Consider the following 57,671-nt stretch of genomic DNA (forward strand, 5'->3'; position numbering starts at 1 on the left):
AAACTTTCTTTCGTTCTTTTGAAGTCCTGTGAAAAATATGATACTTGCAACATAAATCAAAAGCCCCAAAGTATATAAAACCAATTCCCCGAAATTGGTAGCGTCAGAACAACAATAAAAAGGAATAAAAAACGACAAAATAAATATCAACAAATTCTTTAAAACAACTTGTTTCATATAAGCAGTTAACGAAATGGATAAACTTTGTTTCAATATCCAAAGTCTAACAAAGAGTCCTATTATCGTAGTAAATATAGCAATATACATTACTGAATAAGAAGCATATCCAAATTTCAAAAGACAATATGACAAAGGAATATCCATCAACATTACAAGTGCAATACAAATCTGAAATTTTTTTATCCTTCCTGTTGCTTGTATGGCTGTAACCAAAGATCCGGCCATACTATGTATCAAACTCATTATTAATACCAAACGCAAAAACATATCTGTGTTTTCAGGAACAACAGTCAACCAAAGTTTAAGAATATAGGATGTATTCAATAATACAGGAATTACAACCATCAATAAGAGGTAAAAGGAAAATCTCGACCCCCTGAAAACAAGACTTAACATGGCTTGTCTTTCTCCGGAAGCATATAGTTTTGTTATTTGAGGATTCATTGCCATCTGGAAGTTTTGGACAAATCCTTGAACCACCCCACTAACTTGATAAGCAATTCCACGGGCAGCATTTACAACCGGACCTTCAAATAAATTCAATAATATATTAACTCCTTGGTCTTTGGCTACGAATCCTAAGTTTCCAACAAAACTCCAACCTGCAAAACCCATCATACGCATAAACAACAATTTATTCCAATACATAGAATAATGACACCCCGAAATTCTATATTTACAATAAGTAACATATACAATGCGAATAATGAAAGCAGATAATAAGATAAGAACTGCATAAAGTTTCAGTTTATCCCCAAAAAGCAAAGTAGATAATAGAAACGCAATCAATAATTTTAAAGAAACTTCCAATATACAAATATAGGCATAGACCTTCATTTTCTCATGAGCAACGATAGCCGCATTATACGGTACCCCAATAATATTGATGACTAAAGCGAATATTGAGCATTGATATACCCAATTTGCAGCATTCAAACGATGTACAGGGATGTTCATTTTCACATTTAAAAACCAAACCCCAATCGTTTCCGATAATAATAAAACGACAGCCGCTATTAAAAAATGGATGTTTATAGACATGGAAAAGACCTTCTGAAGTCTTTCCCATGTCCCTCTTCCTAATTCATATGCAATAAAGCGTTGAGAGGTAGCAATCATCGCCGAATTCAAAAAACCAAACATCGCTACTACCCCACCTACAACATTATAAATCCCATAATCTTCTACATCCAAAACTGCTAAAACAATTCTTGATGTATAAAGACCAACAAGAATCGTAAAAAACATTCTGAAATACAATAAAAGCGTATTCTTGGCAATCCTTTTATTATCTTGAAAGTTAGTCATTATTGGATAATAATGTAAATACTGTTTTTTAAAAGATACTCCAACTAAATAATCAATAATCAAACACCCCATCGGCATCTTTCAATCGTGGATGCGCCTTATCTTTCTTACTTAAAACTATCTCAGCAGCAGGAATACGCCAATCAATACCCAGATCCGGATCGTCCCAGGCCAAAGCCCCTTCCGATTGCGGTGCATAGTAATTATCACACTTGTATTGAAACACAACCTCTTGGCTCAAGACGCTGAATCCATGTGCAAAGCCTCTCGGAATAAAGAATTGACGATGGTTTTCCGCAGTCAATTCTACCGCTACATGCTTGCCGAAAGTGGGAGAACCCTTGCGGATGTCCACTGCCACATCCAAGACTGCACCTCTCACTACACGTACCAACTTACTTTGTGCAAAAGGAGGCTTTTGAAAATGCAACCCACGAAGTACACCATACGAAGATTTACTTTCATTATCTTGTACAAATACGGTTTTACATACTTTTTCTTCAAATTCTTTTTGGGAAAACGATTCAAAAAAATAACCACGCTCATCTTTAAATAATCGTGGTTCAATGATAACTACACCATCGATAGCCGTTTTTATTATATCCACTGTTGTCTGCTAAAAATTAAAATTGGAAGTTCTTTTTTAAGGAAAGATAAAATGAAATTTTAGAGAGAAAGTTCATCAATCACTTGCAGAAGATACTGCCCATATTGATTTTTCCGCATGGGTTCAGCCAATTCACGCATTTTTTCAACCGTTATCCAGCCGTGACGCAAGGCGATACCTTCCAAACAGGCAATCTTCAACCCCTGACGTTTTTCTATTACTTCAATGAAAGTGCTTGCTTCACTTAAAGAATCGTGCGTGCCGGTATCGAGCCATGCAAAGCCACGACCCAAAGTCTGTACTTTCAATTCTCCGTCCTTCAGAAATTCCTGATTGACAGTTGTAATCTCCAACTCTCCACGGGCTGACGGTTTTATATTCCCGGCAATTTCCACTACTTTGTTAGGATAAAAATATAGTCCCACTACCGCATAATTGGATTTGGGAGATACCGGTTTTTCTTCAATACTCAAGCAATTCCCATCTTTATCAAATTCGGCTACCCCATAACGCTCCGGATCTGAAACCCAATATCCAAATACGGTCGCTTTCTTTTCTTCTTCAGCCATACAAACAGCTTCTTTCAGCAATTTAGAAAATCCGGCACCGTGAAAGATATTGTCGCCCAGTACTAAACAAACAGAATCATCGCCAATAAAATTCTCACCTATGATAAAAGCTTGCGCCAATCCGTCCGGTGAAGGTTGTTCGGCATATTCAAAACGGACCCCAAAGTCAGAGCCGTCTCCCAACAAACGTTGGAAACCGGGTAAATCATTAGGAGTAGAAATGATCAAGATTTCACGGATACCCGCCAACATTAAAACCGAAATGGGATAATAGATCATCGGTTTATCGAAAACCGGAAGAAGCTGTTTGCTTACTCCTTTGGTGATAGGATACAGCCGGGTACCGGAACCACCTGCTAAGACAATGCCTTTCATTGTATTTCTATTGTTTGTATTTTTTTATATATCGGCACCGACCAGACTCTTCCGAATAATAGTGTGCCGATAATTATCTTATATGATTGGAAATCCTACAAATAAAATTCCGCCCGCTAACGTTTTAAAAAACGGAAGACAGTTCTCTTTATACTTTCCAGTTTCCCGCGTTTATGCCTATGCGTATCATTACCGTAGCCATAACCGTAACCATAACCGTAACCATAGCCATAACCGTAGCCGTAACCTTTACGCTCATAAGATACGCCATTCAAGATTACAGACATATTACGAAGCTGTTCCTCACGATACATCTTTTCCAACTCCGGCAACTGACGACGATCCATCACTCCCGAACGAACCACAAAAATAGTAAGATCGGCAACCCGGTTCACAATCGAAGCATCGGCAACCATACCGGCAGGAACATTATCCACAATAATATAATCGTACTGTTTGCGAAGTTCAGCTATCAAATGGTCAAAACGTTCACTCAACAATAGTTCTGCCGGATTGGGAGGAACAGGGCCGGAGAAAATAATATCCAGTTTACCATATTCCTCACTTGTACCTATAATATCATTCAAATCATCGGTCCGTCCCGAAAGATAATGAGTCAGCCCCATGCGTCCTGAAGAATTCGAGAAGATACCGCTCAATGTCCCCTTACGAATATCGACATCCACCAGAACGACCTTCTTGTTTGTTTGGGCAATACTCATGGCGAGGTTACTGGAAACAAAGGTTTTACCGGCACCCGGATTGGCAGAAGTAAACATAACGACTTGCAGATTCTCCGATTTCACACGCATGAATTCCATGTTTGTACGAATAATACGGAAAGCTTCGGATACGGAATCACGACCATTTTCATGAACCACAATAGCATCGGCATTTTCATCCTTATAGGTACTATGGCGAGGAATGTCACCCAAGAAAGGTACACTCAATGCGTCATCCAATTCTCTACGGGTACGCACTTTCGTATCTGTTACATTCAACAGCCACAAAACACCCATCGGAATAACTGCGCCCAAAACAACAGCAGCAAAAAGAATCATAATTGACTTCGGTGCTACCGGTTCGCTACTGCCCGATGCAGGATCTATAATACGGGCGTTACTTTCAGTGATTGCCAACGTCAGACCATTCTCTTCACGCTTATTCAGCAAATACAGATACAGTTCTTCTTTGATCTTCTGCTGGCGTTCCACAGTAAGAACATATTTTTGCTGGGTAGGAACGGCTTCAATACGCTTCGTGGTCTGTTCTTCTTGGTCACGGATATTCTTCAGTTGGATATTAAGCCCTACAATAAGATTATCAACAGAACGGATGATCGTCTGTTTCATAGCTCCCAAAGAGTTGTTCAAGTCGATCACAATAGGATTCTTATTACTGCTGCCAGATACCAGTTTATCCCGTTTCAGCAACATGTCATTGTATTCTTTTATTTGGGCTTCGACACTGGTATCAGAGATCCCTGTATTGGCCGGTATCAGATCTGAACTTTTCTGGGGATCAACCAAATACTCTTTTATATATTTTACAATGCTCAACTGATTTTCCAAACTAAGTCCTTCCTGTTTGTAACGGCTGGTATTAGCTAAATACATACCGGTCTCCGAAGTAATGTCCGTCAACTGGTTCTCTCGCTTGAAGCTTTCAATATTAGCATCTACACTGCCCAGTTCACGTTCTATTATAATCAGACGGTCATTAATAAATTTAGAAGTATTTACGGCAATCTGGTTCTTATCATTGATCACATCCTCATTATAAACGGCAATAAGCATATTCAAGATATCTTCTGCACGAGCCGTAGAGACGTCATCCAATACAAGATTAATGATGGTAGCCGTTTTGCTGGCAAGCGAGATCTTCATTTTAGATTGATACCCCTCGACTACCTTTTCCATATTCGCCTTCGTCACGAAAACCGGATTACCATAGTAAGTATCCGTGTAATATAAAGTGGGAGTCACCACCATCGTACCGACAGGGGTCAAAATCGTATCATTCAAACGGGCATCAACCACTTCCGCAGACCGGATTTCCTCACCGGCTATACTCAGACTAAAATCTGAAAGCCTTACCGTGGCAGAATCCACAGGAGTCACTGTCATTTCTATGACTTGCCGTTCTTCCGATTCGGGAAACAAAACAGTTATTGGAGAATGAGTATAAAGCTCGTCTTCGCGCAAGCCGTTCTTCACTTTATAACTCATATCCAGATGTAAACGACGGGCCACTTTCTCCATCAGATGACGGGATTGAAAAACAAGTACCTCATTATCCACATTGCGCTTACCGCCTAAAAAGGAGATGTCGGCAAAGGCGGTGGACTCACTGATGGAGCCTCCCTTTGAATCATCACGGATCAATACGGAAGCTTTCCGGCTATATACCTTTGAGGATGATTTCAGATAAAAGAAAGCAATACCTGCACAAATTAAAATTGACAGAACGAACCAATACCAATTGGCTATGACAAGATGGAAAATATCAACAATACTTATTTCAGACTCCTTTTCACGGAGTTCACTATTTTGCGACTCAATACTCATTATCGTTTTTATTCCAAAATTGATTATTTAAACATGGTTACCATTAAAGAAGTAATAGAGGCCAGCACTGAAACGGCGGACAACCACACTCCTACCGAGTTGTTCGAGTTGATGCGGCTCTGGCCGGTCTTAGCTTTATTAGGCTCTACGTAAACAATATCGTTCTGTTGCAAATAATAGCAAGGCGACTGGAAAATATCCGAAGAGCGCAAATCATGATAGAGGATACGACGCTTGCCGTCCTTTTCACGAATCACGGCGACCCGGTCACGACGGCCATAAATCGTCAGGTCACCGGCCATACTCAGTGCTTCGAGCAGGGTAATGCGGTCACCGGAAATATCGAACGTACCCGGACGGGTCACCTCACCCATCACGGAGACTTTAAAGTTCAGGAACTGAACGGTGACAATCGGATCTTTTATCAAGTCTTCACTCATCAGTTTTTGTTTTATCAACTCGGTAACCTGCATACGGGTCAAACCTTCTACATGAATTTTACCTAAAATGGGGAAATCGATATCGCCGTTCTGGTCAACAAGATATCCCAACAAACGTTGTTGAGCCGTAGTCTGGGCGCCAATCTGGTAGGTTACTACCGGCATATTGAAAGGCAAAGCCAATTCCGGATCCTTACTGTTCACAAGGATGGCCAACAAATCATCCTTATGGATAATCACTTCATAATTCTTATCTATATTCTCTTCTTTTATAGAAGCAATATCCTGCAAATAAAGCACCTCTTTCGGAGCTGAGCAGGATGCTAACAAGACTATCAGACACAACAGCAAATAATGTTGAACTTTTGTATTCATAAAAACACTTGTAAATATTATTTTCTTATATTATGCTTTCTCTCCCATTTCATCCCACGGATAAGGATTCTCTTCCAAAGCCTTTAGCTGTTCCACAACCTCACGCTCCCCGTCTGTCAACTTACGACTTTCCCAACTATCCATAATAGCACGAGCCTCCTGAGCCAATTCTCTATCAAAAACTTCACCATAACAGGCAACCAATAACTGACATTTCAATAAAGAGGATTTCAGATGTTCAAGCACTTTCCAACTGCGTTCGAGAATAACCTGTATTTTCTCTTCCTTATCACCATTATTATAAATAGTGGCATTATACGCTGCCAAAAGAGCTACGCAAAGAGAAGCTTCCTCTTCGGAAGTACTGCCATGTTCACAACTAAGAGCTTCCGCATAATTATAGACATCTGCATTAAGCTGCTGAAAATGATCGGCATAAATAGGTTCCCCATCCAAACCGAGACAAAGAAGTTCGGACGCAATGCAATGCAATGCATCTATTTCAGACTGTAAAGACATAAATAGATTGACGATTATTCCCTATGCGATCATGACCATCATCCGATTATAATACATAGGTACGTTGACAATTAAGAATTTACGGAAGGTTGAATTATTTTTCAACCATATTTAAATTAACTGGTTCTATTAAAGAGGGGTGAATAAAGGCAGTAGCTATCGCCATAACGCCCTGAATAGAAACAACTACACGACGGTCTCCCTTTACACGAACAAATTCTCCTTCAACACCTTCGAAAAGCCCGCCGGTAACACGAACACGCTCTCCTTTCTTAAAGGTGATGGTAGTGGGATCGAGATACACAACTTGCTGATCATGGCTACCGGCAACAGCAATAAAACTGCGCATCTGAGTTTCCGGTATGGTGATAGGCTGGTTGGTTTCCCTGTCCATAATATAACGAATAGGCAATTGAGTACCCGCAGTCGTTTTCATTTCATCAATTTGAAGTCTGGAGGCATATACGAATACTAAATTATGAACGACAGGAACCAATTTACGTATTTTCCTCTCCCCCTTAACCACATATTCATAACGCATGGGAATAAAGTTTTCTATATTCCGATCGTCAAGATATTGTTTAAATGCGAGTTCACGACTATAGGTAATGCGAAGAGCATACCAAGCTAAACCGGTAGATTTATTCACAAATGGATATACTTTGGGGACATCGGGATAAAGAAATATTTCCCGATCAAGTGGATTAATTCAATTATTATTATTGATCTTGTATTCATTTACTTCTATTCATTCCCCTATCCCAGGTGGTCAGATTCAAAAAGTATAGAATCACACAGATGTTCTTTTTCGAAGCGCAAAGATATAACCTTTTTCTCTATATACAAAGTGCTTTATCAAAAAAAATGTTCCACAAGATTCAATACATATATAACAGTCTGAATAATAAAGCTATAAAGTCTATGATTTTCATCTATGTATCAATCACATAAAAGAGAGATTCCAAACAAGAGTCTGTGAATCGACTCCGAACACATTCCTTTTCTTTGAATTGCAGACAAAACATGGGAAGAAAAATCTCTTATCATTCGGTATAAACTTTCAATTGTCGGGTAGAAAACTATTATTCCCTCTTTTTATAATCTACGATTTAAAGCTTTGGTTTATATTTCACTGAAGACTACTTTTCCTTCTATGGAGAGATACTTATTTTAGGAAGAGTAACAATAATGAATAAAGTTATGCCGACAGGATATGCCATAAAAAAAGCTGCGTGACAGTGGTCCGTCACGCAGCTTCTATTCAAAAGTATCTCAATCTCAATAAAGATTACTTATATTCTTCCCAGCTTTTTATAGCAATATCATCAATACTCATCGTACAAAAAGCACTGATAAATGCGCTTGCCAAACGAGCATTGGTAATTAACGGAATATTCAAATCAATAGCTGCACGACGGATTTTATATCCGTTGTCAAGTTCTCCGGCCGTAAGATTCTTCGGAATATTGACCACCATATCTATCTCCTTATTATGAAGCATTTCAAGAGCCTGCGGGTACTGATCTGTCTCGCTCGGCCAGTAAACAAGTGTACTTTCGATACCGTTTTCCGCAAGCGTACGATGTGTTCCTCCGGTAGCAAAAAGTTTATAACCCTTATCTACCAGCATACGCGCAGCTCCCATCATATCTACTTTCTGCTTCGGAGTGCCGGTAGACAGAAGAATGTTCTTTTTTGGAATACGGTAACCCACGGAAAGCATCGCTTTCAGAATTGCACAGGAAGTATCACTTCCGATACAACCCACTTCACCGGTAGAAGCCATATCTACCCCCAGTACGGGATCAGCTTTCTGCAAACGGTTAAATGAAAACTGAGATGCTTTGATACCGACATAATCGAGTTCGAAAAGATTTTTCGAAGGTTTCTCTACCGGAAGACCGAGCATCACTTTTGTAGCCAGTTCGATAAAATTGATCTTCAACACCTTGCTGACAAACGGAAAACTACGCGAAGCGCGAAGATTACATTCGATCACCTTGATGTCATTCTCACGGGCCAGATACTGGATATTGAACGGACCGGAGATATTCAACGCCTTTGCAATCTCACGACTGATACGCTTGATACGGCGAACCGTTTCCACGTAGAGTTTTTGCGGTGGGAACTGAATGGTCGCATCACCGGAATGTACGCCGGCAAACTCGATATGTTCACTGATAGCATAAGCGATAATCTCGCCGTTTTGAGCCACAGCATCCATCTCCACTTCTTTGGCGTGCTCGATAAACTGGCTTACCACTACCGGATGTTTCTTTGATACATTGGCTGCCAGTTTGAGAAAACGTTCCAATTCTTCTTGGTTGGAACAGACGTTCATAGCCGCACCACTTAACACATAGGACGGCCGGACAAGCACCGGAAAACCGACTTCATCGACAAATTCATTGATATCGTCCATCGAAGTAAGTTCCCGCCAACGGGGCTGATCTACCCCGATGCGGTCGAGCATGGCAGAGAACTTCTCACGGTCTTCGGCATTGTCGATGCTCTTGGCAGAAGTGCCGAGTATATTGACCTTCTGCGCATCCAGCCGCAAAGCAAGATTATTCGGAATCTGACCACCGGTAGAGACAATGACTCCATGCGGATTTTCCAGTTCGAGAATATCCATCACACGCTCGAAGGTCAGCTCATCGAAGTAAAGACGGTCGCACATGTCGTAATCGGTAGATACTGTCTCCGGATTATAATTGATCATGACGCTGCGCCAGCCTTCCTTGCGGATCGTATTCAACGCCTGCACGCCACACCAGTCGAATTCAACGGAAGAACCGATGCGATAAGCACCGGAACCTAACACAACGATCGATTTACGATCGCCTAAATAGGTTACATCATTGGCCACACCACTATAAGTGAGATACAGATAATTGGTCTGTGCCGGATATTCGGCGGCCAAAGTATCGATCTGCTTTACAACCGGAAGCACACCTACACTTTTACGATGCTTGCGGATAAAAAGAATGCCCTCTTCCATATCGCCTTCATAGCCGATGGCACGGGCTATCTGAAAGTCTGAGAAACCTTGCCGCTTGGCTTGCTTCAACAGTTCGAGAGGTAACTCTGCGATCTGTTTATGATTGTTTCCCCAGCTATGCAACTCTTCGGAAGTACGCATGATGTTCATCAACTTCTGAAGAAACCACTTATCTATTTTCGTCAGTTCGTGCACCTGATCGATCGTATAGCCGGCACGGAAGGCCTTAGAAATAACAAAGATACGTTTATCCGTAGGTTCCCGCAACGCTTTATCGATGTCGGCGATGACAAGTTCCTTGTTTTCTACAAAGCCGTGCATCCCCTGCCCTATCATGCGAAGCCCTTTCTGGATAGCTTCTTCAAAAGTACGGCCGATGGCCATCACCTCACCTACCGACTTCATGGAAGAACCCAACTCTTTATCGACGCCATGAAATTTACCTAAATCCCAACGGGGAATTTTGCAGACAACATAGTCCAATGCCGGTTCGAAGAAAGCACTGGTCGTTTTCGTTACAGAGTTCTTCAAATCGAACAATCCATAGCCGAGCCCTAATTTGGCGGCAACGAAAGCCAACGGATAACCTGTTGCCTTGGAAGCCAATGCGGATGAACGTGAAAGGCGGGCATTAACTTCGATCACGCGATAATCTTCCGATTCGGGATCGAATGCATACTGCACGTTACATTCACCCACGATGCCGATGTGGCGTATAATGCGAATGGCAAGCTCGCGCAATTTATGATATTCTTTATTCGTCAACGTCTGAGAGGGAGCTATAACGATAGACTCACCGGTATGGATCCCCAACGGATCGAAATTTTCCATATTACAAACCGTAATACAGTTATCGAACCGGTCGCGCACCACCTCATATTCCACCTCTTTCCATCCTCGCAACGATTTTTCTACCAACACCTGCGGAGAGAAAGCAAAAGCTTTTTCCACAAGTACATTCAGTTCCTCTTCATTGTCGCAGAAACCGGAACCGAGTCCGCCAAGAGCGTAGGCGGCACGGACAATCACCGGATAACCTAAAGCAGTAGCGGCACGACGGGCATCTTCCACATTCTCCACCGCTTCGCTCTTGATGGTTTTTACATCGATCTCATTCAGTTTTTCTACAAAGAGCTCTCGGTCTTCCGTGTCGATAATGGCCTGTACGGGTGTGCCCAACACTTTCACATTGTATTTTTCAAGAGTGCCTTCCTTATAAAGAGCCACACCACAGTTGAGCGCGGTCTGTCCGCCGAAAGCGAGCATAATACCGTCCGGTTTCTCCTTCTGAATAACTTTCTCCACAAAATAGGGAGTGACGGGGAGAAAATAAATCTGATCGGCTACTCCTTCACTGGTCTGCACCGTAGCAATGTTCGGATTGATAAGAATCGTTTCTATCCCCTCTTCTTTCAAGGCTTTCAACGCTTGCGATCCGGAATAATCGAACTCACCGGCTTCGCCGATTTTCAAAGCGCCGGAGCCGAGAAGCAATACTTTCTTTATATTTTGTTCTTTCATTATAGTCGGTTATTTTAGCAGATTTACAAATTCATCAAACAAGAACTCCGTATCCGTCGGCCCACTGGCAGCTTCGGGATGAAACTGTGCAGAGAACCAAGGATTTGTCTTATGCCGGATACCTTCGTTCGAACCATCGTTCATATTGATAAATAGGGGTTCCCAATCGGCACCCAATGTATTGTTGTCTACTGCATAACCATGATTCTGGCTGGTAATAAAACAACGTTCCGTCCCCACCATGCGTACCGGTTGGTTATGACTGCGATGTCCGTATTTCAATTTGTATATCCTGGCGCCCCCGGCTTTCGAAAGCAACTGGTTGCCCATACAGATACCGAAAATAGGTAGTTTCGTATTCTGCATCGCTTTACGGATGTTTTGTACGGCAGCATCGCAGGTATCAGGGTCGCCCGGCCCATTGGAGATAAACAGTCCATCAAATTCCAGTTCATTGAAATCATAATCCCAGGGAACACGGATCACCTCGACATCACGCTTCAACAAGCAACGGATAATATTCGTCTTTACACCACAATCTACAAGTACAACTTTCTTTAGTTGAAAGTTGAAAGTTGAAAGTTGACAATTAAGCTGCGCAATGGGGGTGGTTAATGGAAAAGAACGGGATGTTCCATCGGGAAGATAGGAGATTATTTCTTTGCAGGACACACGGTCTACATAATTCACGGTAGCGTAATTGTCCATTGTCAATTTCCCATTGTCAATTTCCCATTGTCCATTGTCGAAGACTATGCGCCCCATCATCACTCCATGTTCACGAAGAACTTTGGTCAGCTCCCGGGTATCGATCCCCGTAATGCCGGGCACTTGCTCACGCTTCAACCAATCGGCAAGGCTCTCCACTGCATTCCAGTGACTGTATTCCTCCGAATAATCACTTACAATAATGGCTTCCGCATGGATTTTTTCACTTTCCATAAAAGTAGCCAGTCCATTGGGCTCGACCGTAAAAGGAGGTACCCCGTAATTACCTACCAACGGATAAGTAAGGGTCATCAACTGGCCGGCATACGAAGGGTCGGTCAAACTCTCCGGATAACCTGTCATGGCGGTATTGAAAACCACTTCACCTGCCACCGGCTTTTCGTAGCCAAACGACTTGCCATGAAAACGGCTCCCGTCGTTGAGGATTAAAGTTACATTTCGCATCTTTTATATTTACGATTTGACGATTTACTATTTACGATTGAAATTACTTTTTGGATTTACGATTGGACGATTTACTATTTACGATTGAAATTACCATTTTATTTGTGACCGAAGTCCTTTTCTACTTGTTTATTTAAACAGTGACCTTAATCGTAATTCGTAAATCGTCTAATCGTAAATCTCCTCGATTGTATCTCCTCGATCATAAATCTCAAAATTGGTATACTTGTTCTATATAATTTATAAATGCTTCATTCAACAGCTTCACGCCACCCGGTGTAGGATAGTCCCCACTGAAATACCAATCTCCACTATGATTAGGGCAAGCCTCATGCAAACCGCTCAAAGGCTGATATACAATTTCCACTTTGGCTTTTGTGCCCTTCGGAGTAAGCAACTCCACCATCTTGGCAGAAATTTCTTCATCAGTGAACGGCGCATAAATTTCTTTCACATAGTTCACCATCTGCTCTTTCGGCAGTCCCGCCTGGTCTTTCGATTTACGGTAAGCAGCGGCGATCACATCTTTCATGTCCCGGTCTTTCAGTAATTCGACTGCCGCTTTAAAAGCAATAAACTCACTCATCTTTGCCATATCGATGCCGTAATAATCGGGATAACGTACTTGTGGAGAAGAACTCACAATAACAATCTTCTTCGGCCCCAGTCGATCGAGAATGCCGATGATACTTTGGCGGAGTGTTGTGCCCCGCACAATGCTGTCATCGATAATCACCAAATTATCAATACCGGCACGCAAACTACCGTAGGTAATATCATACACATGGGCCGCCAAGTCATTGCGACTGTTACCTTCGGCAATAAAGGTGCGCAGTTTGATATCTTTGATAGCCACCTTTTCGCTACGGATACGCCGGGAAAGTATAAGTTCCAGTTCCTCCATGTTCGGATTATGCCCCAAAGAGGCTATCTGCCGTACTTTCTCTTCATTGAGATAGTTGTCCAGCCCTTCGAGCATTCCATAAAACGCCACTTCGGCCGTATTGGGGATAAAGGAAAAAACCGTATGGTCAAGGTCATTATTGATCGCCTTCAAAATACGCGGGATTAATTTCTCACCCAGCAGTTTGCGTTCCTTATAGATATCCACATCACTACCCCGGGAGAAATAAATACGCTCAAAAGAACATGCCCTTCTCTGACGGGACTTATTGATCTGAGTAGTGCGGAGCTGGCCCGCCTTGTTGATAAGGAGTGCCTGCCCCGGCTGAAGTTCTTTAATCTCTCCGACAGGTACATTAAGGGCAGTTTGTATGACAGGCCTTTCGGAAGCCAAGACGGCAATTTCGTCATCCTGATACCAAAATGCAGGACGAATGCCCCACGGATCACGGATTGCAAATGATTCACCGCTTCCTGTCAATCCGCAAATGACATATCCCCCATCCCACTCTTTACTGGAAGAACGCAGCACGTTGGCAAGATCGATATGCTCTTCGATATAGTTGGTCACCCCCATACCTGTCAGTCCCTCCGCCTCTGCCAGATTGAAAAGACGCTCCACTTCACGATCAAGGCGATGTCCTACCTGCTCGAGCATGATATAAGTATCGGCATATTTACGGGGATGCTGACCGATAGCTGTAATACGGGCAAAAATCTCATCCACATTTGTCATATTGAAATTACCGCAAAGTGCCAGATTCTTGGCACGCCAGTTATTTCTTCTCAAGAAAGGATGAACATAAGAGATACCCGATTTTCCGGTAGTAGAATAGCGTAAATGCCCCATATAAGCCTCTCCGGCAAAAGGCAGATTACGTTTGGCAAAGCCGGCATCGTGCAACTGTTCGGAAGTCAGGTCCTTAAAATTGCCCTGTACCGTTTCAAATATTTCAGTAATAGCTCCCGACCCCAACGCGCGTTCACGGAACATATATTCCTCACCGGGATTGGCAGCGAGCTTCACACAGGCAAGTCCGGCACCTTCCTGCCCACGGTTGTGTTGCTTCTCCATCAAAAGATAAAGTTTATTCAACCCGTACATCCAAGTGCCATACTTTTTTTCGTAATACTCCAAAGGCTTAAGCAGGCGTATCATGGCGACGCCACATTCATGCTTTAATTGTTCCATAATAATAATGTGCCAATATGCCAATGTGGTAATGTGCCAATTGGCTGCGCACACAATATATTAATTATTGATATTATTTATTTTCAGTTCATTGGCAAATCCCTTCATTGCCACATTGGCTAATCGACAAATTGCCTCATTGGCACATTATTCTACCGTTACCGACTTCGCCAGATTTCTCGGCTGGTCCACATCCATACCTTTGCACACAGCTACATGATAGGCCAGCAACTGCAAAGGCACAGTAGTAACCAACGGATCGAGACATTCCAGTGTTTCGGGAAGTTCAATGCAATAATCGGCTATCTTGCTTATCACCGTGTCTCCCTCGGTAACAACGGCTATCACTCTTCCTTTACGGGCCTTGATTTCCTGTATATTACTAAGCACTTTTTCGTACATACCGTTTTGAGTGGCAATCACCACTACCGGCATCTCCGCGTCGATCAATGCAATGGGACCATGCTTCATCTCGGCAGCAGGATACCCTTCAGCATGGATATATGAGATTTCTTTCAGCTTCAAAGCGCCTTCCAAAGCTACCGGATACGAATATCCGCGACCAAGATAGATAAAATTATGCGCATACGTGAATATTTTAGATAATTCTGCAATTTCATCATTTAGTTTCAATACTTTTTTCATTTTTTCAGGGATGAAATTCAGTTCACGCACAACACTGAGAAAATGAGCCTCATCGATGGTCTGTTTTTCACGTGCCAATGTCAAAGCCAGCATTGTGAGTACAGTGACCTGCCCGGTAAATGCTTTAGTGGATGCCACGCCAATCTCCGGTCCTACGTGGATGTACGAACCGGTATGTGTGGCACGCGGAATGGATGAACCGATCGCATTACAAATGCCGTAAATAAACGCACCGCGACTTTTTGCCAATTCTACGGCTGCCAATGTATCGGCCGTCTCGCCACTTTGCGAAATGGCGATCACAACATCATCTTCACCAATCACCGGATCACGATAACGAAATTCAGAGGCGTATTCTACCTCCACCGGTATACGGCAGAAACTTTCGATCAGATGCTTGCCGATCAATCCGGCATGCCAAGAGGTTCCACAAGCCACAATAATAAAGCGTTTTGCTTTCAAAAGCCTTTCCTTATAGTCGATAACGGCAGAAAGCACAACACTGGTACCTTCCACATTGACACGTCCGCGCATACAATCATGAATGCAATCGGGCTGTTCGAAAATCTCTTTCAACATAAAATGTGGGTAACCGCCTTTCTCAAGCTGTCCCAGGTTAAGTTCCACTTTAGTCACTTCGGGTGTCATTTCCACATTATTAAGATTAACCACCTTTAGTTCCTTGCCCCTGTGTATGACAGCAATTTCCTCATCTTCCAGATAAACCACTTTATCCGTATATTCTACAATGGGCGTGGCATCTGAAGCCAGAAAGAACTCATCTTCACCAATACCCACCACCAACGGACTACTTTTACGGGCAGCAATGATCTCGTCCGGACGGTCTTTTTCCAATACGGCAATGGCGTATGCACCGATCACCTCACGCAGTGCCAGTTGTACGGCGGTCAGCAAATCCAGATGATTGGTCACCTTCATGTATTCGATTAATTGTACGAGTACTTCCGTATCGGTACTGCTTTTAAATGTATAGCCTTTGGCCTGAAGTTTTTCTTTAAGAACGGCGTAGTTTTCAATGATACCGTTATGGATGAGAGCGAGATTTTCGGAGGAGGAATAATGAGGATGAGCATTAGCAGAACAAGGTTCTCCGTGAGTGGCCCATCGCGTATGCGCAATACCGATATTGCCAGAAATGTCTTTTTGTGTGACAAAATTTTCAAGATCGGAGACTTTTCCTTTCGTCTTATACACATTTAACTGCTGGTTGTTACTGATTAATGCTACCCCGGCACTGTCATATCCACGATATTCCAATCGCTTCAAACCTTTTACAAGGATGGGGTAGGCTTCTTTTTTACCAATGTAGCCTACAATTCCACACATATTATCCTATTTTTTTGTTTTCGGGAGCAAATATACATATTATTAATAACACATAGATTAGTTTTTCTATAAAATATAGACATAAGAATAGGAAAAAGTGATTTTTATATCAAAAAGTTAATTTTTCTATTATTTTAATCTCAAAAAGAAAGATATTACAAATTAAAACCAAAACAACTTTCCACACTTTCATATTAACGCAAAAACAAGACTGCCCACTTTCAAATTATCACCACTAAACGAGATCAATCGAAATCGTGTAACACAAAACCAAATAAATAGTATCATTATGAAATTAAATACATATTTTTGCAAAACATTTTGATAGACAAAACTGGTATTATCATACAATAAAGCTAAAAAGAATGAGAAAAAGAGAACTTTTTATCAGCCAAACAAAGAAATCACCTTACCAACGACAACCCGAACAGTTGGGATTGTATGATGCAGCAAATGAACACGATGCATGCGGAGTTGGCATGTTGGTAAACATTCATGGAAAAAAATCGCATGATATCGTAGAGTCGGCACTAAAAGTGCTCGAAAACATGCGTCATCGCGGTGCTGAAGGAGCTGACAACAAAACAGGAGACGGCGCAGGTATCTTGTTACAGATTCCCCATGAATTTATCTTGTTGCAAGGTATCCCTGTCCCCGAAAAAGGGCGTTACGGCACCGGACTGCTCTTTCTGCCTAAAAACACCAAGGCACAGGCAGACATCCTGAGTATCATCATCGAAGAGATAGAAAAAGAAGGACTCACGTTGATGCACCTGCGTAATGTACCTACTTGTTCCGAAATTTTAGGAGAGTCGGCATTAACAGTAGAGCCGGAAATCAAACAGGCATTTATCACCGGATTCACAGAAACGGAAACAGCCGACCGGAAATTATATATAATAAGGAAAAAGATCGAAAACCGGATAATGAAATCAACAATCTCCGGGAAAGAAGATTTTTATATCGTTTCGCTCTCAACCAAAAGCATTATATATAAAGGTATGCTCTCATCGTTGCAATTGCGCAACTACTTCCCGGACCTTACAAACAGTTACTTCACCAGTGGGCTGGCATTGGTACACTCCCGTTTCAGTACTAATACTTTTCCTACATGGGGATTAGCGCAGCCCTTTCGCCTACTGGCACACAATGGCGAAATAAACACAATTAGGGGAAATCGCGGATGGATGGAAGCACGCGAAAGCGTACTCTCTTCTCCTGCCCTCGGCGACATCAAAGAGATACGTCCCATTATCCAACCGGGCATGAGCGACAGTGCATCACTGGATAATGTCTTGGAGTTTCTCGTTATGTCCGGACTCAGCCTGCCGCATGCAATGGCAATGCTCGTACCGGAATCATTTAATGAAAAAAATCCGATCAGTGAAGATTTGAAAGCTTTCTACGAATACCACTCTATTCTGATGGAACCTTGGGATGGTCCTGCCGCACTGTTATTTAGTGACGGGCGGTATGCCGGTGGCATGCTCGACCGCAATGGGCTGCGTCCGGCACGCTACCTCATCACCAAAAATGACATGATGGTAGTAGCCAGTGAAGTAGGTGTTATGGATTTCGAACCGGGAGATATAAAAGAAAAAGGCCGCCTGCAACCGGGAAAAATATTATTGGTTGATACGGAAAAAGGAGAAATATACTACGACCACGAACTGAAAAAACAACTGGCGGATGCCAAACCTTACCGTACTTGGTTGGCGACTAACCGTATTGAACTGGACGAACTGAAAAGCGGGCGCCAAGTATCACATAGTGTAGAAAGATATGAGCAAATGCTGCATGTATTCGGCTACTCCAAAGAAGATGTCGAGAAAATTATCACTCCGATGGCTACTACCGGAGCAGAACCTATCAGTTCTATGGGTAATGATACGCCGCTCGCTATACTTTCGGATCAGCCGCAATTACTATACAATTACTTCCGGCAGCAATTTGCGCAGGTGACCAATCCTCCCATCGACCCGATCCGGGAAGAGCTGGTAATGTCACTGACGGAATATATCGGTGCCGTAGGAATGAACATTCTCACCCCAAACGAAAGCCACTGCAAAATGGTACGCCTCAACCATCCTATCTTAAGCAATGCACAATTGGATATTCTTTGCAATATCCGCTACAAAGGGTTCAAAACGGTGAAGCTGCCTATGTTATTTGAAATTTCCCGTGGTAAGGCCGGCTTACAGGAAGCATTAACTACCATATGCAAGCAGGCGGAAGAATCAGTGGCGGAAGGTGTGAACTATATCATACTGACGGACCGGGATGTGAATGCCACGCATGCAGCCATTCCTTCGCTACTGGCAGTAAGTGCCGTACACCATCATCTTATCTCGGTAGGAAAACGTGTGCAAACCGCTCTTGTAGTTGAAAGTGGCGAGATACGCGAAGTAATGCACGCTGCCCTGTTGCTTGGTTTCGGGGCAAGTGCCTTGAATCCATATATGGCCTTTGCCATACTCGACAAACTGGTTGCCCGAAAAGAGATCCAACTCGACTATGCCACCGCAGAAAAGAATTACATCAAAGCTATCTGCAAAGGATTGTTCAAAGTGATGAGCAAAATGGGGATCAGCACCATCCGTTCATATCGTGGTGCGAAAATATTCGAGGCCATAGGTCTGAGCGAGGAATTGAGCAATGCTTATTTTGGCGGTCTCCCGTCACGAATCGGCGGAATCCGGCTTGAGGAAATAGCAAGAGACGCCGTTTTTTCAGTTGAAAGTGGAAAATTGAAAGTGGAAAGTTCTATGCAGCAGGAAGACGTAGCAAACTCTCAAAACAGCTCTCAACCAAATAACTTTCAACTTTCAACTCTCAACTTTCAACTAAACAACAGGGGGTTGTATTCTTTCCGGAAAGATGGAGAAAAGCACGCTTGGAATCCGGAAACAATCAGCACACTGCAACTGGCTACGCGTTTGGGTAGTTACAAAAAATTCAAAGAGTTTACTTCTATGGTAGACAACAAAGAAGCCCCCATTTTTTTGCGAGACTTCTTTGCATTCAAACGTAACCCCATCAACATAGACCGCGTAGAACCAATAGAAAATATTATGCGCCGTTTCGTAACCGGTGCCATGAGTTATGGTTCCATTAGCCGTGAAGCACACGAAGCAATGGCAATAGCCATGAATAAAATTCACGGACGTAGCAATACAGGCGAAGGTGGAGAAGATGCAGCACGTTTCATCCCCCGTGCGGATGGAACAAGCCTGCGAAGTGCCATCAAGCAAGTAGCTTCCGGACGCTTTGGGGTAACAACGGAATATCTTGTCAATGCGGATGAAATACAGATTAAAATAGCCCAAGGAGCAAAGCCCGGCGAAGGCGGGCAGTTACCGGGATACAAGGTGGACCAGGTGATAGCTAAAACCCGCCATTCCATACCGGGCATCTCACTCATATCTCCCCCGCCCCATCATGACATCTACTCCATAGAGGATCTGGCACAGCTTATCTTCGATTTAAAAAATGTAAATCCGAAAGCCAAAATCAGCGTAAAGCTGGTAGCAGAAAGCGGAATAGGAACAATCGCCGCCGGCGTGGCGAAAGCAAAGGCCGATCTCATCGTGATATCGGGTGCGGAAGGCGGTACAGGCGCTTCTCCCGCTTCTTCCATTCGTTATGCCGGCATTTCACCGGAATTGGGACTGAGCGAAGCACAACAGACTTTGGTATTGAACGGACTGCGCGGGCAAGTCATGCTACAAGTAGACGGGCAGTTGAAAACCGGACGCGACATCGTACTAATGGCTATGCTGGGTGCCGAAGAATTCGGATTTGCAACTTCGGCATTGATCGTACTGGGTTGCGTAATGATGCGTAAATGTCACATGAATACCTGTCCGGTAGGCGTTGCCACTCAAAATGAAGAATTGCGTAAGCGTTTTCACGGCCGGAGTGAATATCTGGTCAACTTCTTCACTTTCTTGGCACAAGAAGTAAGGGAGTATCTTGCCGAAATCGGTGTGGAAAGACTGGATGATCTTATCGGGCGCACCGACCTCATCGAGCGCAAAGCCGATAATAGAAATCCCAAACATGCGCTCATCGACTTCAGCAAATTACTGGCACGAGTAGACAGCAACGCTGCTATCCGCCATGTCACCGATCAGGATCACGGTATTTCTACCGTCAAAGATGTAGAAATACTTCATGCCGCACAAGATGCCATTGAGTATCAGAAGGAAATCTCACTGGAATACACGATTGCCAATACGGATCGCGCCGTAGGCGCCATGCTTTCGGGTGCAATCGCTGCCAAATATGGCGAAAACGGTCTGCCGGAACACACACTGAATATAAAATTCAAAGGTTCTGCCGGACAATCGTTCGGTGCATTTCTTACTCCGGGAGTCAACTTCAAACTGGAAGGAGAGGCCAATGACTACCTCGGCAAAGGATTGAGTGGCGGCCGCATATCCGTACTACCGCCGGTACGAAGCAATTTTGAAGCAGAAAAAAACACGATAGCCGGTAACACTTTATTATATGGTGCCACCAGTGGAGAAGTCTACATCAATGGACGCGTAGGTGAACGTTTCGCCGTCCGTAACTCGGGAGCCATCGCCGTAGTAGAAGGCGTAGGAGACCATTGCTGTGAATACATGACAGGTGGACGTGTAGTAGTACTGGGACAAACCGGACGAAACTTTGCAGCCGGCATGAGCGGCGGAGTAGCATACGTCTGGAACAAAGAAGGGAATTTCGATTATTTCTGCAACATGGAGATGGTAGAATTATCTCTCATCGAAGAAGCAAGTTATCGCAAAGAATTACATGAGCTCATCCGGCAACATTATTTATATACCGGTAGTAAACAAGCACGTATCCTACTCGATGACTGGAACCGCTATGTAGACGAATTCATACAAGTAGTGCCCATCGAATACAAAAAGGTGCTACAGGAAGAGCAAATGCGGAAATTGCAACAGAAGATTGCGGATATGCAAAGAGACTATTAGGATTTACGATTTTACGATTTACGAATTACGATTGAAGTTACTTCTTTAAATGAACAAGTAGAATGACTTCAGTCGCAAATAGATGGTAAATTCAATCGTAATTCGTAAATCGTAAAATCGTAAATCAAAATGGTAATTTCAATCGTAAATTGTAAATCGTAAAATCGTAAACCATCATGGGAGATTCAAAAGCATTTTTAACCATACACCGTCAGGAGGCCGGATACCGCCCCGTACACGAACGTATCACCGATTATGGAGAAGTAGAGCAAACCCTTAATACCCACGACCGGAAACTACAAGCATCGCGCTGCATGGATTGTGGAGTACCTTTCTGCCATTGGGCTTGTCCATTAGGCAACAAGCAACCCGAATGGCAGGATGCTCTCTACAAGGGAAAGTGGAAAGAGGCTTATGAAATCTTGGCTGCCACATGTGATTTTCCAGAATTTACAGGACGCATCTGTCCTGCCCTTTGCGAAAAAAGCTGTGTACTAAAGCTATCGTGTGACGAACCGGTAACCATTCGCGAAAATGAAGCCGCTATTGTAGAAGCCGCTTTTCGTGAAGGATATATCACTCCGGTAATACCCGTACGTAATGGAAAACGGGTAGCAATAATCGGTGCCGGCCCAGCGGGATTGGTAGCTGCCAATCAGTTGAACAGAAAAGGATATACCGTCACCCTTTTCGATAAGGCAGAAGCACCGGGCGGCCTACTCCGTTTCGGTATTCCGAACTTCAAACTGAATAAAAACATCATCGACCGCCGCATGGAAATATTAAAAGCCGAAGGGATTCTGTTCAAAATGAATACAGCGATAGACACGGCTCATCTGCCCGAAGGATTCGATGCTTACTGTATTTGTACCGGTGCAGAAACGCCTCGCGATCTTTCCATACCGGGACGTGAACTGAAAGGAATCCATTTTGCATTGGAAATGTTATCACAACAGAACCGGATTATAGAAGGACAGACTTTTGCTAAAGATAAGATGGTGAATGCAAAAGGGAAAAAAGTACTTGTCATCGGTGGAGGGGATACCGGTTCGGACTGTATAGGTACCAGTGTACGACAAGGAGCTGTCAGTGTAACACAAATAGAAATCATGCCTCAGCCCCCTGTCGGACATAATGATGCGACTCCGTGGCCACAATGGCCGGTGGTACTGAAAACGACCTCTTCACATGAAGAAGGCTGTATGCGCCGATGGTCACTTGCTTCCAACCGATTCATCGGTAAAAACGGTAAAGTCACCGGTGTAGAGGTAGAAGAGGTAGAATGGAGCACTCCTGCCGCAGGTGGACGACCAGTCATGAAGCCCACCGGCAAAAAAGAAATCATTGAAGCCGATATGGTATTACTTGCCATGGGATTCCTGAAACCGGAACAGCCGGAATATCCGGAAAATGTATTCATAGCCGGTGATGCGGCAACAGGAGCCAGTCTCGTAGTACGTGCAATGGCAGAAGGACGCAGAGTAGCGAAACTGATTTATGATTTATAAATTAGAAATCATGACCGAAGCTATCAGAAGAAGCTATCAGAAAAGGAAAAGACCGGCTTAACGGGGGGCAGCAAAAAGCCATAATTCATAATTCACAAATCCAGAAATCATAATTCATAAACCATAAATCTCAAAATCATGTGTGGAATAGCAGGAATATTCAATATAAAGAACCAGTCGAAAGAATTGCGGGACAAAGCATTGCGTATGGCACAAAAAATCCGTCATCGCGGACCGGACTGGAGTGGTATCTATGTAGGCGGCAGTGCCATCCTGGCACACGAACGCCTTTCTATCGTCGACCCGGAAAGTGGAGGGCAACCTCTCTACTCGCCCGACCATAAAGTGGTACTTGCCGTAAACGGTGAGATATACAATCATCGGGACATACGTGCACAATATGCCGGACGTTATGAATTTCAGACAGGAAGCGATTGCGAAGTGATACTTGCGCTTTATAAAGACAAAGGCATACACTTCTTGGAAGAGCTTAACGGTATTTTCGCATTCGCACTCTACGATGAAGAAAAAGACGAGTTTCTCATTGCCCGCGACCCTATCGGCGTTATACCTCTTTATATCGGGTATGATGCAGATGGAAAGGTGTATGTAGGCAGTGAATTGAAAGCTCTCGAAGGTTTCTGCGAAGATTACGAACCCTTCCTTCCGGGACACTATTACCATAGTAAAGAACAAAAAATGAAACGTTGGTATACCCGCGACTGGATGGATTATGAAGCTGTGAAAACCAACACTGCCCATGTATCCGATGTACATGATGCCCTTGAAGCAGCTGTACATCGCCAATTAATGAGTGATGTCCCTTATGGGGTATTGTTAAGCGGCGGTCTGGATTCCTCCGTCATTTCGGCCATCGCCAAGAAATATGCAGCCAAACGCATTGAAACAGATGGTGCCAGTGATGCCTGGTGGCCACAGCTACACTCTTTCGCCATTGGCTTGAAAGGTGCTCCCGATCTCAGTAAGGCTCGTGAGGTAGCCGAATATATCGGAACCGTCCATCACGAAATAAACTATACCATTCAAGAAGGGCTCGATGCACTACGTGATGTAATCTATTTTATCGAGACTTACGATGTGACTACCGTACGTGCCTCTACACCGATGTATCTGCTGGCACGTGTCATCAAGTCGATGGGAATCAAAATGGTACTTAGCGGTGAAGGAGCGGACGAGATATTCGGCGGTTATCTCTACTTCCATAAAGCACCGGACGCCCGTGCTTTCCATGAAGAGACCGTACGCAAAATCTCCAAGCTGTATCTTTACGACTGCCTGCGTGCCAACAAGAGCCTTGCCGCTTGGGGTGTAGAAGGACGTGTCCCATTCCTCGACAAAGAATTTCTGGACGTTGCCATGCGTCTCAATCCGGAGGCCAAGATGGCATCGGGAAAGGTGATTGAAAAGAAAATAGTACGCGAAGCCTTTGCACATATGCTACCGGAAAGTGTGGTCTGGCGTCAAAAAGAACAATTTAGCGATGGTGTAGGATACAACTGGATAGATACGCTGAAAGCCATCACCGCAACAGCCGTAAGCGACGAACAAATGGCACAGGCTGCCAAACGCTTTCCCATCCACACGCCACAGAACAAAGAGGAATATTATTATCGTAGTATTTTCGAAGAGCACTTCCCCAGCGCATCGGCAGCGAAAAGCGTGCCGAGCGTGCCCAGTGTAGCCTGCTCCACAGCAGAAGCACTGGCTTGGGATACCACCTTCCAAGGCAAGAACGAACCCAGTGGACGGGCCGTAAAAGGGATACACGAAGAAGCATATTGAAAGTGTCTCCAACAATGACCGTTATTTTCTTGCTTTTTATTTACATAAATGTAACTAATTGGTTTCATTTATGTAAATAAAAAGCAAGAAAACAGATATTATGCTCGAAATTAGTAGAAAGACGAAACAGATATGCAACTTTCCAGCTTCCTTTCTTTGTCTAAGGCATTGGGGATTAAATTGAAAACTGAATATTAGCAATCCATATTAAGAAACTAAAGACAGGCAGGTGGCTATGCACACATGTTAAAAACAGCCTTCGGAATCAATATAGCATGTTTTTATGGTGCGGCAGACATAGCTTTCTCCGTAAAAATGAATCTTGATATATTAACTAAGATTTAATAATGATGTAAAACAATCAAGACTTTCTTTCCTTACTTTTGCAACATAGTAAAAAAACTATTTGCATATGATGAAAATAAAAAAGATTCTACTTGCCTCCGCCCTCGTCCTATCAACATGCGGCGTAATGGCCCAAACTCAGGTTATCGCCCATCGCGGCTATTGGAAAACAGACGGTTCGGCACAAAACAGCATTGCCGCTCTTCTTAAAGCCGATTCTATCGGCTGCTACGGTTCCGAATTCGATGTGTGGCTCACGGCAGATGATAAGCTTGTGGTGAACCATGATCCTGTTTTCAAGCTAAAAAGCATGGAACGCTCTACGGCAGCAAACCTTACTTCACTGAAGCTGGATAACGGCGAGAGCCTCCCTACCCTTGAACAATATCTCAAAGCTGCTCTAAAAACCAAGACACGCCTGATTCTGGAACTGAAAGAACTCAGCAGCCCGGAACGGGAAACGAAAGCCGTAGAAAAGATAGTGGCGATGGTGAAAAAACTCGGGCTGAACGACAGAATGGAATACATTACCTTTTCATTGCATGCCACTAAGGAATTTATCCGCCTGACTCCTGCCGGAACTCCTGTCTTTTATCTGGATGGCAAACTACCCCCGAAAGAACTGAAAGAGATGGGGTGTGCCGGACCGGACTATCATCTGAACGTCTTCCGAAAACATCCCGAATGGATAAAAGAATGCCACGATCTCGGCATGAAAGTAAACGTCTGGACAGTCAATAAAGAAAAAGACATGAAATGGCTTATCGAAAAGAAGGTTGATTTCATCACGACTAATGAACCGGTATTGCTGAATGAAATAATGAAAGAGTGAAATAATGAATTAGTGATAAGCGGATCAATGATAAGTGATTAGTGCCATGCAGCATATAGTGCAGCCTGTTTATCTCTTGTCATTAGTCCGCTTATCACACCAATTACATCACCAATTTCAGAACTCTTCCAATACCAGCCGGAATTCATCAACAGTCAGTTCCCCGATTTGCCGCCACAATTCCTTTCCACGGTGCAGTAACACAAAAGCCGGAACAGTTTCTATATTATAAGAATCTGCAACAACTTTGTCACTTTCAATATTCACTTTTACAAGTTCGACGACTCTCTTTTCATATGCATTAATAACCGGTTCCAACCATTCATAGTGGGGAGACCAATCTGCATAAAATAAAATCAAAACCAGATGATTGGTCTGGGCTGCTTCTTCTAATCGTTTAGTTACATCGTCCATCATTTATTTACTTTTTTAATTATACTGCATCAACAAAAGAAATAGAAAAAGGTTTCATCATGCCTTATCGAATTTCAATAATTCATCCTTCGAACGCCTTATACACCGGATATATAGGGGATGAAACGTCGCTGGCAGAAACAACATGCCACACCGGTAAACCCAAGCAGGGTGCTTATCTTCTCTAAGCACTATCCATACAATCCATATGAACCGTGCAAAGCACTCCTGAGAATGGTGCTTAGCTGTGCTTTGCACGGTTCATAATAACTGGAACAAACTTTCCTCCTCAAACACCGACAAATAAAGAAATGCGGCAAAAAGGTCAAGATAGAGGAAAAAGATACATTCCATGTGATATTCCGCAGTTTCGAACCGCCTATACCACCAAACCGGCAACACATTGTTTCACTAAACGCCACCTCAGATTGATCTAAATCAAGATATTATTTCTTTCATATATACCGGAAAAATATGCAAAACAAAAAGGCCGGATAATAGTTTATTTAAATAGAAGGCTTTCTTGTTTCAAATTAAAAGAATAAAAGCCCCTATAAAAAAAGACTGAAAGTAGCAGAAAAATAAATAGATATTCGATCTAAATTCGAACCAATTACAGAGCAAAAAGTCATATCTTTGCATTATAATAAAACAAAAGGATAGGATAAACAATCAATAAACAACAAAATGACAAGAACAATTCAATTCACAAAAATGCATGGAGCGGGAAACGATTATATTTATATAAACGCCATCAAATATCCAATTGCAGATCCTGAAAAGCGTGCGGTTGAATGGAGCGCATACCACACGGGAATAGGAAGCGACGGACTTGTATTGATTGACACATCCGACAAAGCAGATTTTAGCATGCGCATTTTCAACGCAGACGGTTCGGAAGCCATGATGTGTGGAAACGCAAGCCGTTGTATCGGAAAGTATCTGTTCGAATATGGATTGACTACGAAAACAACCATAACACTGGATACGCTCTCGGGGATCAAACTGCTGAAACTCCAAGTAGAAGACGGCAAAGTGGCAACGGTAACAGTAGACATGAGTGAACCACAAGACACGGGAACTATTGATTTCAGAGACAAACTGCCTTATGTATCTACCACTGTGTCAATGGGAAACCCGCATCTGATTACTTTTGTCGAAAATATAGATGAGATAGACCTCCCGGAGATAGGTCCCAAACTGGAAAATGATCCGCTCTTTCCCGACCGCACCAACGTGGAATTCGCACAAGTATTAGACAAAAACAGAATAAGAATGCGCGTATGGGAACGGGGCTCAGGCATCACCCAAGCCTGCGGAACAGGAGCATGCGCCACCGCAGTGGCCGCCTTCATAGAAGGTAAAACCGGCAGAAAAACAGATATTATTATGGATGGCGGCACACTGACCATCGAATGGGATGAGCAGACAAATCACGTATGGATGACCGGCCCTGCCGTAAAGATTTTCGACGGTATCCTAAAAATAGAAGAATAGCAACAAAAAAATAAGGATAAAAAGACAGGTATCAGGATAACTAATTGAATAAAAACAAAACTTAAAACAAGAACAATATGGCACTCGTAAACGAACATTTTTTAAAACTACCGGGCAGTTATCTGTTCTCGGACATCGCGAAAAGGGTAAATACGTTCAAAATAACACATCCGAAACAGGACATCATCCGACTGGGCATCGGAGACGTAACCCGTCCGCTGGCCCCGGCGTGCGTCGAAGCGATGCATAAAGCCGTAGAAGAGATGGCACACGCCGAAACATTCCGGGGATACGGCCCGGAACAGGGATATGACTTCCTCATCGAAGCGGTGATAAAAAACGACTATGCCCCACGTGGCATCCACCTTGCCAACTCGGAGGTGTTTATCAACGACGGTGCCAAAAGCGATACGGGAAACATCGGAGACATCCTCCGTCACGACAACAGCGTAGGCGTAACAGATCCCATCTATCCGGTATACATCGACAGCAACGTGATGTGCGGACGGGCAGGCGTATTAGAGGAAGCTACCGGAAGATGGAGCAATGTGACCTACATGCCCTGCACCAGCGAAAACAACTTCATCCCCGCAATACCGGATAAGCGTATCGATATCGTTTATCTGTGCTACCCGAATAACCCGACAGGAACAACATTAACGAAAGCAGAACTGAAAAAGTGGGTGGATTATGCGTTGGCCAATGACACACTGATATTATTCGACGCCGCCTATGAAGCATATATACAGGAAACAGACGTGCCGCATTCCATTTACGAGATAAAAGGAGCGAAAAAATGTGCCATCGAATTCCGGAGCTTCTCAAAAACGGCAGGTTTTACGGGCATACGCTGTGGATACACAGTGGTACCGAAGGAACTCACCGCAGCCACCCTCGAAGGCGACCGCATTCCGCTAAACCGCTTATGGAACCGCCGCCAAAGCACCAAGTTCAACGGCACTTCCTATATCACCCAACGGGCGGCCGAAGCCATCTATACTCCGGAAGGCAAAAAGCAAATACAGGCAACCATCCAGTACTATATGGACAATGCCCGTATCATGAAAGAGGGACTGGAAAGTACTGGGCTGAAAGTCTACGGAGGAGTCAACGCTCCTTACCTCTGGGTGAAAACCCCGAATGGAACAAGCTCTTGGAAATTCTTCGACCAACTGCTTTACGAAGCAAACGTGGTAGGTACGCCGGGCATAGGCTTCGGGCCGAGCGGTGAAGGATACATCCGCCTTACGGCATTTGGCGAACGTCACGATTGCATAGAAGCCATGAGACGGATAAAACAGTGGATTTAAAGATATAAAAGAAAACCGGAAAAAAGGAAACCGGAAAGTCAAGAATGAAAAAAACGAAAATAACACACCTCCACAACTTTTATCTTCCAATGGACGATTTACAGATAAAATGAGATAGTACTTGCGCGCTACTATATATAAAAGTTGGACCGTACATCCACAATTTTCTAACATAAAGGTAAAAAGACGATGAAAACGACAATTAACGGAAAATTAAGGGGAGTAGCAGTAGCGTTATTGAGCATGCTTATTCCGGCAACGGTGACGGCACAAGACAAATTTGAGATTTCACTGGGTGCCGAGGTAGTAAGCAAATATGTATGGCGTGGTTTCGACCAGGCATCGGGCACTTCTGTCCAGCCCTCTTTAGGACTGGCTTACAAAGGAATATCCTTATCAGCCTGGGGAAGTACCAGTGTCACAGACCTCGAACCCAAAGAACTCGATCTCACGTTGGCATATGGCATTGGTAGATTCGGCATTGCAGTGACCGACTATTGGTGGTCCGGTGAAAGTGGCAAATACGGGCATTACAAAGAGAGCCACTATTTTGAAGGCGCATTGAGTTACAACTTCGGCGATAAAGTTCCTCTGACCCTCTCGGCAGCCATGATGTTTGCCGGAGCAGACAAGAATCCGGATGGCGATCAGAATTTTTCAGCCTATTTCAATGCCGCATATGACATTGCCTGTCCGGGGAAGGTTACACTGACTCCCTCCGTAGGCATATCCACCAAGTCTTACATGTACACAGGTGAGAAGATAAGCGGCTTCACGGACATTTCGCTGAAAGCGGCCAAAGAGGTAAAAGTGACGGACAGTTTCTTGATCCCCATCTTTGTGCAGTTCATCGTATCGCCCGTTATGGACAAGACATATCTGATATTCGGTATGAGTTTCTAAGGATTTACGACAAAAACACATTAATTCAATAAGGTATATGAAAAAGATTGAAGCAATTATCCGTAAAACCAAGTTCGAGGAGGTGAAAGATGCACTTCTGGAAGCGGACATCGAATGGTTCTCTTATTACGATGTAAGAGGTATAGGTAAATCACGTCAGGGGCGCATCTACCGTGGCGTAGTGTATGACACAAGTTCCATAGAACGAATACTTGTTTCGATAGTAGTACGCGACAAAAATGCAGAAAAAACCGTGCAGGCCATTATCAAAGCAGCGCAAACCGGAGAAATCGGTGATGGCCGTATCTTCGTTATCCCCATAGCAGATGCCATTCGCATCCGTACCGGCGAACGGGGAGACATTGCACTTTATAATGCCGAACAAGAACGATAAACGGCAAAACACAGAAGTCCCGATATTCATCTCCGGGCCTTCCCATCAGTACTAACAGGTATTACAAATCAACAGATTAACATTATGGATACATATAGAAAACGCAGCATTACAACACTGCGTATAGCCGGTGCTATGCTTTTTGCACTGTGCTTCGCGACAGAAACACTCGCTCAGGAAATATCGACTGCCATCAACGATGCATCGGCAACGTCCACAATAGCTGTGACGGAAATAGCCGCCACAACAATAGAAGTTCCGGATACGGAAACGCCTCCGAACACCGTAGAAGAACTTGCCAACGGATTAAACACCGTATGGATGATGCTTGCAGCCATGCTGGTATTCTTCATGCAGCCGGGATTCGCACTGGTAGAAGCCGGTTTCACACGAGTAAAAAACACTGCCAACATCCTGATGAAAAACTTCGTCGATTTCATGTTCGGCTCCCTGCTCTATTGGTTTATCGGTTTCGGCCTGATGTTCGGCGCAGGCGGATTCATCGGGATACCACACTTCTTCGACCTTTCATTCTATGATGGCGGAGGATTGCCATCCGAAGGCTTTCTGGTGTTCCAGACGGTATTTTGTGCCACAGCAGCCACCATCGTTTCGGGAGCTATGGCGGAACGTACCAAGTTCTCCATGTACCTCATCTACACAGTCTTCATCAGTGTACTGATCTACCCCATCTCCGGGCACTGGACATGGGGTGGCGGCTGGCTGATGAACGGTGAAGCAGATTCTTTCATGATGAACCTTTTCGGAACGACTTTCCACGACTTTGCCGGTTCAACGGTGGTACACTCCGTAGGTGGCTGGATAGCCCTGACAGGCGCTGCCATTCTCGGTCCGCGTATCGGGAAATACGGAAAAGACGGAAAATCAAGAGCCATTCCCGGACATAACCTTACGATTGCCGCTTTAGGCGTATTTATCCTTTGGTTCGGCTGGTTCGGTTTCAATCCCGGCTCACAATTGGCAGCCGCCGCCACAACCGATCAGATAGCCATCTCACACGTATTTCTCACTACCAACCTCGCTGCTTGCGCCGGTGGATTCTTTGCTCTGACAGTGAGTTGGTGGCGATACGGGAAGCCGTCTCTGTCATTCACATTGAACGGTGTCCTCGCCGGACTGGTAGGCATTACAGCCGGATGTGACTGTGTATCGGCAACGGGAGCTGTGCTAATTGGCGCTATCTGCGGTATTGTTATGATATTCTCAGTCGATTTTATCGACAAAGTGTTAAGGATAGACGATCCGGTAGGTGCAAGTTCGGTACATGGTGTCTGCGGTTTTCTCGGAACGATACTCACCGGATTATTCTCCACAAGTGAAGGTGTATTCTATACAGGTACATTCGGATTCTTCGGAGCACAGCTATTCGGTGCCGTGATCGTAGGTTGTTGGGCGGCCGGCATGGGTTTCATCATCTTCAAGTCGCTCGATAAGATTCACGGGTTACGTGTTCCGGCACGTATCGAAGAAGAAGGACTCGACATTTACGAGCACGGAGAGTCGGCATACAACTGATGATTTATGGATTATGATTTATGAACTATGAATTGCTATGCAGATCAACAGCATAGGTTGTTCATAAATCGATAAACCATAATTCATGAACCATAAAAATCATAAATTCACAATTTCATAATTCATAAATCCCTAAAGCTTATGTCAAAACTTAGATTCAGAGTTGTAGAGACAGCTTTCAAGAAGAAAGCGGTGGAAGTGGTTACTCCCACAGAACGCCCTTCGGAATATTTCGCGAAGTATGTGTTCAACAAAGAGAAGATGTTCAAGTATCTGTCAAGCAGAGTGTACAACAAACTGACTGACGTAATTGATAACGGTGCTCCGCTGGATCGTAGTATTGCCGATGAAGTGGCTGCCGGAATGAAAAAGTGGGCCATTGAAATGGGAGCTACTCATTATACGCACTGGTTTGCTCCACTCACCGAAGGTACAGCCGAAAAACATGATGCTTTTGTAGAGCACGATGGCAAAGGAGGAATGATGGAAGAGTTTACAGGCAAATTGCTCGTTCAGCAAGAGCCGGATGCTTCTTCCTTCCCCAATGGCGGTATACGCAATACATTCGAAGCACGCGGATACTCCGCATGGGATCCCTCATCACCGGCATTCATCGTAGACGATACTTTGTGCATCCCCACTATTTTCATCGCTTATACAGGCGAATCGCTCGATTACAAGGCACCGCTTCTCAAAGCACTGAGGGCAGTAGATAAAGCGGCTGTCGATGTTTGCCATTATTTCAATCCGGAGGTGAAGAAAGTAATCGCCTACTTGGGTTGGGAACAAGAATACTTTCTGGTGGATGAAGGTCTTTATGCCGCCCGTCCCGATTTATTGATGACAGGCCGTACACTGATGGGGCACGACAGCGCTAAAAACCAACAGTTGGAAGACCATTATTTCGGTGCTATCCCTACCCGTGTGGCAGCTTTCATGAAAGATCTCGAAATTGAGGCCTTAAAATTAGGAATACCCGTCAAGACCCGTCATAACGAAGTTGCCCCGAACCAGTTCGAGTTGGCTCCCATCTTCGAAGAATGTAATCTGGCAAACGATCACAACCTGCTCATCATGTCACTGATGCGTAAGGTAAGCCGCCGTCACGGATTCCGCGTATTGCTACATGAAAAACCGTTCAAGGGTGTAAATGGCAGTGGAAAACACAACAACTGGTCATTGGGTACAGATACAGGTATCCTGTTGATGGGACCGGGTAAAACACCGGAAGACAACCTCCGTTTTGTGACATTTGTAGTCAACACGTTGATGGCCGTCTACCATCACAACGGATTATTAAAAGCATCCATTTCAAGCGCAACAAACGCCCATCGCCTGGGTGCCAATGAGGCACCTCCTGCAATCATCTCTTCCTTCCTCGGAAAACAGTTGTCACAAGTACTGGAACATATCGAGGAAAGTACGAAAGACGACTTGGTAAGTCTCGGTGGAAAACAGGGTATGAAACTGGATATTCCACAGATTCCGGAACTCCTAATCGATAACACCGACCGGAATCGTACCTCTCCTTTTGCCTTCACCGGAAACCGCTTTGAGTTCCGCGCAGTAGGTTCGGAAGCCAACTGTGCCAGTGCCATGATTGCCTTGAACTCTGCTGTTGCCGCTCAATTGAAAAAGTTTAAGAAAGATGTCGATACTCTGATAGAAAAAGGAGAACCGAAAATCTCTGCTATCCTCGAAATCATCCGTAAATACATTAAAGAATGCAAAGCCATTCACTTCGATGGCAACGGATACAGTGACGAATGGAAAGAAGAAGCCATGAGGCGTGGTTTGGATTGCGAGACCAGCGTACCCCGCATTTTCGACAATTATCTGAAACCGGAAACAATCTCCCTATTCGAATCGGTCGGTGTAATGACGAAAAAAGAACTGGAAGCCCGCAATGAGGTGAAATGGGAAACGTATACAAAGAAAATCCAAATCGAAGCCCGTGTATTAGGAGATCTGGCAATGAACCACATCATCCCGGTTGCCACCCGGTATCAAACGGATTTGATAGATAATGTATACAAAATGAAATCTCTCTTCCCCGAAGAAAAAGCCGCCAGATTATCTGCCAAAAATCTGGAACTTATCGAAGAGATAGCTGACCGTACCGCATTCATAAAAGAGCATGTAGATGCTATGGTAGAAGCCCGAAAAGTAGCAAACAAAATAGAGAGTGAACGCGAAAAAGCCATTGCCTATCACGACACTATCGTACCGGCTCTGGAAGAAATCCGTTACCACATCGACAAACTCGAACTCATTGTCGACAATCAGATGTGGACACTTCCCAAATACAGGGAATTATTATTTATCAGATAGACGTAAATAAGGAATAACAGAATAGGGATTAGTGATAAACAGCTACGCTATACATGAAGCATGACACTAATCACTATTTCTTATTTCTTTTGTTGGTTGTTTTAAGTTTGCAGAGGAGGATTGCCGTGAGGCAGGCCTCTTCTTATTTCTTATTCTATAATCTTTGCATCCTCTATATCATCCGATACAGGTTTCTGCGGCTTACGACGGGTAAACTTAAACCAATTGATCAATTCGGAAACTGCGTAAACAAGACTACTGATACCAATAATCATAAATGCCGTGTTACGTGCTCCTGTGGGATTGAACAACGCCACAATACCGGTAAGCAGGATAAGAGACGGCACCACATAGAATGCACCGGGCACTATTGTCCAACGGCGTGCCATCGAAAGTGAGGCAATCTGCTGTACACCTCCCAAAATCAATATGAATCCTAAAAGGAACATCAATACATCGGCAAAGAAAGCCGGCATTATTATCAACCAAAGGCCGAAAAGCAAGCTACCCGTTCCTTCTATCGGGAAACGGCGCGACACACCTTCCTCGGGTTTGGATCCGAAATAACTGATAAGAGAAATCAAACCGGGAATAAGAAACAATACCCCAAGTGTAATCACAAGATACTGCACCGCAACATCCGGCCAGAGAACAAGTACTAAACCGATAATCAATGCACAGACAATACGGACAAGAGAATAATTCATCGTTTTCATAATTTTCTATCTATTTTTAACAGGCTTCAGCCCAATCCTTTTGCGAATATACGTGTTTCTATCTACATATTAAAACAACAAACAAGTTTTGTAATAAGTTCATAGCAAAAATGTAATATTCATTACATCTCACTCCCGTACTTTTGCAAAAACAAATTTATAGATACTCACTCTCATGAAATCAGACGAAGAGAAATCTCAAAACCTCTATATAGAGCGGGACATCAGTTGGATGTACTTCAACCAGCGTATCTTACTTGAAGCAACCCGACCGGAAGTTCCGATACTGGAACGACTCACCTTTTTAGGTATTTATTCCAACAACCTCGACGAGTTTTTCCGAGTTCGTGTAGCTACACTAAACCGCATAGTAGAATATGCCGATAAAAACATAAAAAAAGAGCAGAACATCGCAACCCAAACACTAAAACAGATAGGCAAACTGCATAACCGCTACTGCAAACAATTCGAAGACACCTTTGCTACCATTACGGAAGACTTAAAACAAGAAAATATATATATAGTAAAGGAAACCGAGTTATCAATAGAACAAGGCGAATTCATAAATTTCTTCTACCGTAACCAACTAAATGGCTCTACTAATCCGCTTTTCCTTACCAATTCCTGTTCACTGGGTGAACAAACGGATGAAGACATTTATCTTGCTGTCCGCCTTATACGACAAACCCCGGAAAAGAAAACTAAGGAAAAGGATTACGCCATTATCCCACTCCCTGCTACCGAATTCGGACGCTTTATCCGTCTGCCGGACTCTGAAGGAAAGATTCATCTAATGTTTCTGGATGATGTTATTCGTTATTGTTTACCAATGATTTTCGTCGGTATGAAATATACAGACTACGAAGCGTACACATTCAAATTCACCAAAGATGCCGAAATGGAAATGGACAGCGATCTTCGCACCGGAGTATTACAAAAGATATCAAAAGGAGTAAAAAGCAGGAAAAAAGGAGAACCAATTCGTTTCGTTTACGATGAAAGTATGCCGAAAGATCTGTTGAAAAAACTAACCCATCTATTAAATGTGGATAAAAGTGATACGCGTGTGGCAGGCGGACGATATCATAATTTCAAAGATTTGATGAAGTTTCCCGATTGCGGACGAAAAGATTTGAAATATCCCGTATGGCCGCCCCTTTTCAAATCCGAACTAAACGGAATGGAAAGCTTGATAACACTCATTCGCCAAAAAGACAGATCTTTACATTATCCGTATCATTCTTTCGATACATTCATACGAGTACTACGCGAGGCGGCTATCAGTAAAGAAGTGAAAAGCATCAAGATGACCCTCTACCGGTTAGCAAAAGATTCAAAAGTAGTAAAAGCGTTAATTGCCGCCGCTCGTAATGGAAAGAAAGTAACAGTAATCATCGAACTGCTGGCGCGTTTCGACGAAGCTTCCAACATAAATTGGAGTAAAAAATTACAAGACGCCGGAGTACATGTCATTTTTGGTGTAGAAGGGTTAAAAATCCACTCCAAACTTCTGCATGTCTCGACCAGATATGGAGATTTTGCCTGTATCAGCACCGGCAATTTTCATGAAGGAAATGCACGCATGTATACAGATTATACAATTATGACGGCACACCGTCCCATCGTACGGGAAGTAAACTACGTGTTCGAGTTCATAGAAAAGCCATATACCCCCATCGTATTCAAGGAATTACTTGTATCGCCCAATGATATGCGTAAGAAATTCATTACCCTTATCAATAAAGAAATAAAAAATAAAGAACAAGGCAAAGAAGCTTATATCTTGTGTAAGGTGAACCATATCACCGACAAAGTACTGATAGAGAAGCTCTATGCCGCATCTGCTGCTGGAGTTAAAGTAGACTTAGTAGTACGAGGCAATTGCTCACTTGTCACCGGAATATCGGGAATAAGTGAAAATATCCAGATTAACGGAATCATAGACCGTTATCTGGAACATTCGCGTATCTTTATTTTCGCCAACAATGGTGAGGAACGTTATTACATCGGTTCGGCAGATTGGATGCCCCGTAATCTGGACAATCGCATCGAAGTCATAACACCAGTATATGATAAAGAAATACAAAAGGACCTGAAACGCATAGTCGAATATGGACTTAGAGATACTGCAAAAGGTCGAATTGTAGACGGAAGCGGAGAAAATCGTCCGTGGCAAACGAAAGAACATACATTATTCCGTTCACAAGAAGAATTATATAAAAGTTATAAGATATAATGAAAAAAGTAAATTATGCCGCCATCGATATCGGCTCTAATGCTGTACGCCTCCTGATAAAACGTGTAAATGAAGAGGGTTCACCCGAAGGATTAATGAGTAAAGTTCAGCTTATCCGTATTCCCCTAAGATTGGGTGAAGACGCTTTTACTTCCGGAGAAATTTCCACAGAAAAAACAGAAAAACTCATCCGTCTTATGAAAGCCTACCGGCAACTCATGAAAATATATGAGGTAACCGATTATCGTGCTTGTGCCACATCGGCCATGCGTGATGCTCGCAACGGAAAAAGTATTGTTCGCAAGATAGAGAAAAAAACGGGAATACGTATCGAAATCATCGATGGACAAGAAGAGGCTCATATCGTGTATGATAATCACATCGAACAACTCTTCGAACCCGGAAAAAACTATCTATATGTAGATGTAGGTGGTGGCAGTACAGAAATCAACCTCATAAGTGAAGGAGAACTGAAAAGTTCCCGCTCGTACAATATCGGCACGGTACGTATGCTCAGTGGAATGGTGAAAAATGAAGAAAAAGAGCAGATGCATACCGATTTGGAAGTATTGGCTAAAGAATATGCCCCCATTCACATTATCGGTTCGGGAGGTAATATCAACAAATTATTCCGTTTGGCAGATAAAAAAGACAAGAAACAATTATTTCTTCCACTCGCTTCCTTACAAGATATATATCGAACTTTGAAAGATTTACCTAAAGAACAACGCATCAAACTGTTTAAGTTAAAACCCGACCGGGCAGATGTAATTGTTCCGGCAGCAGAAATTTTTATGGAAGTAGCGACAAGAGTACAAGCGAACGGAATCATCGTGCCTACTATCGGACTTTCAGATGGTATCATCGATAGCTTATATACAAAGAACAGACAATGGATGCAATAACTTTTTTTTCGTGATACGGGTGACAGTACCAATGTAATTGCAATATTGACAAGTTCGGACGCATTGTCTTTTCAAAGCAGGTAGGATAAGGGAATTTTATGAGAAATGGTATATAATTCAAAACACTATATATCATATATTTAAATTGGGAAATTTTCAAGAAAAGAATACATATTCATCAATGAAAGAAATTAATATTAACATAGTATTAAAATGCATTCTTTACCATAATAAATATGTATTCTTCTCTTAAGAATTTAACGTCTTGTTGAGCAGAAAACAATACTTGAAAAAGACGACTAACAAAATTAAGAGGAATGTCTTTAACGGGAAAGTTTACAATGCACTTTCCAATATTTCTTTGGCAACTTTACCTGTCACATCTTCATTCTCGCCGTATTTCGCTCCACGGGCATTAAAACGCCGTTCTATTTCTTCAATCGTTTCTTTGCCGATACCCTCTTCACTTAATCGGGTAGTCAGACCCAATGAACGGAAAAATTCTTCCGTACGTCGGACAGCCTCATCAATGCGTTCTTCCCGAGTGCCGGAAGTGATTCCCCATACTCTTTCGCCATATTGCAGTATCTTATCTCCTTTCGATTTACGCAGTACGCGTAAAGTAGCCGGATAAACGATAGCCAACGTATGGCCATGTGTCAATCCGTGCAGAGCAGTCAGTTCATGACCAATCATGTGAGTAGCCCAGTCCTGTGATACCCCCATAGCAATAAACCCGTTCAATCCCATCGTAGCCGAAAGCATGAAGTCTGCCATCAACTGATAGTCATGCTGGTTCTCGCGGATTTTCGGTGCAATCTCTACGAGTGTTTGCAGAATCCCCTCTGCCCAACGATCCATAAGGCGGCTTTGTCCCGGAGTCGTCATATACTGTTCTACTACATGTACAAAAGTATCAGCGATACCACAAGCCACTTGATGAGGGGGCAACGTAAATGTTACTTCGGGATCCAGAATCGAAAATAACGGATAATTGGCATAAAAAGGATACTTCTCCTTTGTTTCGTGCCTCGATATGACAGCACCGTTGTTCATCTCAGAACCCGTAGCAGGCAATGTCAGTACGGTAGAAAGAGGAACAGTATCCGTCACAGGACGTCCGGCTGTTACTAAATCCCAGGCATCACCTTCATACAACAATCCGGCAGAAATCAATTTCGTTCCGTCTATCACCGAACCACCACCTACTGCCAGCAGATAATCCACCTTATTTTCTTTCCCCAAAGCAATTGCTTTTCTTAATGTCTCAATAGCCGGATTGGGTTCTATCCCCCAAAACTCCACCGTGAAATAACCTTTAAGGGCCTCTTTCACTTGCTGGTATACTCCATTCTTTTTCACACTTCCTCCGCCGAAAGTAATCATGATCCGTTTATCGGACGGGATCTCCTTGCTCAACCGGGCAATCATCCCACGGCCCATAATGAGCTTAACAGGATTTTGAAAAATAAAATTATCCATCGTTTTTTACTCTTTATTTTAATAACAGATACAAAGATAGCAATCTTGCCACAATATCAGAACAGTTTCCTACAAAAACAATTGGCTACCCATTTCACGAGAAAAGCAGCCAATCATTGTATCAATTTACGGGAAGCCATGCATTTATATCTTCAGCTACAAAAAGCCAGTACAACAATAATAAAATAAAAATAACGACAGCAATTGCTATAAGAACTTTCCTTTGTTTCATAATTGGTTTCTGTTTTTAAATATGAATTGCATAAAGAAACAAATCTAAGAAAGAAAATGTTTATGCAGCAAGTTTATTTTTAAGTGATCACTTGTGCTGACAATATTTATAACAATTTAAGGACAATAAGTATAACAAACGATTTAGAAAAATGATTTTTTTTGAATTAAACAAAATTATTGCCATGTGAAGAATACAAAAAAATCACCAAACAAAGAAGCTAAAAAAGTACACGAATAAACAATTAAAAGAAAGAGTTTCCTCACGATTAAAATATTAAAAACATGGTATTCCACAATTATAGTATCATTGTTGTAAAATTAAAAGTTGTGTATAAAAACTTCAATTTCATCATATACAATATTTATACACAACTTTTAAAACATTACGATCTACTATTTACTACCATAAAAAGTATATGTATTAGATCCTGTAGCAAAAGTTAAATTTATATTCTGATCAATAACAGTTCCATTTACAGCTTTTGAACTAGAAGATAATTCATAGGAATTTCCATTCTGCATAATATCAAGAATAACAGATTTTAAATGCAAATCTATTTCGTCACAATCTACAACTACAGATATCGCGTTGTCCGACTTTCTAGTCAATGTTGCATAAGCAGTAAACTGTTCTGTATATCCTATAACACTTAATTTACCACTATAATCTCCAGCTATAGTGGTCGCTATATCTGTAGGGATATCATCATCATCTCCACAGCTTACCATACAAACACTCGTTACTACCATCACTAGTAACATAGATAAATACTTCATTGTTTTCATACGTTTTAATGTTTAATTTATTTTCTGCAAAAGTATGGCAAAGAAGTTAAAGAAAGAACAAAAACATATTGCAGAAATGCCACAGAATTATCGCGAATCATGCAGTTGTTCTTTCTCCTTTACGTAATCAGACAAATCAGAAAAGAAATCTTTACCTAAAAGAATAGAAATTCGGACAAGAAGATTCGTATCAATACTTTCTTTTTGAAACAGACGATAAATATTAGAACGGTCACAAGATAGTTTGCGTGCAAACCAAGTGATACTTCGTTCCTGTTTCTCTAATTCTTCCTTTATCAAAATACCAATAGGCTTCATTGTAACGAATAATCCCATACATACTCCCCATGTGTGGCAATTAGTTCAACTTCTAAGATAGGCATAATAAAAAACGTGGGAGTCTTTGTTCACTTATCCCACAAGTAGGCTTCTCGCATTGCCCTAGAAAAGGATAAGCAACACAAACAACCCACGTTCATACGATATTATTGAGCACACCAAAAATTTGGTGTACCTATAACACACATACGAAGGAGATGTTTCGTTGCGTTTTCTCCTTTTCTTAATAAATTTTGCGAGAATTTACTTGTAGAAGAATACGTTCAAAACGTCTTTCAAATATGTCTTATCTTTCTTGTTCCTAATATATAGGAAGGAAAGACCATGCAAAGATAGTACTTTCTATTATAATATACATATGAAAAAAACTTTAAAGAGGAAAATTTAAACAGGAACCAATATTTTTAACCAAAAAGATATTATTTGAGAACGAACTATATTGAGCATAATAAAAAAAAGACAGATTTTATTTGTAGTTTCAAACAATGTGCTTATATTTGCCCCCGTTAAACAATAAAAGACAATGAGAACAATGTTAGTAAATACATATTGGTGGTGGCGCCTATTACAACTCCGACAGTCGTAAGGGAGCAGTGCTCGTATGTATATACCTCAATAAAGATATAACAGATTTGAAAGGGCCCTGTCGCAACTTGCGGCAGGGCCCTTTTTATTTTCCGGCCATTATCGGAAACCGGGATTGCCGGTACTACCAAACAGAGTTCAATTATAAAAAAAAAAATATATGAAAAGTTATCAAGTTGACAAAGACGGTTATTATGGAGAGTTCGGCGGAGCATACATCCCCGAAATACTTCACAAATGTGTAGAAGAACTGACAAACACTTATCTGACCGTATTGAATGACGAAAGTTTCAAGCAGGAGTTCGACCAATTATTGCGTGATTATGTGGGCCGTCCTTCCCCACTCTATCTGGCACGCCGCCTCTCGGAAAAATATGGATGTAAAATATACCTGAAACGAGAGGACCTCAATCATACGGGAGCCCATAAAATAAACAACACCATCGGGCAGATACTTTTGGCGCGCCGCATGGGAAAAACACGTATCATTGCCGAGACGGGAGCCGGACAACATGGCGTGGCAACAGCTACCGTCTGTGCATTGATGAATATGGAATGCATCGTCTATATGGGGAAAACAGATGTGGAACGCCAACACGTCAATGTGGAAAAGATGAAAATGCTCGGAGCGACAGTCATTCCGGTAACATCGGGAAACATGACGCTGAAAGATGCCACCAACGAAGCCATACGCGACTGGTGTTGTCATCCGGCAGATACATACTACATTATCGGTTCTACAGTCGGCCCTCACCCGTATCCGGATATGGTAGCACGTCTGCAATCGGTCATCAGCGAAGAGATAAAAAAGCAGTTGAAAGAGAAAGAAGGACGTGACTGTCCCGATTATCTGATTGCCTGTGTAGGCGGTGGCAGCAATGCAGCAGGTACTATCTATCATTATCTGGATGACGAACGTGTGCGCATCGTATTGGCCGAAGCCGGAGGAAAAGGTATAGAAACCGGCCAGACTGCGGCTACTATCCAACTGGGTAAAATGGGTATCATCCACGGAGCACGAACTTTCGTTATCCAAAATGAGGACGGACAAATCGAAGAACCGTATTCCATTTCTGCCGGACTGGATTACCCCGGCATCGGCCCGATACATGCCAATCTTGCCTCACAACACCGGGCTACGGTAGTGGCAATTAATGACGATGAAGCCATAGAAGCCGCATACGAACTGACAAAACTCGAAGGCATCATCCCGGCACTGGAATCTGCACATGCCCTCGGAGCATTGAAAAAAATTAAATTCAAACCGGAAGATGTGGTGGTATTAACCGTTTCGGGACGAGGAGACAAGGATATTGAAACCTATTTAGCTTGAATAATCCATGTATAGTAGTCAAGTAGTTAAGTAATAAATGAAATCGTGAAAACATTTTCCTATAAAACCAATAGCAAACAGGTGCTCGGTGATTTACATACACCGGTCAGCATCTATCTCAAAGTGCGGGATATGTATCCGCAATCAGCACTAATGGAAAGTTCGGATTTCCATGCCGGAGAAAACTCCATGTCTTACATTGCCCTTTGCCCCTTGGCGAGTATCGGTATCAACAACGATGTTGTTACTACCATCTGTCCCGACAATAGCCGGGAAGAAAAGCCACTGACAGAGACATTCACTGTGGAAAAGGCTATCGACGGATTTATCTCCCTTTTCCAGGTGACAGGAAAACATCGGGAAGCATATGGTCTTTATGGATATACCACATTTAATGCCGTAAAATACTTCGAACATATTCCAATCAAAGAGAGTCACGATGAAATGAATGATGCACCGGATATACTGTATATCCTTTATAAATATGTCATCATCTTCAACCATTTCAAAAATGAACTGACTCTGGTAGAAATACTCAGCGAAGGAGAAGAAAGCGGATTGCCCCAACTGGAAGCCGCCATCGAAAACCGGAATTATGCATCGTATAATTTTTCCATAACCGGCCCCGTGAGAAGTCCCATTACAGATGAACAACACAAAGCAAACGTCCGTAAAGGGATTGCACACTGCCTTCGGGGAGATGTGTTCCAGATCGTACTGTCCCGAAGATTCATCCAGCCTTATGCCGGAGACGACTTCAAAGTATACCGTGCACTACGCAGCATCAACCCTTCTCCATATTTGTTTTACTTTGACTTCGGCGGTTACCGGATTTTCGGCTCTTCACCCGAAACACATTGTAAAATCGAAGGGAAACAGGCTTGCATTGACCCGATCGCCGGAACAACCCGCCGTACCGGCGATTCCATAAAAGACAAAGAACTGGCTCAAGCACTGCTTGCCGACCCGAAAGAGAATGCAGAACATGTAATGTTAGTGGATCTGGCACGAAATGACCTTAGCCGGAATTGTCACGACGTACAGGTGGTATTCTACAAAGAACCGCAATATTATAGCCACGTCATTCATCTCGTCAGTCGTGTCAGTGGAATATTGGACGAACCAAGCAGTTCGATGAAAACTTTCATCGACACTTTCCCGGCAGGTACACTCAGTGGTGCACCCAAAGTGCGCGCCATGCAACTTATCAGCGAAATAGAACCTCACAACCGTGGTGCTTACGGCGGTTGTATCGGATTCATCGGATTGAACGGCGACTTAAACCAAGCAATTACCATTCGCACTTTTGTCAGTCGTAACAATGAACTATGGCTGCAAGCCGGAGGAGGTATTGTAGCCCGTAGTCAGGATGAATATGAATTACAGGAAGTAAACAATAAGTTAGGAGCATTGAAAAAAGCAATCGATCTGGCAGAAACACTCAAAAACTGAAAACAATGAAAATTTTACTTTTAGACAATTATGACTCTTTTACCTACAACCTGTTGCATGTGGTAAAAGAACTCGGATACACCGATATAGAAGTATTTCGTAACGACCGGATAAGCCTTGACGAAGTGAACCGCTTCGACAAAATCATTCTCTCCCCCGGCCCTGGCATACCCGCAGAAGCCGGCCTGCTTTTACCTATTATAAAACAATATGCACCGACCAAAAGTATATTAGGTGTCTGCCTCGGACATCAGGCTATCGGTGAAGCATTCGGTGCCACACTCGAAAACCTGGTGGAAGTATATCATGGCGTACAAACCCTCATCGATATAACCGGGAAAGATATATTATTTCAAGATTTAGAACACGAGATTCCCGTAGGACGTTATCACTCTTGGGTGGTCAGCCGCAATCACTTTCCCGACAGTCTGGAGATCACGGCAGAAAGCAAAGAGGGACAAATCATGGCATTACGCCATTGCACGTACGATGTACATGGCATACAGTTCCATCCCGAATCAGTACTCACACCACAAGGAAAGATTATCATCCACAATTTCTTAAAAGCATAAATGTATGAAACAGATTCTATATAAACTTTTCGAACATCAATATCTGGGACGGGAAGAGGCCCGTATCATCCTGCAAAACATAGCACAGGGAAAATACAACGATGTACAGGTAGCTTCGCTGATCACCGTTTTCCTGATGCGTAATATTTCCGTTGAAGAATTATGCGGGTTTCGTGATGCATTATTGGAAATGCGACTGCCGGTCGACCTCAGCGACTTTTCTCCGATCGATATTGTTGGTACGGGAGGAGATGGCAAAAACACATTCAATATTTCGACAGCAGCCTGTTTTACTGTGGCCGGAGCCGGATTTCCGGTTGTAAAACATGGAAATTATGGTGCAACATCCGTCAGTGGCGCCAGCAATGTGATGGAACAACATGGAGTGAAATTCACAAACAATGTTGACAAACTGCGCCGTTCCATAGAGAAATGCAACATCGCTTATTTGCATGCCCCCCTCTTCAATCCGGCATTGAAGGCAGTAGCTCCGGTACGAAAAGCATTGGCCGTACGTACTTTTTTCAACATGCTCGGCCCACTGGTAAACCCGGTATTACCGCAATACCAATTGTTAGGTGTCTACAATTTACCACTACTCCGTTTGTATAGCTACACTTATCAGGCAAGTAATATAAAATTCGCCGTAGTTCACAGCCTCGACGGATACGATGAAATTTCACTGACTAATGAATTTAAGGTAGCAACCAGTGAAAGCGAGAAAATCTACAGTCCGGAAAGTCTCAATTTCCATCGTTACACAGAAAAAGATCTGGATGGAGGAAATACCCCGGAAGACGCTGCCAAGATATTCGATAACGTCATGGCAAACCGGGCTACCGAAGCACAAAAAGAGGTAGTGATAGTAAATGCCGCCTTTGCCATCCACGTGATTTGTCCGGAAAAACCGATAGAAGAATGTATCGGTCTGGCACGTCAGTCATTAGAGAGCGGTAAAGCACAAGCCACACTCCGGAAGTTTATAAAACTTAATCAATAAAAAAGCAAACAATGGAAGATATATTATCAGAAATTATCGCAAACAAGCGTAAAGAAGTAGATTTGCAGAAACAGGCAATCTCAATCGAACAGCTTTCCGAGGGTATTGGCGACCTCCTTCCCACCCGTTCCATGAAGCAGGCCATCGCCTCTTCTCCAACAGGAATCATTGCTGAATTTAAGCGCCGGTCGCCCTCCAAAGGATGGATAAAAGAAAACGCCCGTCCGGAAGAAATCGTTCCTGCGTATGCCGCTTCCGGTGCTTCGGCTGTTTCCATTCTTACAGATGAAACATTTTTTGGCGGTACCCTGCGGGACATCCGCACAGTACGCCCTTTGATAAATCTGCCCATTCTGAGGAAAGATTTCATCATTGACGAATACCAACTTTACCAGGCCCGTATCGTAGGAGCCGATGCAGTACTTCTGATTGCAGCCGCATTAGAACAAACCCAATGCCGTGCTTTAGCGGATAAGGCCCATGAACTCGGCTTAGAAGTACTGCTTGAAATTCATAATACTGACGAATTACCTTATATATATAAAGATATCGATATGGTAGGCATCAACAACCGCAACTTAGGCAGTTTCCATACAGATGTAGCCAATTCTTTCCGTTTGGCGGAACAGTTACCACAAGATACGATACTGGTATCTGAGAGTGGTATTTCCCAGCCGGTAACCGTCTCTAAACTCCATGACGCGGGTTTCAGAGGTTTCCTTATCGGAGAAACTTTTATGCGGACCGAGAAACCGGCCGAAACCTTGAAAGAATTCATTTCACAGGTAAACAAGCAGTAACAACCAATCTTTTATAAATTATGATAAACGGCAAATTAATAAAAATATGCGGCATGCAGGATGGAGAAAATATCCGTAAAACGGAAACGCTCAACATCGATATGATCGGTTTTATTTTCTATCCTAAATCTCCTCGTTATATCTATGAAATGCCCGACTACATGCCCGTACATGCCCGGCGTGTAGGTGTCTTTGTGAACGAACCCAGACAGACGATAGAAATGTTCGCCGATCGTTTCGGATTGAACTTCATCCAACTTCACGGACATGAGTCGCCGGAATACTGCCGTTCACTTCAATCAAACGGCTTCAAGTTGATCAAAACCTTTTCCATCTCCTGCATAAAGGACTTACATTCTGTTTACGATTATGAAAAATACTGCAACTATTTTCTTTTCGATACAAAATGCCAACAATACGGCGGTTCGGGCAATCAATTCGACTGGAGCATTCTACATGCCTATAATGGCAATGTCCCTTTTCTGCTTAGTGGCGGTATCAATCCATATAGTGCGAAGGCCCTTCGTGAATTCCATCATCCCCGCTTAGCAGGTTATGATCTTAACAGCCGTTTCGAAACAAAACCGGGAAGGAAAGATACGGAACGTATCCGCCTATTTCTAAACGAATTACGTCAACAATAAAAAAACAAAGTATATGAACCGAATTAATCAACTTTTCAATAGTGATAAAAAAAATCTGTTATCTATCTATTTTTGTGCAGGCACTCCCACTCTGAACGGTACAGCCAACGTTATCCGTACGCTTGAGAAGCACGGTGTAAGCATGATTGAAATCGGCATTCCTTTCAGCGATCCGATGGCCGATGGCATTGTGATACAAAATGCAGCTACACAGGCCCTTCGCAATGGAATGTCATTAAAATTACTCTTTGAACAACTCCGTGACATTCGTAAAGATGTAAATATCCCACTCGTTTTCATGGGATACCTAAATCCTATCATGCAATTCGGCTTCGAAGAGTTCTGCCGTAAATGTGTAGAATGCGGTATCGACGGAGTCATTATCCCCGATCTCCCCTTCCGTGATTATCAGGAATACTATCGCCCCATCGCCGAACGCCATGATATCAAAGTAATCATGCTTATCACTCCCGAAACCAGTGAAGAACGTGTCCGGGATATCGATGCCCATACGGATGGATTTATCTATATGGTATCCTCGGCAGCTACCACCGGTGTACAACAAGATTTTGATACGCAAAAACGAGCCTATTTTAAAAAGATAGACGGAATGAAACTACGCAACCCACGCATGGTAGGTTTCGGCATCTCCAATAAAGCGACTTTCCAAGCCGCATGCGACAATGCCCGTGGGGGTATTATCGGAAGCCGTTTCGTCACCTTATTAGATGAAGAAAAAGATCCCGAAAAAGCCATCCTCCGTCTATTAGAAGCCATCCGATGATTGATGAATCAAGAATTATGATTGATGAATTACCAATGAAGAATCATGCATAGACGACCATAGACTCCGTGCGCTAATTCATCAATCATAATTCATAAATCATAATTCTTTTGTATCTTTGCCGTCGATTTAACAAGAAAGCCACAAATATGATAGCCAATTACCCTTCCGTTTTGTTAATATATACCGGAGGAACTATCGGAATGATAGAAAACCCGGAGACCGGTGCTTTGGAAAATTTTGACTTCGACCATCTGTTAAAACACGTCCCCGAGCTAAAACGCTTTAATTACCGAATCTCCTCTTATCAATTCGATCCTCCTATCGACTCTTCGGATATGGAACCCCTCTACTGGGCCAAACTTGTGAAAATCATCAACTACAATTACGATTACTTCGATGGTTTTGTCATTTTGCATGGAACGGATACAATGGCTTACACAGCTTCGGCATTGAGCTTCATGCTCGAAAATCTAAGTAAACCGGTTATTCTTACAGGTTCTCAACTCCCTATAGGAACATTACGAACCGATGGAAAGGAGAATCTGATAACGGCAATTGAAATAGCAGCTGCCAAAAATGCAAACGGCACAGCAATGGTTCCGGAAGTATGCATCTTCTTTGAAAACCATCTGATGCGTGGAAACCGTACAACCAAAATTAATGCTGAAAATTTCAATGCTTTCCGCTCTTTCAATTATCCGGCGTTAGCACGTGTCGGAATCCATATCAAATATGAACCTAACCTTATTCACAAACCGGACCCGACAAAAGCCTTAAAGCCACATTACCTGTTTGATACCAATGTGGTAATATTAACCCTTTTTCCCGGCATACAAGAAAGCATTATCACCTCCTTACTCCATGTAGAAGGACTGAAAGCCGTAGTATTAAAGACATTCGGTTCGGGCAATGCCCCGCAAAAGCCTTGGTTCATAGAGCAACTGAAAGCAGCTACCGAACGAGGAATCATTATTGTTAATATTACCCAATGCTCTTCGGGAGCCGTAGAAATGGAACGTTATGAAACAGGTATTCAGCTACTACAAGCCGGTGTCATCAGTGGCTACGACAGCACACCGGAATGTGCTGTAACAAAACTAATGTTTCTACTCGGACACGGTTTAAGCAATAAAGAAATCAGATATAAAATGAACTCCTGCCTGATTGGAGAAATAACAAAACCTAATCAACAATGAAATAGCGTTATAACAAGGCAACATTAATGGCTATTGTATCAGAATAGCTACCTAAAAAGAGTATTCATAACAAAAATATTCAAGAAAGCCGTATCCCTATTTTAAATAGTAAATACATACGGTTATTTACATTTGTGTTAACATTATTAATTCTCTATCTTTAAACCGATTCCCTGTATATTCAAATACACATCTCAACAAAACAATATCATAAGCCCCTTCATCAACCTAAAAATTATATTCAACATCACACAAAGCACATACTTGTACAAAATAAGCAAACGCAATTTATATTTCATTTATCATCCTATCAGATTTACAGAAAAGCACTAAAGGCTAACCAATTTATAATCAACACAAACACTATGCGATTTACAAATAGCACCACAATCCTGATATAAACCGTCAAATTATATACAATCCCAATTATTCTACACACAAGAATCTTATATAACTTTCTTCACAAAAAATCAAAGCACAATCCAAATATCGTATAGCAAACGAGCGTCTATCCTATTCATTCTCATTTTACAAATACAGACAACACAAAATAGACAGAATATACAATTATAGAAATAATGAAAGAAATAACAGACAGTACAACTAAATCATATTTTATTAATAAACAAATAGTTACATCCAACACACAAACCACAATAAAAAGTTGTAATATCCATCCAACAACCATTTAAAAGATGTTAATAAAAACACTTTTCCTCTCACAACACGTTAGTATATTATAAATTAATAGATACCTTTGTGACCAATAACAAACTAAGACTTGTTATCTATTTAATAGTAATAACAGAGCAAGCAATTAATTATGAAATTCAATCTTTGCAAGTCAAGTACTGTTTCACTCCTTGTGGGAGCAGTCGCATTTACCAGTTGTGTAGATAATGACAAAAATCTCTTTGATGTGGAAAAAACCAAAGAACTTTATCAGAGTTCTTTTCCTGTACAAAACATCGATCCAAGTATGGATTGGAAAACGACTCAAGGCGTTAATGTATCCGTCAGTGTGAATGAGGATATGGGAACTAATTACAAAGTGCAATTGTTCGACGCCAACCCATTAAATAAAAACAGCAATGCCAGACTCTTAGCAGAAGGATACGCCAATCAAGATATGAAACTTGAAACAACGATGGATTGTCCGACTGCCTTAACTACCGTCTTCGTTGCCCGAGTAGACAACAAAGGACGTTACATCGTAAAACCGGCAAACATCAGTAATGGAAGAGTTGCAGTTGCTTTTGGTAACGGCAATACCATCGTTTCCCGGGCTACCCGTTCTGTGGACTTCACAGTCCCCACAATGGAAGCGCCTTATAGCGAACAGGAAATAGCAAGCAAATTGCAAGAAGCTACCGAAATTCAGCAAGATTGGAATCTGGGAGCTATGCAAAATTGGGATAAAAACAAATACGAAGGCTATGATATATTCAATACACCGAATAATCAACCACGTTTTTTCAAAATAACCTCTCCTTGCACCGATATATTATATTCTTCGGGAAGCGCCACCATTAAAGTAATAGTGGCAACCAAGTTAACTTTGACTAAAACACCCGATTTATCAGGTCACGTAGAACTAATCGTCGTTGCAGGAGGTGAAATTGTCATATCCGATGGATTAAAATTAAGCCGTACATCCCAAATAACCGTATTAGGCGATGGGAAAATAACAGGAGAAAAGCTTGAACTCACCAATGTAGGTTCTGCAAATCCCAATTACAATGCAGGAACCATCGAATTGGACAAGTTCACAATGAGCGAACCTAACGGACTGATTTATAATTGCGGTACATTCAAAGTCGACAATCTGGATATAAGAAATAACACCACTAAATTAGTCAACCAAGGAAAAGCCTATATCGAAGAAACACATACCCGTTGTACAATTGAAAACGGCTGTTACCTTGAAGTCGAAGATTTTGACGGTGTTCTCAGATTAGGTGAATTATCTTCTGCTACCATTGAAACTTACAATAAAAACAGAGGTGACAACCCGGATTTGACATTAGGCAAAAATTCCATATTGAATATTGAAAAAGCATATTTGACAGAAGAACACTTCCACGGCCCTTCAAACGGATATGCATTGGTAAAAATCGAAGAGGTCGAACAGTTAAACAACTTCCAGTCAGCAGGTAACATCTATTATGAAATAAAGGAATTTGATGATGACATCAGTACAGAAAAATGGATGGACCGTTTCTACGATGCACTGAAAAACTCAGAAGGAACAATCTCTAAGTTCGGAGAGTCTCCTATCACAATCCCTGCCGGAGATTGCACAGGAGAAGGTAATACTCCGAACGAAAGCGGTGAAGAAATCGAAGTGAATCCGATGAACTATACCTACGCATTCGAAGACAATTATCCTTCAGCAGGCGACTACGACTTTAACGATATCGTGTTGAATGTTTCAACTGAGTATACAAAAGAAAAATCTACAAACGCAATAAAGTCTATACAGTATAACATCACATTAAGTGCTGTTGGAGCAACCAAACAATTAGGAGCTGCCTTACGCTTGGTAGACGTTAATAAAAGTGCTATTGCAAGCGTTTCATTTGACGGCAGAACAGAGATGCGTTCGACATTGGCTAATTCCATGTTCGAAAACAGTGCAATAGAAAGTAACGGCAACGAAGTTGTCATACCTCTCTTTGGAGATGCGCACCAAGTATATGGATTCGGTGGAAATTCACGACCGATGCTTAATACCGACCAGCAACGGACCAATGAAGTTTATACCCTGAAAGTAATCATTACACTTACTGATCAAAGTAAAACAGCACCGGTTTTGACCAAAGACAATCTTGATTTCTTTATAGCATACTCTATGGGTAACCAAAGTCCGAGAACTGAAATCCACCTATACGAGTTCAGAAAATACGGTGCTACCGCTAATGGCAATGTACATAAAGAAAATCTGGATGCTGCCGGTAATCTGACTTGGGGAATTTCCGTACCGGAATTTAAGTACCCGACAGAGATGACCAAGATCACCGACGCTTATCCACAATTTGAAGCATGGGCACAAAATCATACAAGTAACTTAGATTGGTACAAGTATCCTACTGATAAAACTGATAAGAAATATATCTTTGAATAATCCGAGAGTCTTTCTTAAAAAATAAAATAAAAGCCGGAATTAAAACTTACCGGCTTTTATTTTGTCCCAAATAACAGACTTTATATAAAAATGGGCAAATTACTCTATTTTATAGAGCGCAGTTATTAAAATAATATATATATTTGCACGGATTGAGAAAGGGAATCGTGTATTAATCGTAATATTAACGAAGCAAACAAAGTAAAAAGGTTCGATTACTGATATGAAAAAAAAGATATTACTCATCGATGATAAAGCATCCATAGCCAAAGTAGTTTCGATCTACTTAGGTAAAGAATATGATTTCACATATTGCGAAAACCCAATAAAAGCCATTGAATGGTTACACGAAGGAAACATGCCGGATCTTATTATTTCAGATATACGTATGCCGGAAATGATGGGAGATGAATTTCTACTTTACATGAAACATAACGAATTATTCAAATCGATACCTATCATTATGCTTTCAAGTGAAGAAAGCACAACCGAACGGATCAGATTATTGGAAGAAGGTGCAGCCGATTATATTCTAAAACCCTTTAATCCTCTTGAGCTTAAAGTCCGCATAAAAAAAATCATTGACTAAGATTCCCTATGTTACATCTTGTCTATATCGGAAGATACGAAAGAACTATCGAACATTTTTCAAAACAGGTAAAAGAATCATTCTACCATGTATTGACATATGCCAAAGCTACAAAAATTATAGACAAGATACGGGAGAAATACGATATTATCATATTATTCGAACAAACTGACATACAGAAAGACATCCTGGACATCGAATATCTACGGAAGAAATATCCCGGAATATACATGGTACTTGTGATGGATTCACTCACCAAGGAGGAGAGCCTGCAATATTTGAAAGCCGGAATCAATAATACAATACCATTCGAAGCTCCTCAAGAAGCCATCGAAAGCTTGATCAATTTTCAGAAACGTAGAAAGCAGCAAAAAATAAAAGATATTCAAAAAAAAGGAGAGAACATACAAACGTTTAAACTCCCCGTCTGGAAAAGATGCTTCGATATCGTTTCTTCCGGTTTTGCACTGATTATCTTGTCCCCTTTGTTGATCATTACCGCCATAGCGATCCGCATGGAAAGCAAAGGGGCAGTCATCTACAAATCCAAACGTGTAGGAAGCAATTATCAGATATTCGACTTTCTGAAATTCCGCTCTATGTACACAAACGCCGATAAGCACCTTAAAGATTATAATTCATTAAATCAATACCAGACAGATAGCATAGAAGAGGATATCATCTGGGAAGAGACACCCGATTTCGAAGAAAATGAAAATGAAATCGTTTTAATCTCCGATGATTTCGTGATTTCTGAAGAAGCGTATATTAATAAAAAAACACAGGAGCAGAAAAATGCGTTCGTCAAATTGGAAAACGACCCCCGTATTACACGGATAGGACGTATCATCCGCAAATATAGTATCGATGAACTACCTCAGCTTATCAATATTCTGAAAGGAGACATGTCCGTCGTAGGCAATCGTCCCCTTCCTCTTTACGAGGCAGAATTACTGACCAGCGACGAATACATCGACCGTTTCATGGCTCCTGCCGGATTAACAGGACTTTGGCAAGTTGAGAAACGGGGGAATTCCGGAAAGATGTCAGCAGACGAACGTAAACAATTAGATATTAAATATGCAAAAACATTCTCTTTCTGGCTGGATATGAAAATTATCCTGAAAACCGTGACAGCATTTATCCAAAAAGAGAATGTATAATATGTATGTCTGAATGATAGACACCCTTTTTCATATCGCAAATGATTTCTTTTTCTTCTGTATTATATTATCCGGTATATATCTGTTTATTTTTGCCCTGATAGCGTTATTCAGACATTCCGGTAAATATCCTGCAACAGAAAAAAAATATCGTTTTGCCTTATTAGTTCCCCTGCAAACTCATATTGAAGATTTAAAATATCCGAAAGAATTATATACTGTCATTACATACAACGATCCCGTTTTAGCCGTCAGAGAACTTGATGAAAACCAATATGACATTGCAGTGATACTGGGAGAAACCACTCATGTTTCCCCGCTTTTGCTACAAGATATCAATGATGCATATGATGCAGGCGTAATGGCTATGCAGTTGCATCACATTATCGAACACCGGCCCACCGGAAAGATTCGCCGGAAAGCCATTCGTGAAGAGATCAGAAACTCAATCTACAGACAAGGGCATGTGCAGGCAGGCCTTTCTTCCGCACTCGAAAAAACAGATATTGCCATAGACGCCAAATGGCTAAAGCAAAATCTGAAAAGTCCGAAAAGCAATCTTGAAAGCAGACTCCTAATGCAGAATATTTTCATAGAATATCTGCACTATGCACATGTATACAGTGATTCTCCCCGTCCACTTCCCTATTCCATGTCCAAATGGAAGGCACTATCCAAACTTCCGGTAACACTGCTTGCAGGAAACTGGGATTATGCCGACAAACTGTTCCGACAATTGGTTCCCTCCTGGAGAGTCTTGTTCTTGATTTGCAGCATTTGGTGCATCATCGCCACATGCTACGCCTGGACTCTCTCTTTAAGATGGTGGTTCTTATTATTCGGCCTACTGTTTACCCTATGCCTGGCCATCCCCGACTACTTGATAGAAAAGAAAAAGAAATAACCCTAAAGTCTTCAATGATATGAATATCGGAAAACTTAAAAATAACATCAAGCAACATGCAGGCTTAAAGAAAGCCGTACACCGATTTATTATGCACCCGGTAAAAACAAGACCTAATTGGTGGATCCGATTATTCTACTTCATCTATCTGAAACGAGGAAAAGGCTCGGTGATTTACCGTAGTGTACGTAAAGATCTCCCCCCCTTCCGCCGTTTTTCATTAGGAAGATACTCGGTTGTAGAGGATTTCTCATGCCTCAATAATGCCGTGGGAGATTTAACTATCGGGGATTATACCCGTATCGGATTGGGTAATACTATCATAGGACCGGTACAAATAGGCAACCACGTCAATCTGGCACAAAACGTAACCGTCACCGGATTAAATCATAATTATGCAGACGCCGACAAACCGATTGACGAGCAAGGGGTGACTACCCTACCGGTCATCATCGAAGACGATGTATGGGTAGGCGCGAATGCTGTAATACTGCCGGGCGTCACGCTTGGCAAGCACTGCGTTGTAGCTGCCGGCAGTGTAGTCAGCCGTCCGATACCGGCTTACACAGTATGTGCAGGAAGCCCCGCACGTGTCATCAAACGCTATGATCCGGTAACCAAAGAATGGAAAAAAGAACAAAAGTAACTATATATAGTTAGAGGAGCTATGTAATATACCTTATTCAAGGGATTGTGCCACTGCCTGGAACGCCCTATCTTTGCAGTATCAGAATTTAATTAATTAGTCATAATTTTATTACGTAGCCACATTTAAGTAAAATGAAACAGTGTCCTGTCGAAGTGATTTCGCCAGGATTTTGTTTTATTTCTACTTTCGGTAAGCTCTCCACGAAAGCCAGAAAGCAAATAAAATAGCCAATAACGTGGCAGCAAATGCCCAATAGTTAGGAATACGTGATTCTGCTGCAAGTTCATAATCGCCTGCCAAAAGGCGAAAAGCATCTACCTTCCAGATTACAGCCGAGTCTCCCTGTTGAAACATCGCATTAGAAGCAATCACTTTTCCCGGCATAATCAATTCATTCCGCATCGTATATCCGAACAATTCCACTATCCGCCCACGGTCTTCAGCCATCTTGTCGATATCCTTCTCATTGGCTTTATATACATTCGAGAAATATTTCGTTTGCCATAAATCATTTAAAAAGTCACATACTTCTTCCGGAGTACTCTCCTTCTCTTTCTTAGAAACATACTTGCTATAAATATCTTCCTTAGATTCTTGCAAACGCCGTATATAAGACGTATCACCTTGCAGGGATGTAAAATGCGCCACGACTTCAAAACTGATTTCATACTGACTACGATTATACCATTCCCAAAACTTATTTTCAATATCATCCAGCCGATTATTCAATTCAATACCGTTCCATCCGGCAAAAGCATTCTCATCACCGCGAAACCAGATCTGCCGTTCTTCGTCACTAAAATATCGGTCCAAAGGTACAGGACCTTTATCCGGGAGTTCCGAATAAATAGCTTTGTATGAATAATAGGTATAGAACCAACGGAACTTCTTCTCTAAAATTTCCTGCGGAACAGCTAAGGGAGCAGCATATTCTTTTGTATCCGATACCTCGAAATACTCCCCGGACATTCCCGGAATATCCCGGCATACTTTTACATTCAGTTCCTGTTCGTTTCCCCAAAAATTAAATTTGATTGAAGAGCCCAATCCAACCAACTGCCAAGTATCAGAATCTATCTGAAACAAAAACGGGTTTTCTGCCCTGTCACCCGCCAGAAAAGCAGAATCGCCATAAGCATACACCTCTCTATACAGGCTGCCATCCGTTTTTATACGGGAAACCATACGGTAAGAAGTTTGACACGAAGCCATACTGAACAGGATAACGATTGCCACTATTAAATTATTTGTCTTCATACTATATCTGTTTAATCTGTTTTATTCATAATTTCCGACATACGCTTTTGTTTCTGCTGCTTATGCTTTATATAGCGGACAGAGCAGTAATTCCCCTTTTCCATAAGGCTCATCTTTTTCCAGTTTTCCGGCAAAGAGAAAGAGGTACATTGCCAGGCGCTGTATTCCTTTTCCGCCCCATCAGAGAAAGAGGGAAAGAAGGTCTCACCTAAAAGCAAACACAACCATACTGCGGCAACTGTTCCCAAGACACAACTTCTAATTATAAAATTCCGCCTTTTCCTCTTTGAAACCGTTTGGCTTATTCTCTGCACAATAGCGGAGGTCAAGTCTTCCGGATG

At 42.4% G+C, this 57,671-nt stretch carries 44 protein-coding genes (2 of these 44 cut by a window edge); 26 read left to right on the plus strand and 18 right to left on the minus strand.

Translation table 11 applies throughout. The features are described 5' to 3' along the window. The 11 genes from HMPREF1532_RS00460 to glmS form a co-directional block, all read right to left on the minus strand. Positions 1 to 1,560 carry the 5' portion of an MATE family efflux transporter gene (locus HMPREF1532_RS00460; protein ID WP_005923269.1) on the minus strand. Its footprint begins 51 nt before the window's first position, so only the first 1,560 of its 1,611 coding nucleotides appear in the window; the start codon lies at positions 1,558 to 1,560; the stop codon falls past the left edge of the window. Further along, complete coding sequence (rfbC, locus tag HMPREF1532_RS00465; RefSeq protein ID WP_005923272.1) at positions 1,541 to 2,095, minus strand: dTDP-4-dehydrorhamnose 3,5-epimerase; 555 nt, start codon at positions 2,093 to 2,095, stop codon at positions 1,541 to 1,543. Before rfbC ends, HMPREF1532_RS00460 begins: the two co-directional genes overlap by 20 nt. Before the next feature lie 59 nt (positions 2,096 to 2,154). Beyond that, on the minus strand, positions 2,155 to 3,039 hold the full coding sequence (gene rfbA / locus HMPREF1532_RS00470) for a glucose-1-phosphate thymidylyltransferase RfbA (protein ID WP_005923275.1): 885 nt from the start codon (positions 3,037 to 3,039) through the stop codon (positions 2,155 to 2,157). A gap of 116 nt (positions 3,040 to 3,155) precedes the next feature. Further along, the gene (locus tag HMPREF1532_RS00475; protein WP_005923279.1) at positions 3,156 to 5,606 is read right to left on the minus strand and encodes a GumC family protein; all 2,451 of its coding nucleotides are present in this window, start codon (positions 5,604 to 5,606) and stop codon (positions 3,156 to 3,158) included. A 23-nt stretch (positions 5,607 to 5,629) separates the two neighbouring features. Next, complete coding sequence (locus tag HMPREF1532_RS00480) at positions 5,630 to 6,421, minus strand: polysaccharide biosynthesis/export family protein (RefSeq protein ID WP_005923282.1); 792 nt, start codon at positions 6,419 to 6,421, stop codon at positions 5,630 to 5,632. Positions 6,422 to 6,451: 30 nt separating this feature from the next. Continuing rightward, on the minus strand, positions 6,452 to 6,940 hold the full coding sequence (locus tag HMPREF1532_RS00485) for a UpxZ family transcription anti-terminator antagonist (RefSeq protein ID WP_005923285.1): 489 nt from the start codon (positions 6,938 to 6,940) through the stop codon (positions 6,452 to 6,454). Between the two features lie 94 nt (positions 6,941 to 7,034). Continuing rightward, positions 7,035 to 7,589 carry a UpxY family transcription antiterminator gene (locus HMPREF1532_RS00490; RefSeq protein ID WP_005923288.1) on the minus strand — a complete coding sequence of 185 codons (555 nt, stop codon included), beginning with the start codon at positions 7,587 to 7,589 and terminating at the stop codon, positions 7,035 to 7,037. Between the two features lie 639 nt (positions 7,590 to 8,228). Then, positions 8,229 to 11,462, minus strand: a complete 3,234-nt coding sequence (gene carB / locus HMPREF1532_RS00495; RefSeq protein ID WP_005923291.1) for a carbamoyl-phosphate synthase (glutamine-hydrolyzing) large subunit — start codon at positions 11,460 to 11,462, stop codon at positions 8,229 to 8,231. Between the two features lie 9 nt (positions 11,463 to 11,471). After that, the gene (gene carA, locus HMPREF1532_RS21190) at positions 11,472 to 12,635 is read right to left on the minus strand and encodes a glutamine-hydrolyzing carbamoyl-phosphate synthase small subunit (RefSeq protein ID WP_005923294.1); all 1,164 of its coding nucleotides are present in this window, start codon (positions 12,633 to 12,635) and stop codon (positions 11,472 to 11,474) included. Between the two features lie 211 nt (positions 12,636 to 12,846). Continuing rightward, positions 12,847 to 14,730, minus strand: coding sequence for an amidophosphoribosyltransferase (locus HMPREF1532_RS00505; protein WP_025819611.1), 1,884 nt, complete (start codon positions 14,728 to 14,730; stop codon positions 12,847 to 12,849). A gap of 147 nt (positions 14,731 to 14,877) precedes the next feature. Further along, positions 14,878 to 16,722 (minus strand): glutamine--fructose-6-phosphate transaminase (isomerizing), encoded by a 1,845-nt coding sequence (gene glmS, locus HMPREF1532_RS00510; protein ID WP_005923299.1) that lies wholly within the window; start codon positions 16,720 to 16,722, stop codon positions 14,878 to 14,880. A 365-nt stretch (positions 16,723 to 17,087) separates the two neighbouring features. Between glmS and gltB the strand changes: the two genes are divergently transcribed. The 4 genes from gltB (at position 17,088) to HMPREF1532_RS00530 (ending at position 26,192) form a co-directional block, all read left to right on the plus strand. Continuing rightward, positions 17,088 to 21,704 carry a glutamate synthase large subunit gene (gltB, locus tag HMPREF1532_RS00515; RefSeq protein ID WP_005923302.1) on the plus strand — a complete coding sequence of 1,539 codons (4,617 nt, stop codon included), beginning with the start codon at positions 17,088 to 17,090 and terminating at the stop codon, positions 21,702 to 21,704. Between the two features lie 176 nt (positions 21,705 to 21,880). Next, positions 21,881 to 23,212, plus strand: coding sequence for a glutamate synthase subunit beta (locus HMPREF1532_RS00520; protein WP_005923305.1), 1,332 nt, complete (start codon positions 21,881 to 21,883; stop codon positions 23,210 to 23,212). A gap of 138 nt (positions 23,213 to 23,350) precedes the next feature. Continuing rightward, positions 23,351 to 25,015, plus strand: a complete 1,665-nt coding sequence (asnB, locus tag HMPREF1532_RS00525) for an asparagine synthase B (protein ID WP_005923308.1) — start codon at positions 23,351 to 23,353, stop codon at positions 25,013 to 25,015. A gap of 415 nt (positions 25,016 to 25,430) precedes the next feature. Beyond that, on the plus strand, positions 25,431 to 26,192 hold the full coding sequence (locus HMPREF1532_RS00530) for a glycerophosphodiester phosphodiesterase family protein (RefSeq protein WP_044094020.1): 762 nt from the start codon (positions 25,431 to 25,433) through the stop codon (positions 26,190 to 26,192). Positions 26,193 to 26,309: 117 nt separating this feature from the next. On the opposite strand, the gene HMPREF1532_RS00535 is transcribed toward HMPREF1532_RS00530, so the two are convergent. Further along, on the minus strand, positions 26,310 to 26,606 hold the full coding sequence (locus HMPREF1532_RS00535; protein ID WP_005923314.1) for a thioredoxin family protein: 297 nt from the start codon (positions 26,604 to 26,606) through the stop codon (positions 26,310 to 26,312). Between the two features lie 59 nt (positions 26,607 to 26,665). On the opposite strand from HMPREF1532_RS00535, the gene HMPREF1532_RS21905 reads away from it, so the two are divergent. From HMPREF1532_RS21905 to HMPREF1532_RS00565, 7 genes are all read left to right on the plus strand, one after another. Next, positions 26,666 to 26,794: a hypothetical protein gene (locus HMPREF1532_RS21905; protein ID WP_259029712.1), complete on the plus strand. Its 129-nt coding sequence runs from the start codon at positions 26,666 to 26,668 to the stop codon at positions 26,792 to 26,794. 499 nt (positions 26,795 to 27,293) lie between these two features. Continuing rightward, positions 27,294 to 28,103: a diaminopimelate epimerase gene (gene dapF / locus HMPREF1532_RS00540; RefSeq protein WP_005923317.1), complete on the plus strand. Its 810-nt coding sequence runs from the start codon at positions 27,294 to 27,296 to the stop codon at positions 28,101 to 28,103. Between the two features lie 77 nt (positions 28,104 to 28,180). Next, a complete protein-coding gene (locus tag HMPREF1532_RS00545) occupies positions 28,181 to 29,413 on the plus strand; it encodes an LL-diaminopimelate aminotransferase (protein ID WP_005923319.1) in 1,233 nt (410 codons plus the stop codon). A gap of 189 nt (positions 29,414 to 29,602) precedes the next feature. Further along, a complete protein-coding gene (locus HMPREF1532_RS00550) occupies positions 29,603 to 30,316 on the plus strand; it encodes a TorF family putative porin (RefSeq protein WP_005923322.1) in 714 nt (237 codons plus the stop codon). Between the two features lie 37 nt (positions 30,317 to 30,353). Continuing rightward, positions 30,354 to 30,710, plus strand: a complete 357-nt coding sequence (locus HMPREF1532_RS00555; protein ID WP_005923325.1) for a P-II family nitrogen regulator — start codon at positions 30,354 to 30,356, stop codon at positions 30,708 to 30,710. Between the two features lie 84 nt (positions 30,711 to 30,794). Then, positions 30,795 to 32,246 (plus strand): ammonium transporter, encoded by a 1,452-nt coding sequence (locus HMPREF1532_RS00560; RefSeq protein WP_005923328.1) that lies wholly within the window; start codon positions 30,795 to 30,797, stop codon positions 32,244 to 32,246. Positions 32,247 to 32,387: 141 nt separating this feature from the next. Then, on the plus strand, positions 32,388 to 34,577 hold the full coding sequence (locus tag HMPREF1532_RS00565; RefSeq protein ID WP_005923331.1) for a glutamine synthetase III family protein: 2,190 nt from the start codon (positions 32,388 to 32,390) through the stop codon (positions 34,575 to 34,577). Between the two features lie 149 nt (positions 34,578 to 34,726). Here the strand turns inward: HMPREF1532_RS00565 and HMPREF1532_RS00570 are convergent, their stop codons facing one another. Continuing rightward, positions 34,727 to 35,293: an HdeD family acid-resistance protein gene (locus HMPREF1532_RS00570; RefSeq protein WP_005923333.1), complete on the minus strand. Its 567-nt coding sequence runs from the start codon at positions 35,291 to 35,293 to the stop codon at positions 34,727 to 34,729. Between the two features lie 175 nt (positions 35,294 to 35,468). Here HMPREF1532_RS00570 and HMPREF1532_RS00575 point away from each other — a divergent pair, with 175 nt between their 5' ends. Together HMPREF1532_RS00575 and HMPREF1532_RS00580 are read left to right on the plus strand one after the other, a co-directional pair. Further along, complete coding sequence (locus HMPREF1532_RS00575) at positions 35,469 to 37,529, plus strand: RNA degradosome polyphosphate kinase (RefSeq protein WP_005923336.1); 2,061 nt, start codon at positions 35,469 to 35,471, stop codon at positions 37,527 to 37,529. Next, positions 37,529 to 38,434: a Ppx/GppA phosphatase family protein gene (locus HMPREF1532_RS00580; RefSeq protein ID WP_005923338.1), complete on the plus strand. Its 906-nt coding sequence runs from the start codon at positions 37,529 to 37,531 to the stop codon at positions 38,432 to 38,434. Before HMPREF1532_RS00575 ends, HMPREF1532_RS00580 begins: the two co-directional genes overlap by 1 nt. 336 nt (positions 38,435 to 38,770) lie before the next feature. Here the strand turns inward: HMPREF1532_RS00580 and HMPREF1532_RS00585 are convergent, their stop codons facing one another. From HMPREF1532_RS00585 to HMPREF1532_RS00595, 3 genes are all read right to left on the minus strand, one after another. Next, positions 38,771 to 39,916, minus strand: a complete 1,146-nt coding sequence (locus tag HMPREF1532_RS00585; RefSeq protein ID WP_005923341.1) for an iron-containing alcohol dehydrogenase — start codon at positions 39,914 to 39,916, stop codon at positions 38,771 to 38,773. Positions 39,917 to 40,543: 627 nt separating this feature from the next. After that, positions 40,544 to 40,936 carry a hypothetical protein gene (locus HMPREF1532_RS00590; protein ID WP_005923345.1) on the minus strand — a complete coding sequence of 131 codons (393 nt, stop codon included), beginning with the start codon at positions 40,934 to 40,936 and terminating at the stop codon, positions 40,544 to 40,546. Positions 40,937 to 41,023: 87 nt separating this feature from the next. Next, complete coding sequence (locus HMPREF1532_RS00595) at positions 41,024 to 41,272, minus strand: hypothetical protein (protein ID WP_005923347.1); 249 nt, start codon at positions 41,270 to 41,272, stop codon at positions 41,024 to 41,026. A 748-nt stretch (positions 41,273 to 42,020) separates the two neighbouring features. On the opposite strand from HMPREF1532_RS00595, the gene trpB reads away from it, so the two are divergent. From trpB to HMPREF1532_RS00660, 13 genes are all read left to right on the plus strand, one after another. Continuing rightward, positions 42,021 to 43,193, plus strand: a complete 1,173-nt coding sequence (gene trpB, locus HMPREF1532_RS00600) for a tryptophan synthase subunit beta (protein ID WP_005923349.1) — start codon at positions 42,021 to 42,023, stop codon at positions 43,191 to 43,193. A 45-nt stretch (positions 43,194 to 43,238) separates the two neighbouring features. Next, the gene (locus HMPREF1532_RS00605) at positions 43,239 to 44,645 is read left to right on the plus strand and encodes an anthranilate synthase component I family protein (protein WP_005923352.1); all 1,407 of its coding nucleotides are present in this window, start codon (positions 43,239 to 43,241) and stop codon (positions 44,643 to 44,645) included. A gap of 5 nt (positions 44,646 to 44,650) precedes the next feature. Beyond that, complete coding sequence (locus HMPREF1532_RS00610) at positions 44,651 to 45,217, plus strand: anthranilate synthase component II (protein WP_005923354.1); 567 nt, start codon at positions 44,651 to 44,653, stop codon at positions 45,215 to 45,217. Between the two features lie 4 nt (positions 45,218 to 45,221). Beyond that, positions 45,222 to 46,217: an anthranilate phosphoribosyltransferase gene (gene trpD / locus HMPREF1532_RS00615; protein ID WP_005923356.1), complete on the plus strand. Its 996-nt coding sequence runs from the start codon at positions 45,222 to 45,224 to the stop codon at positions 46,215 to 46,217. Between the two features lie 11 nt (positions 46,218 to 46,228). After that, positions 46,229 to 47,017 (plus strand): indole-3-glycerol phosphate synthase TrpC, encoded by a 789-nt coding sequence (trpC, locus tag HMPREF1532_RS00620; protein WP_005923357.1) that lies wholly within the window; start codon positions 46,229 to 46,231, stop codon positions 47,015 to 47,017. Between the two features lie 20 nt (positions 47,018 to 47,037). Then, entirely contained in the window at positions 47,038 to 47,661 is a 624-nt protein-coding gene (locus HMPREF1532_RS00625; RefSeq protein WP_025819601.1) for a phosphoribosylanthranilate isomerase, read from the plus strand. A gap of 13 nt (positions 47,662 to 47,674) precedes the next feature. Continuing rightward, on the plus strand, positions 47,675 to 48,445 hold the full coding sequence (gene trpA / locus HMPREF1532_RS00630; protein WP_005923359.1) for a tryptophan synthase subunit alpha: 771 nt from the start codon (positions 47,675 to 47,677) through the stop codon (positions 48,443 to 48,445). Positions 48,446 to 48,594: 149 nt separating this feature from the next. Next, entirely contained in the window at positions 48,595 to 49,644 is a 1,050-nt protein-coding gene (locus HMPREF1532_RS00635) for an asparaginase (protein WP_025819600.1), read from the plus strand. Positions 49,645 to 50,467: 823 nt separating this feature from the next. Next, the gene (locus HMPREF1532_RS00640) at positions 50,468 to 52,768 is read left to right on the plus strand and encodes an LruC domain-containing protein (protein WP_005923366.1); all 2,301 of its coding nucleotides are present in this window, start codon (positions 50,468 to 50,470) and stop codon (positions 52,766 to 52,768) included. A gap of 223 nt (positions 52,769 to 52,991) precedes the next feature. Next, positions 52,992 to 53,357, plus strand: coding sequence for a response regulator (locus HMPREF1532_RS00645; protein ID WP_005923369.1), 366 nt, complete (start codon positions 52,992 to 52,994; stop codon positions 53,355 to 53,357). Positions 53,358 to 53,365: 8 nt separating this feature from the next. Further along, entirely contained in the window at positions 53,366 to 54,520 is a 1,155-nt protein-coding gene (locus HMPREF1532_RS00650; RefSeq protein ID WP_005923373.1) for a sugar transferase, read from the plus strand. A 13-nt stretch (positions 54,521 to 54,533) separates the two neighbouring features. Then, positions 54,534 to 55,424, plus strand: a complete 891-nt coding sequence (locus tag HMPREF1532_RS00655) for a hypothetical protein (protein WP_005923376.1) — start codon at positions 54,534 to 54,536, stop codon at positions 55,422 to 55,424. Positions 55,425 to 55,443: 19 nt separating this feature from the next. Next, on the plus strand, positions 55,444 to 56,070 hold the full coding sequence (locus HMPREF1532_RS00660; protein ID WP_005923379.1) for an acyltransferase: 627 nt from the start codon (positions 55,444 to 55,446) through the stop codon (positions 56,068 to 56,070). 183 nt (positions 56,071 to 56,253) lie between these two features. Here the strand turns inward: HMPREF1532_RS00660 and HMPREF1532_RS00665 are convergent, their stop codons facing one another. Together HMPREF1532_RS00665 and HMPREF1532_RS00670 are read right to left on the minus strand one after the other, a co-directional pair. Then, on the minus strand, positions 56,254 to 57,330 hold the full coding sequence (locus tag HMPREF1532_RS00665) for a hypothetical protein (RefSeq protein ID WP_005923382.1): 1,077 nt from the start codon (positions 57,328 to 57,330) through the stop codon (positions 56,254 to 56,256). Between the two features lie 11 nt (positions 57,331 to 57,341). Further along, positions 57,342 to 57,671 carry the 3' portion of a hypothetical protein gene (locus tag HMPREF1532_RS00670; protein ID WP_005923384.1) on the minus strand. The gene runs 69 nt beyond the window's last position, so the window shows 330 of its 399 coding nt (coding positions 70-399); its start codon lies off the right edge, out of view — the gene reads right to left on this strand; the stop codon is at positions 57,342 to 57,344.

Source organism: Bacteroides salyersiae WAL 10018 = DSM 18765 = JCM 12988 (genome assembly GCF_000381365.1).
GTDB lineage: Bacteria > Bacteroidota > Bacteroidia > Bacteroidales > Bacteroidaceae > Bacteroides > Bacteroides salyersiae.

What these genes read in the sequence shown, in the direction of transcription:
- HMPREF1532_RS00530 (WP_044094020.1), top strand. Translation starts at nt 25,431, where the DNA reads ATGAAAATAAAAAAGATTCTACTTGCCTCCGCCCTCGTCCTATCAACA.
- HMPREF1532_RS00480 (WP_005923282.1), bottom strand. Translation starts at nt 6,421, where the DNA reads ATGAATACAAAAGTTCAACATTATTTGCTGTTGTGTCTGATAGTCTTG.
- HMPREF1532_RS00570 (WP_005923333.1), bottom strand. Translation starts at nt 35,293, where the DNA reads ATGAAAACGATGAATTATTCTCTTGTCCGTATTGTCTGTGCATTGATT.
- HMPREF1532_RS00555 (WP_005923325.1), top strand. Translation starts at nt 30,354, where the DNA reads ATGAAAAAGATTGAAGCAATTATCCGTAAAACCAAGTTCGAGGAGGTG.
- trpB (WP_005923349.1), top strand. Translation starts at nt 42,021, where the DNA reads ATGAAAAGTTATCAAGTTGACAAAGACGGTTATTATGGAGAGTTCGGC.
- HMPREF1532_RS00610 (WP_005923354.1), top strand. Translation starts at nt 44,651, where the DNA reads ATGAAAATTTTACTTTTAGACAATTATGACTCTTTTACCTACAACCTG.
- HMPREF1532_RS00575 (WP_005923336.1), top strand. Translation starts at nt 35,469, where the DNA reads ATGAAATCAGACGAAGAGAAATCTCAAAACCTCTATATAGAGCGGGAC.
- dapF (WP_005923317.1), top strand. Translation starts at nt 27,294, where the DNA reads ATGACAAGAACAATTCAATTCACAAAAATGCATGGAGCGGGAAACGAT.
- HMPREF1532_RS00535 (WP_005923314.1), bottom strand. Translation starts at nt 26,606, where the DNA reads ATGGACGATGTAACTAAACGATTAGAAGAAGCAGCCCAGACCAATCAT.
- HMPREF1532_RS00520 (WP_005923305.1), top strand. Translation starts at nt 21,881, where the DNA reads ATGGGAGATTCAAAAGCATTTTTAACCATACACCGTCAGGAGGCCGGA.
- HMPREF1532_RS00560 (WP_005923328.1), top strand. Translation starts at nt 30,795, where the DNA reads ATGGATACATATAGAAAACGCAGCATTACAACACTGCGTATAGCCGGT.
- HMPREF1532_RS00475 (WP_005923279.1), bottom strand. Translation starts at nt 5,606, where the DNA reads ATGAGTATTGAGTCGCAAAATAGTGAACTCCGTGAAAAGGAGTCTGAA.
- carB (WP_005923291.1), bottom strand. Translation starts at nt 11,462, where the DNA reads ATGAAAGAACAAAATATAAAGAAAGTATTGCTTCTCGGCTCCGGCGCT.
- HMPREF1532_RS00645 (WP_005923369.1), top strand. Translation starts at nt 52,992, where the DNA reads ATGAAAAAAAAGATATTACTCATCGATGATAAAGCATCCATAGCCAAA.
- HMPREF1532_RS00665 (WP_005923382.1), bottom strand. Translation starts at nt 57,330, where the DNA reads ATGAAGACAAATAATTTAATAGTGGCAATCGTTATCCTGTTCAGTATG.
- glmS (WP_005923299.1), bottom strand. Translation starts at nt 16,722, where the DNA reads ATGTGTGGAATTGTAGGCTACATTGGTAAAAAAGAAGCCTACCCCATC.
- HMPREF1532_RS00505 (WP_025819611.1), bottom strand. Translation starts at nt 14,730, where the DNA reads ATGGAACAATTAAAGCATGAATGTGGCGTCGCCATGATACGCCTGCTT.
- carA (WP_005923294.1), bottom strand. Translation starts at nt 12,635, where the DNA reads ATGCGAAATGTAACTTTAATCCTCAACGACGGGAGCCGTTTTCATGGC.
- HMPREF1532_RS00485 (WP_005923285.1), bottom strand. Translation starts at nt 6,940, where the DNA reads ATGTCTTTACAGTCTGAAATAGATGCATTGCATTGCATTGCGTCCGAA.
- HMPREF1532_RS00650 (WP_005923373.1), top strand. Translation starts at nt 53,366, where the DNA reads ATGTTACATCTTGTCTATATCGGAAGATACGAAAGAACTATCGAACAT.
- trpD (WP_005923356.1), top strand. Translation starts at nt 45,222, where the DNA reads ATGAAACAGATTCTATATAAACTTTTCGAACATCAATATCTGGGACGG.
- HMPREF1532_RS00640 (WP_005923366.1), top strand. Translation starts at nt 50,468, where the DNA reads ATGAAATTCAATCTTTGCAAGTCAAGTACTGTTTCACTCCTTGTGGGA.
- HMPREF1532_RS00580 (WP_005923338.1), top strand. Translation starts at nt 37,529, where the DNA reads ATGAAAAAAGTAAATTATGCCGCCATCGATATCGGCTCTAATGCTGTA.
- HMPREF1532_RS00585 (WP_005923341.1), bottom strand. Translation starts at nt 39,916, where the DNA reads ATGGATAATTTTATTTTTCAAAATCCTGTTAAGCTCATTATGGGCCGT.
- HMPREF1532_RS00635 (WP_025819600.1), top strand. Translation starts at nt 48,595, where the DNA reads ATGATAGCCAATTACCCTTCCGTTTTGTTAATATATACCGGAGGAACT.
- gltB (WP_005923302.1), top strand. Translation starts at nt 17,088, where the DNA reads ATGAGAAAAAGAGAACTTTTTATCAGCCAAACAAAGAAATCACCTTAC.
- HMPREF1532_RS21905 (WP_259029712.1), top strand. Translation starts at nt 26,666, where the DNA reads ATGCCTTATCGAATTTCAATAATTCATCCTTCGAACGCCTTATACACC.
- HMPREF1532_RS00550 (WP_005923322.1), top strand. Translation starts at nt 29,603, where the DNA reads ATGAAAACGACAATTAACGGAAAATTAAGGGGAGTAGCAGTAGCGTTA.
- HMPREF1532_RS00595 (WP_005923347.1), bottom strand. Translation starts at nt 41,272, where the DNA reads ATGGGATTATTCGTTACAATGAAGCCTATTGGTATTTTGATAAAGGAA.
- HMPREF1532_RS00565 (WP_005923331.1), top strand. Translation starts at nt 32,388, where the DNA reads ATGTCAAAACTTAGATTCAGAGTTGTAGAGACAGCTTTCAAGAAGAAA.
- HMPREF1532_RS00590 (WP_005923345.1), bottom strand. Translation starts at nt 40,936, where the DNA reads ATGAAAACAATGAAGTATTTATCTATGTTACTAGTGATGGTAGTAACG.
- asnB (WP_005923308.1), top strand. Translation starts at nt 23,351, where the DNA reads ATGTGTGGAATAGCAGGAATATTCAATATAAAGAACCAGTCGAAAGAA.
- rfbA (WP_005923275.1), bottom strand. Translation starts at nt 3,039, where the DNA reads ATGAAAGGCATTGTCTTAGCAGGTGGTTCCGGTACCCGGCTGTATCCT.
- HMPREF1532_RS00660 (WP_005923379.1), top strand. Translation starts at nt 55,444, where the DNA reads ATGAATATCGGAAAACTTAAAAATAACATCAAGCAACATGCAGGCTTA.
- trpA (WP_005923359.1), top strand. Translation starts at nt 47,675, where the DNA reads ATGAACCGAATTAATCAACTTTTCAATAGTGATAAAAAAAATCTGTTA.
- HMPREF1532_RS00545 (WP_005923319.1), top strand. Translation starts at nt 28,181, where the DNA reads ATGGCACTCGTAAACGAACATTTTTTAAAACTACCGGGCAGTTATCTG.
- trpC (WP_005923357.1), top strand. Translation starts at nt 46,229, where the DNA reads ATGGAAGATATATTATCAGAAATTATCGCAAACAAGCGTAAAGAAGTA.
- HMPREF1532_RS00625 (WP_025819601.1), top strand. Translation starts at nt 47,038, where the DNA reads ATGATAAACGGCAAATTAATAAAAATATGCGGCATGCAGGATGGAGAA.
- HMPREF1532_RS00655 (WP_005923376.1), top strand. Translation starts at nt 54,534, where the DNA reads ATGATAGACACCCTTTTTCATATCGCAAATGATTTCTTTTTCTTCTGT.